A 43205-nucleotide genomic window follows, 5' to 3' on the forward strand; every position below is an offset into this window, starting at 1 on the left:
GGTATCCGTTGGATTTGGAAAGATATCGTAGGCAAGGACATATTGACCATTGGTGGCAGCTTGGACATTATAGCCAGGTTTGAGCTGACCATTCCCCATGTGATCCTCTTTCATCCGCATAAAGGTAGCATCATGATCTGTTTTAGAGAAGGAATTGCGTTCTTGGAGGATTTCTCTAGCCTCTTCATAACGATGCTTACGAGGGAGATAATCCTTTCTCAACTGGTTACGGAGTTTCTTAATACGACGTCGCTTCTGTTTATTGGCTGACCCACCCTTGATGACTTTGGGTTCCTCAGAAATAGCCTTCTCAACCTCAGCTAAGGCTTCCTCAGTTTTTTCAAGCAATTCTTCTAAACCTTGGCTAGTTTCACAATCTTCTTTAGACAGGGCTATGTTCACACCTTCTTGAACCAGCTGGTCATAGAGTTCTGAGAGTTTCCCATTTAGAGCAGCTTCATATTTAGCAACAGCCTTTTTCCAAGTAAAGGTATAAAGATTGGCATCTGCTTCCAATTTTGTACCATCAATAAAGAGAGCTTCGTCTTCAATCATGCCATGTTCACGCATGAGGAGAGTGAAGTAGATAAAGGCAGTCTTAATCAGGTTGTTGGCATGCTTACTAGAACGAAAATTATTGATGGTTTTGTAGCTGACATAGGTATCCTGACTCAGCCATTTCATGGGAATCACTTCCTCGTTCATCTGCACCATTTTACGACCAGAAAAGACCTGACGGGCATAAGCAAAGAGAGTCATTTTCAGGAGCATGGCAGGATGGAAGGCTGGGCGACCAGTATGAGACTTCTCTTCTAGTAAAACGTGACTAGGAATACTATCCACAAAAAGACTAATGAGTCTAGCCTCGTGTGTCATAGGAATATCGTAGGCAAGATTTAGTTCTAAACTGAGTTGATTTGTGTTATACTCTTTATACATGATCATGGCTTTCTAGTTGTTTTGTGGATATTATAATTATAAACCATGACATTGGAAAACGAGCATCTCCGACTGCGGAAGTGCTCGTTTTTTTCTATTCTGAAGCTAGTTTTTGCCCAGCCTCTTTCTTAACTCAACACTTCTTTGATAGCATCCACTGTTGACAACTGCGGATGTCCCAGTAATTCTTCTAGGTCACTGTGTGCGACTTCCAGCTGGTGATTGCGGATGTCATTTTGAATGCCTGCTACGATATCGATGACCGGCTCAGGAAGTCCCGCTTTTTCAAGGCTAGCTTTGTAGTCCTCAATAGAGAGTGATACCACATCAAAGTCAGCATCTGTCGCTTCTTTGGTTGCTGCTGCCAATTCGGCATAAGTGATTTGTTTACCTGCCAGTTCATAGATTTTATTTTCGGTAAATGGCTGCGCTGCTGCATTGGCAATGGCTTCACCATACTCACGGCGGAGTGCCCAACCAACCTTGCTGTCACCAGCTGCATAAACAAATGCTTGTCCTACTGCTGCCGCTTTCAAACTTTCCAATTCATTTTCAAAATACCAATTATTGCGCAAAATCTTATAGTTCAGACCAGACTCTTTAAGCAATTTCTCCGTAGCTATATGGTCTGGTGCCAAAATTGCCCTTGATTGGTCACCATTTGAGATACTGGTGTAAGCAATATTAGCTACACCAGCTACCTTGGCTGCTTCAATCACATTTTTATGTTGCTCCGCACGCGCCACCTCTTGACCAGGTGCCCCAGACACAAAAATCAAGGTTTCAATTCCTGCAAATGCTTTTTCCAAACTCACTGAATCAGAGTAAGTGCCAATACGAACATCGTAACCCGCCTCTACAAAAGCTCTGCCTTTTTCCTCAGAACGTACTAGAACCGCTATCTGATCGGCAGGTACTTTTTTTACTAACTGCTCCAAAATGGCAGTACCTAGACCACCTGTTACACCTGTTACTAAATATGTCATATCTCTTCTCCTCGAATTATTTTTTTGAATATGTTCCTAATAAATTTCTTGCTAATCAATAGGTTGATGGGAATGGGTCATCAATAATACGTGACACCTTGTAGTCCCCTTCTAATAAAGAATAAAGTTGAAGTAGGACTGAAGCCACACCTGCTGCTCCGTCGTAAAATCCGATTGGCGCAGAAATGTTATCGGGTTCCAAACGCGTGTAAGCTTCGTTCCATTTGATACTTTCTTGTCCGTTTTCTTCATTCAAATCACCATCTTTCACAAGTTGAATTGCTGTGCGTTTCGCAAAATCAAGGTAAATATCCTTTCCAGTCACTTGGTAAACACTAAGAAAGGCATTGAGGAAACCTGCGCTGCCGCAACAATAAGCAATCGTATGCCAGAAGCCTTCCGAATGTTCCTCAGGAGCGCCCAAATCAACAATGGACTGAATAAGTTGCTCAATCTCTGACAGATTCTTATCATCTTTACTTACCTTGTAATCTTCATAAAGGTAACGAATGAGACCTGCATTACCACCACAATAACCAAGATAATGCACGGGATTCTCATTTTCTTCATTTGGTAAATCATGCGGTACCGTAATGGTCTTGTCCTGATACTCATAGATGGCATGGTAAAAATCTTTAACACCAGCTGTCGCATCCAAAAAAGCTTTATCATCACTTGCTTGGTAAAGTTTTAGAAGAGTGTAAGCTACACCGCCAGCTCCAATTGGGAAACCTGGAATAATCTTGCCACCAAAGGATGAACCTTCAAAGTAGCGCCCACCATCTTTATAGTCAATACCTTTATTTAGCAAAACACGCCCTGTTTGTAGAGTGAAATCACGCCAGTCTTGGCGGTCAAATTGATCTGCTAGCGACAAGAGTTCAAGGAAAATACCAGAATCGGCCAAAATCCCAAAAGAACCTGTCCAGTAACCACCAATTCCATCATCAGATGCCTTAACATCAGCAATAATCCCATCTACGACTTCTTCAATGAAAGTCTTGTAAACTTCTTTTTGAGTGAATTTATAGAGTTCAGCCACGGCGAAGGAAGCACCAGCATAACCTGTCGTAAAAGCCCAAGGCGAGAATGCCAGACTCAATTCACGCGCTTCTTTCCAACGATACTGAATATAAGAAAAGGCTGCTTCCGCATCTTGCAAATACTGTTCATTGCCTGTCACCTCATAATAATGAAGCAAAAAGTGAATGATACCAGCAGCACCAGAGTAAAGGGAAATGTCATCGAAATAGGGATCTGAATTAGCAGAGCCTTCCAAAGAATAACGGATACCATGTTCTGTTTCAATACGTTTTGATTGGATGTAGTTATAAGCACCCTCAATAGTTTTCAATAATTGGTCAGTAGTAATGTCTGTAGTAATAACTGTTTGTGTCATAGTAGTCTTCTTTCTAAATTAATCATTTTTTCATGTCATTGATATCGCACACGACGGAGGAAGGTTTTAATACGAGGATTTTCTGTTTTATGAAAAATAGCTTCTGGTGTCCCAGAGTCAACAACTTGCCCCTTTTCCATAAAGACAACTCGGTCAGAAATGTCGTGAGCAAACTGCATTTCATGAGTCACGATAACGATTGACTTATCAGGATTTTCCTGCGCAATTTCTTGAATTAAGTCCAAAATATCGCCAATCGTCTCAGGATCTAAGGCTGATGTCGGTTCGTCAAAGAGAATGACATCCGAATCCAGTGCCAAAGCTCGGGCAATGCCAACACGTTGCTGCTGACCACCTGATAAATGATGCGGATAGGCATGTCGCTTGTCATACAAGCCAACTTTTTTCAGCAGTTTTTCCGCAACTTCCTTGGCTTCTGATGCCTTTACATTACGTGCAATTGTCAAGCCTTCGGTAATGTTTTGCAAGACTGTCTTATTGATGAAAAGAGCGTATTCTTGGAAAACCATTGCTGTATTTTGTCGAATTTCCTTGGCTTCATTGCGACCAACCTTGGGAAATCGAATTACCTTATCGTCGTAAGCAATTTCGCCACTATCAGGAATATTAAGCAAATTCAAACAACGAATGAGAGTTGTCTTCCCAGCACCACTCGGTCCAATAATGGAAACAACTTCTCCTTTTGGCAAATCAAGCGATACATCTTTGAGAATAGTATTACCCGAAATGGTCTGATTAAGATGGCTAATGCTAATCATGTGAAAATCCTCCGTGGAATGAAATTTGGGAAAGATGTTTGAAGATAAAGGTCACAGCTAAGCAGATTCCCCAGTAAACGATAGCTGCTGCGATATAGGCTTCCAGGTATTTGTAGTTAATTTGGCTAGCAATGAGTACTGCATTGAGTAAATCTACAACGGAAACTGCTGAAACCAGCGCAGAACCCTTAATCAGATTGGTAATGATATTACCAAAAACGGGAATACTAGACTTAAAAGCCTGCGGCAAGATAATCCGAAAAAGGGTCTGTCTCTGACTAAGTCCAATGGATGCTGCTGCTTCCCATTGATTTTTAGGAACCGATAATAGACTGGCACGAATAGCTTCCGACACATAGTTAATGGCAAATAGTCCTAAGACGATGATGGCAATCCATTCTCTAGGAAAATCACTGAAACGCCACTCTTGCCCTAAAAGATGACCCAGAGCTGGCACCGCAGGAATTGTCACCAAATAAACAATCGTCAGCGTCAAAAGTAGCGGAACGCTGTTAGAGATGTTCGTCAACCACTCAAAGAGGCGTGCCCAGAAAGGAACCTTATAGAAGCGGATAAGTGCAATCGGAACACCGATAATAAGACCTAGCACGAAAGCCACCAAAGTCAGATAAAGCGTGAAAGGAGTGTACTCTAGTGCTACCTTTATACATTTCCAAATAAACTGATAATCCATAGAAGTCCTCCTGTATTCTAATTTGTGTAGTCTCCGCCAAGGTATTTTTCAGAGATTTTTTGCAAAGTACCGTCTTCCTTAAATTCTTTGAGGACTTGGCTGACAGCTTCGTTGAGTTCATCCTCGTCTTCATCATCTTTGCGGAAGAGATAGTAAGTTGATGACTCATTGACAGCAGTGTCAGAGACTTGATAGTCAGAGCCTAACTGCTGATTGGTGTAGTCAACCGTGTACTTAGTTGCCAAGGTTGCATCAACTGTCCCATTTTTAAAGTTTTCAAGCAGAACTTGGTCGGACCAAGATCCATAAACAATCTCAAAAGCACCTGGATTTTCTTCCAAATAAGCTTCCAGAATAGCTGGCGCATTTCCTCCTGCGATGGCATAGACTTTCTTACCTTTCAAGTCATCCAGAGACTCATAGCCACCTGTCAAAGATTGGATATGCAGGTCATAGTTGGTGTAGCCAACTTGACTGAAATCATATTCTGCACGGCGTTCTTCATTGGTTTCAATCTGGTTAGCAATGATATCAATTTTGCCATTTTCAAGAGCTGGAAAGAGATTTGAAAATTCGTAGTGTTCGATTTCAAATTTGTACTGTGGTAGTTCATCGTCAATAGCCTTAAGCAAGGCAATTTCATAACCTGTGTCATTACCGTCTGCATCTTGATAAACGAAAGGACGAAAGTTGGATCCTGTTCCAATAACAACTGTCTTAGCGTCAGCATCATTACTAGCATTATCATCCCCTGCGGCACTATTGCTTGATAAGCCATAGTAAAGGCCTCCACCAATCAGAGCCAAAATAGCAAGGCTCCCTAAACTTTTTTTCCAATTCCATTTGCTTACTTTTTTACTCATAACTCAATTCTCCCTTTTTGATAATCGTTTCTTTAACTGGTTCAAGCTGACTGGTCACACTTTCCTCAATCACATGATCACTTACCTCATCTGCACTTTCTTCATTTTGAAGGAAAACCTTGAAGCCAATGTGGATAGCAATGCTCAGCACAATGAAGATAAAGGCGGCATCGAGATTAGCTTCAATTTGGTGTGCCGTATTGGCTCCGACCAGCTGCGCCTTGCCCATGATGTCGTAAATGCCCAAGTAAGTCGCTAATGAAGAATTTTGCAAAAGCGATACAATGGACAACTCCAAATTTGGCAAGATTTCCTTAATCGCCTGTGGAATAATGTAATTCTTATAAGTCTGAACTTTAGTCATTCCAAGTGAATAGGCGGCATCAAACTGATTTTGCGGGACATTAGCAATACTGGCACGAATAATCTCACCCATATAAGCTGCTGTATTTAAACTGTAAGCAATATACATGAAGGTCAATTTACTCACACCAGAAGTGTCAATCCCTACCAAAGATAGTAAATAAGGCACTCCATAGTAGACGATGAAGAGTTGCACAATCACTGGCGTCCCTTGAATAAAAGACGTGTAGACAATTGTCAACTGATTGAGCAAGGGCACCTTCTCCAAACGAATGATTGCTAACAACAATCCCAAAAGTAACCCTGCTATCGTAGAGACGATAACGATGAAGAAGGTTATCGGGAAAGCTTTTATGATCTGTGGAAACAAATCCAGCAGATAATGAGAATCAAAAAACATACACCTCTCCTTATTTTGTCAAATGAGATTAGCAACTTAGTACTAGCAAGACTCCCTTTCTACTTTAGATTTTGGATGACAAAAAGCACCTTCGTCACCCTGCTACTACTTGCTAGCAAGATAAGGACGAAAGTGCTTGTTTCCGCGGTACCACCTTATTTGAGAGTTACTCTTATTCAACTCTCCACCTTTAGGTACATTTATAAATAACTGTTTCATATTTTCTTTTGATTGCAAAGATACTCAGTTAAGATATACCCAGGCTCTATAACGGGAGCTCCCGGATGAATCTCACTCATGCTCAACTCATCTCGCTTCAAGACCATATTCAATCGAATCAGACGACCACCTTTCACCAAACGGCGGCTCTCTGCGCATCCTCCTCAGATTTACTCATCTTTTTATCGCTGTTGTTTTATTTAATTGTTGGACTTATTATAGCTCGGAAAATCCCCCTTGCAAACTCTAAATTTTTTATGGCTGGCTATAACTTTTGCTTATAAAGACAGTCCTAAGCAGAAAGATTTTCCTGAGAATAGTATCAACTAACGATTAGAGAATATTGAGGCAGGAAAACCAAGAAATCTGGCATTATGCAGGTTTAATCGCAGTCTTTACTCTATGCTTTGTTGCTTGGACAGACTTTATCTTTATTCACAATCGTTTTGACCAAACAAGCAACTAAAAAGACCTCAGCCTAGTTTTATCTAAGCTGAGGTTTTTTAATTATTTCTGGTGTTTACCTTTTTTAAAGACTGCTAGTGATGAAAATCCCAGCATGGCTAGTCCTAAGACTGATAGCCCTGCACTGTTTTCTGTTCCTGTTTCAGGAAGGCTACTACTGTCTGACTGAGATGCTGTCTTGCTTGTTGAGGTCGATGAGCTAGTCTTTGTTTTTTGACGACTTGAGCTGCTTGTTGTCGTTTGAGGTTGCCCTGTCTTTTTAGTCGCTTTTTTAGAGATATTTGCCTGCTTAGTGGCACTTGATTGAGCAAATGACTTCTCATTTGCACTTGCTGAAGCTATTACTGTTTCTGCTACTATTGTTTCAGAACTTGCTGTGCTTTCAGTTGAGGTCGAACTTTCTGATGTTGCTGTTTCTGATGAACTAGAATCAGCAATTTGACTGTCTGTAGCCTCAGAGTCAGCAGTTGAGTTAGCTTCTTCAGAAGTTGCTTCTGGATTTGTCATCGTCTCACTCGTGTTAATTGCAGGTGTGCTGCCGTCTGGAAGTGATGGTGGGGTCGTACCATCTCCAAATGGGTTTGTTCCATCTGGCAAAGCTGGAGGCGTTGTTCCGTCACCCATATTTGGAGGTGTCATTCCTTGACCACCAGGTCCCATACCCATATTTGACTGGGTTTCTGTGGTTGATGTTGCTGTCGCTGAATTTCCTGATGATGTCGAAATGGTGTAGGTTTCGCCATCTACGATATCAGCTGAACTGAAGACAACATTTGCAAAGGCTACATCTGCGACTGTTGTAGCAATGACATTTCCAGAACTGTCTGTCACAGTAATGGTATCACCTGCATTACCTGACACATTTGCCATAATATAGTCTTGAGTTGAACCTGTTGAGAATCCCTGAGCCATACCAGCTTGACCAATCGCCCAAGCTGTACCACCTGTGATAATAGATGTCCCATCGTAGTCCATAGCTGCATTGTCATCTGTTGTTGAATAAGTTTCTAGTGTTCCACCTGTAATGTTAATATTACCATTACCATCAAGTCCGTCACCATCTGCAACGACAGTCGTTGTTCCACCATTGATATTGATGACAACCGTTGCTTTATAAGCATCGTCAGAAACAGTCACCCCATCCTCATAAAATGGATCCTTGGCTACAATACCATCATCACTGGCACGAAGAGTTGAGGTTCCACCGTTAATGGTAATGCTCTTTCCAACATAGGCTTCATAAGATGAAGTCACAGTTACTGTTCCACCATTTACCGTAAGAGCATTCCCAGCATAAACACCTTCAGTAGCTGAAGATGTCGTTCCCGCAGCAATTGTGATTGTACCATCGTTGATAGTCACATTTCCAAGACTGGCATCAGTCGTATTGAGGGCATAGATACCTGAACCATCCGTATCAATACTAATCGTTCCACCATCGATAGTGATAGAGTCCGTCGCATAGATTCCATAGCTAGTCGTATCAGTAATGACAAGATTACCATCCCCTTGAATGGTCAGATTAGTTGCAGTAATTCCTGAGTCACCACCGGAAATAGTCAAGGTTGTCCCTGAACTGAGGACAAGAGTATTGGTACCTGAACCGTTAAAGCTGACGCTACCATTTTCAAGAGTCGTATCTTCAAAAATTAGAGTGACTGCCTCAGTAACCGTTTGGTCAACAACAATCGTAATACCATCTGCTGAACCAGAAATCAGATAGGTACCACCTGCCGTTACCGTTACGGTATTGCTTGTCACGGTTACAGTTTCAGAAGTCGTGCTTGCTGTTGAACCATCTAGTGTAATCGTTCCAGTCACTTCTGTCACATCAGTCGTGTCCGTTGAAGTCGTATCAGCTGTACTTGTGCTTGCTTCAGTCGTTAAGCTAGTTGCTCCCTCACTTGTTGTAGCTGCACTTGTTGCAGTTTCTGAGCTAGCTTGACTAGTAGCAGTCGAACTGTCTTCTGAACTTTCTGAGCTTGCACTTGTACTGCTTTCAGTAGTTGTAGTTTCTGAAGTAGCTTCACTAGAGTCAGTTGTGCTGGTTTCCGAACTTGTACTTGACTCGCTACTTGTCTCAACTGTACTGCTTGCTGATGTTTCAGTCGTATCCGATGAGCTTGACGCTTCTGTACTTGTCTCAGTAGATGCCTCAGTCGTTGCTGCCTCATCCGAATCAGTGCTGGTTTTGGTGTTAACAATAGCAGAGCTATCTGTACTTGTCGTCTCATCTGCAGAAACTAGCTGACCCATACTCACCATAGATAGAGTACCTGCCAAGATAATACCAGAAACCAAGCCCTTTTTAGACTTACGTTTCCTCTCATGCCCCTGCTTGACTGCCAAGTGTTTACCGTTAAAAAGTGTTTGCTTATTCATTTCCAATTCCTTTATTCATTTACATTTTGTAAACAGAATAAACAAGGAGACTTAAAAATCTCTTAAGGAAAACTAGAAAGAGTCACAGCTTTCTCAGTCTTCCCAGAATATTATGATATACTAACAGAAAAAGAGACCTTTACTAGGAGGAAGCTTCATGGATATTCGTGTCCTCAACTACTTTGTCACCATCGTTCAGACCAAGTCTATTTCAAATGCTGCGCAGGCACTCCATATTACCCAGCCGACCCTCTCACGGCAAATCAGAGATTTGGAAGAGGAATTAGAAACCGTCCTCTTTCACCGAGGGAGTCGTGAAATTCAGCTAACTGAAGATGGGCAATATCTCTACAATCGTGCCATTGAAATTCTCACCTTGGTCAACAAAACGGAGCATAGCATCCGCCATTCTCATGAAGTCTCAGGTGAACTCTATATCGGTATGGCAGAAAGTCAATCTCTGGATATTATCGCAAAAGCTATCAAACACCTAATTGATAAATATCCTGGCATCAAGGTTCACACGCGCAGCGGTAACGGAAATCGTATTCAAGAAGAGCTGGATCAGGGAATCTTAGACTTTGGCATCACCTTCGGTCCCTACGATGATAGAAAGTACGATAGCCTGCCAATCAAAAATCGTGATCAATGGGGTGTCCTCCTACCAAAAGGACATCCTCTGACGCAGATTGATTCTCTTGAACTCAAAGATATTATCAACTATCCCCTCATTGTATCAGGTCAGTCCAATATCGACTTTACAGCCCTAGCTGGCTTGGGAGACTATGAGATTGTTGCCACCTACGACCTCCTCTTCAATGCGTCACTACTAGTCAAAGAAGGGCTGGGCATTGCACTCTGTCTGGGAGGTGTTATCCCAACAGACTACGACCAAAGTCAACTGGATTTCGTCAGCTTCGCTTTGGAAAATACAGACCCTCTACAAGTCATTTGGACAAAACAGAACAGACAATCCGCACTTGCTAAGGCATTCTTAACGAGCCTTGAAGAAACTCTAAAAGAAAACTATAGTGAATTGAAGAAAGGTTAGGACGTCGTTAAGTCGCTTTGATGAACACCAGTTCTATCAGCAGCTCCTTGCCTAGTCCTATTCCTTTCTCAATCCACTATAAGGTAGAAGACAATCTTCTACCTTAATTTATTTATAGAGGAGGAAATTTTTAGTTGAAAGCTTTCTTGAAGAAGTCTTCCAATTTGTCAAATGGGATAGTATCTGTTCTGTCATAGAAGTCAACGTGTTGACCTTTTTCAAGGACATAGAGTTCTTTTGGCTCTTTGAGGCGGTCAAAGGTTGCTAGTGAGAAATCTTTTGAGTGTGCTTCTTCAGAAGTGACGAGGAGGACTGGACGTGGAGAAATCTCATCAATTCTTGCAGTTGCCTGAAAATTCATAAAGGAAAGATTTGATGTGGCAGTGATATTTGCTCTAGCATGCTCATGCCAACCACGTTTGGTTGCATAGAATGAGAGGAATTCTGTTGGGACTGGTGGAAGATCAGCTGGTACTTGATCAAGCGGTGCTTCTGGATAATTGTAGTCGAAGGCGCTGCTTTCTTTTCCAAAATCATCCCAACGTTGCTGGCTGAGAGCTGCTACCTGCTCAGCACGTTCTTGACCAGTTGCAAGACCTGCCAAAGAAGGGATGTCGTACATAACGCTAGTTGCCACTGCCTTGATACGGGCGTCCTGAGCTGTCGCACCCAATGAGAAACCACCTGAAGCACAGATACCGATAGCCCCAATCTGGTCACGATTGACAAAATCAAGTGTGCCAAGGAAGTCAACTGCTGCACTGAAATCTTCAAGGTAGGTATCAGGAGAGCCAACATAGCGAGGTTGTCCACCTGAGTAACCATGGTAGGCTGGATCAAAAGCAAGAACAACAAAGCCTCGTTGTGCCATCTCATTAGCATAGACACCAGGACCTTGCTCCTTAACCCCACCAAATGGAGGTCCTACTACAAGTGCTGGAGAACTTGTCGTCTTGTCCAAATCTTTAGCATAGTAAAGGTCTGCTGCAATCTCAACCCCATAACGTGTTGGATAGTAAACCTGCTCACGGACAACTGTCTCAGCAAGGTCAAAAATATAGTGAATGTCTGCTTGTGGTGTGCGGTCTGCCGCAAAAAGTGTCTTAGTCATTATGTTCCTTCTTTCTTGTTTTGTCCATTTTATCATATTAGTCAGCCAAACGGATGCTGACTTGTGAGCTGTCACTCAAGCCCTGAATGGCGTCAAGAGCGTCTTCTGAATCAAAGTGACCCATAACATGAATGCCAGAATAGGCACCAACATTCCCATAGTAGAAAACCAAACGCTCATCAGGTGACCAGTAGCCAATATCCAAGGCCTGCGGGTCATCACTATTTTCATCGTCATTATAGTCCAATGGCTGAGCTAGGTCTGTGATTTTCTCATCAAAACCTGATGCAAAGTCTCTAAATGAAAGATTTTCAAGCGGCAACTGTTCAAGCAAAGACTGGCTAGCTTGACTGTCATCCAAGGTTGCTGTGTAATCCACCCCATCAATGGTCACGATAATCTGATGTGTCTGACCAGTCGAACTTGAACTGCTTTGGCTAGATGAACTAGACTGACTGCTAGATGACGAACTGTCATCTGATTGGCTGGCATTCGAGTTGGCACAGGCTGTCAAAACCAGCGCCAGCATTGCCATAATCAATACTAAATATTTTCTCATTATTAGTCTCCTAAGATTTCACTTGCGATAGTTGGTGCAATCAATTCTTGGTCGCTCGTTGCAAAACCGTGTGTACCACCACTAACTGTTGTCAAGGTAGCATTTGGGAAGGTTTGAGCTGCACGTTCTGAGTAAGAGATGTTAACAAGATTATCAGCATCACCGTGGAAGATGTGAACTGGTCCGCTATAAGTCATGTGGTCGTAGATATCCATATTGTAAATATCAGTAAAGTAACGGCTACCGACAGTCAAGCCCATAAGGTTGTAAGTGTCTGGAATGTCACTTTCAGATGCAAAACGGTCTCTAGCATCATCAAAGAGTGAGAAGGCTGGGTAGAGAAGGAAAACGCCTGCGATTTGATCTTGCTCTTCTTCAGCAACCAAGGTTGTCACAACACCACCTTGACTAGCACCCATAAGGTAGATTTGATTTTTATCCGCAAAGTCTTGTGTTTGAATCATTGACAAGGCATCTTTCAAATTTTGTTCCTCAGTCAAGACTGACATATCTGTCATGTCACCCTCACTTTGACCTGGTTCATAACCTGTACCACCAGAAAAGTCAAAGCTATAAACAGCAATACCTGATGCCGCCAAATCCTCTTGCAAGGTTTCTTCTTGCTCATGGTTACCACCAAAACCGTGACTCAAAATTACAGTTGGCACAGCTTCGTCTGTATCAGGCAAAAGAGCACGTCCGTAGATGCGGTTACCATTACTTTCAAAAGTTAATTCTTGTTCTGTCACTGTATAGTTTCCTTTCGCTTGAGATGAACTTGTTGAGCTCGTTGAAATAGCAGAGCTAGCTGTTGATGAAGTCGAAGATGACTGCTGAGAACAGGCTGTCAAACCTAGTGCTAAACCTGCCAATACTAAACTTGAAATAAGTAATTTTTTCATTTGATTTTCCTCTTTTGTTTTGTTGAGACTAGTATACGACAGAAAAAGATCTATTACAAATACTTATACAAAATGATTTGCATGCTTAATAAGCATGGGTTTGAGAATAGCAAAGCTGGCGGAAACTGTCAAGGAATCTTCCTTTAAATCCGTCCTAATCCTGTGATATAATAGGTAGGATTATATGCAAACAATCTAGTTTCAAACTTTACTTAGGAGGAATTATGTCTAAAAAACTCGCCAAAAGGGTTTCCAACTATGAACTCTTTTTTGATTTGTCTATGGTCATGGCTATTTCTAGTCTGACCTCGTCTATTCACGTTGATCACTTGGGATTCAGCAATATCTTTGCCTTTGTTATGACTAATGTCATCCTGCTCAATGTCTGGTACAATGAGCTTTTCTACTATAACAAGTACGGTGATTCTCGGACTGCTGATATTTTTACTGTCGTGGCTCTCATGTTTGTCATGGGAAATCTAGCTCTCAACTTTAATATTGAGATGGATAATATGACGGCTGGTAGCTCCATGGTTATCTGGTTCAATGGGCTTTTGATAGTCGCCTATCTGATTATCGCTCTGCAATTTTTCCTCAAAGGAAGAAAGCTGGGCTTTAACGATGATATCAAGGTGCATATCTTGAGACTTCTGCTTGCAGCAGCTAGTCTGATTCCCTTTGCCATTGGGCTGATTGGGGTTACTGACTTGACTGCTATTATCTATCTGATACCTTTTGTCAACCACTATGTCATCCGTTTTGACCATGAGGCGGAGCGAGCTGGGCTTAACTTTCCTCACATGATGGAAAGGATGCAGCTTATGACCATCCTTGCCTTCGGTGAGGCCGTTATTGCCATCATCAAGACTTATCCACTCTCAAGCCAACCCATCAATGGGATTCTGCTCTTTCTAGCTATGGCTTTTCTCTTCATGTTCTACATGTCGCAGACCTTCCTTAGTGTCGACCATCACTCAGAACGTGAGGCCAGTCTCCTTTTCTTCGCACACCTCTTTATCTTCTTGGGGATTAACTTCTTCACGGTGGGAATTGAGTTTCTAGCTGACCATCATCATGCCAGCATGGGACACTGGCTCTATCTGGCTGGGGTCATGATATATTTTATCGGCGTTCTCTCGACAGCCCACTATAATCAAGACCTCTACCGCCTAGACGCTAAGGGTTGGCTTAGCTTTATTTTCCTTATCTTGCTTGGTGGCGCAGCCATTTTCCTAGCAGGTGAGCATATCTGGCTTCAGGGTCTTATCGTTATCATTTTGGGAAATGGTATCTCTCGCCTAAACATGCTCTTTCGTCGAAAAGTGCGTGAACGCAACAATATCGCTCACCCAGACCCAAGTCAAAATCTCCGTGATTTTTCATAGAAGGATAGCCTATGACTACAGATTTAAGAATAAGTAAAACCAAAGACGCCATTCGTTCAACCTTTCTAAACATCCTAGCTCAGAAAAATTTCGAGCAGATTACCGTCGCTGAGTTAAGCAAAGAAGCTAATATTAGCCGAAAGACTTTCTATGCTCACTACTTAGACAAATATGATTTAGTTGAAAAAATAGAGGCCGAAATGTCTGATGAGTTCAGCAAACGACTATGCAAACTCAATCCAAACCAAATGCCAATTACTATTTCAGAAGAGGAAGCTATCAAAAGACTTCTTCCCTTGTTAGATTTTATCGAAGAAAATCTGGATTTCTTTGAACTAGTTGCCGAGAAAAAAATTGGTTTTAGTTGGTATGAGGACGTTATGGGAACTTATATTGATGAACTAAGCAATTCTCTTTATTGTCAAAATAATAGCTGGATCGATTACCAAAAAGATGTAATCAAGGCACTCTCAGCCTCTAACTGGAACCGTTGGGTCAAAACTGGACGACAAGAAAGCAAGGAAGATTTTGCCCGCTGGATGGTAAATACTAACCGCAATTTTTTCTTTAACTATGGCCAATAAGAAACAACTAGGAAGGAAGTGTTACTTAAGTAACACTTCCTTTCTAGTTGGGAATTGTCTTTAAGTCCCAAAGTAGCTATACTTAATTCATTAAGAAGAGCACAGCTCTTATAAATTGATTGGAGAAAGTAATCTATGAAAAAAATCTTATTAAATCAATATGGCTCTGTTGATGTCATGCAGATGACTGAAACAAACATTCCAAGCTTAAAACCACAGGAAGTTCTTATTAAAACAGTGGCTATCGGGGTCAATGACCCTGATATCATTATTCGTGAGTATGGCCCATTTCCTACTATGCCTAAAGAAATCAAACCAACTCTACCTCATTCACTAGGGCAAGACTTCTCAGGAATCGTCGAAGCTGTCGGCTCGAAGGTCAAGAATGTCAGAGTTGGCGATCATGTTATCGGTATGTCCTTTATGAACACCTACTCTGATTACATCGTTCTCGACGAAGAAAAGACACTAGCACTTGCCAAAGTTCCCAAAGAACTTGACCTACTTCCACTAGGAGGATTTCTAGTCAGCATCGCTACTGCCTATGCGGCAACAGTTCGTGATGGTCAGGTAAAAGCAGGACATCGTGTCCTTATTCACGGTGGTTCTGGGGGAGTTGGTAACCAAGCTATTCAGCTAGCTAAAAACGCTGGCGCTTATGTTATTGCCACAGGTTCTGGACAGGGCCTTGACGATATGTTGGCTTTGGGTGCCGATCAGGTCATCGATTACCGCAAAGAAGATTTTACTCAGATTCTGTCTAACCTGGACTTAGTCGTCAATCTGACTGGTCAAGAAACACTCGATAAGAGCTACGATTTGGTCAAACCAGGAGGTATCATCACTTCTGTCAATGGTGCTATCAATCAGGAACTAACTGAGAAGCTAGGCATTACTGGGATCTACTCTATGGGATTTATAAGCCCTGCTGAGCTTGAAAATGTTATCTCACTCTACCAAGAAGGCAAGCTCCGCCTTCTTATTGACAAAACCTACCCCTTTGATCTTGACCATATCAAACAAGCCCATCTGGATTTTCAAGCTGGGGGCAATAAAGGAAAGAAAATCATCACATTTAATTAAAAGAGAACAACGTCCTTCACCAGAGAAGGATGGCAACTTCCTACTCAAAGGATTTTACAATCCTGATACTGAACATTATCTCGTCCACTATCTCATCGACTTTGGAAAGCACACCAAGGTTTTACAGCCTCAGTCACTTAAAGATGCCTACCTACAAGAATTACAGATATATGATAAGTAAGTCATTTCCATGCTATAATAAACTTGAAAGCGAGGTATCCTATGATTACTGGATCATGTTTATGTAAAGGGGTCACTTATGAGGTCACGCGCCTCAATGGTCCTATTGTCTTCTGCCACTGCTCTTTCTGCCGTAAGGCAACGTCGTCAGCTTTTTCAACCAATAGCTTGATTGACAAGGAGGCCTTCCAACTCTTGAGCGGGAAAGACTTGCTAGCAACTTATGAGTCATCTCCTGGGAAAGTCCGTACTTATTGCCGCAACTGTCACTCACAGATTTTCCACGAAAAAGATGACCAAGCAGGGCTTCTGACCCTAAAACTTGGCACTATTGATAGCTGTGACCAAGACCTATCAGTTATGGAGCGCAAGCACATTCACCAAACTGAAAATCTCCCTTGGTTGGAGGAGTGAAACAGTCTAGGGATAGACTGTTTCAGGTCAGCAACCGAAAATAAAAACCGAACTTGAAAATCAGACAAGTTCGGTTTTTATATATCTAGATCTGACTTTGAATAGTCGTCCATGTTTGCTGCAGGTTAGCCTGCTCTTCCTGTGGAGCTTGACTGATAGCTTCTGTCATTTCTTGCTTTAACTGCTCTAGTGACTTAGTTGACACATAGGTTTTCAGTTCATCAATAATTTCTTCTTGATAAATCACCAAAGAACCATAAACTGTATTATCTACATTCTCATGTGCTGAAAGCTGTGGACTCTTTCCTTGATAACGTTCTAAGAGAAGCAGAGCTTTTTCCGTACTCAGTACTTCTGTCTGACCTAGTCCTTTTTCAAACATACTTGTCAGGTAATAACCATAGAGAATTGTTTTAACTTCCTCTGTGTCCGTCTGATTATGGCTATTTTTTGCGCTAACCTTACCATCATCAATAATATTGATACTGAACTGACTATCTGTACGGTAAGGTAAGTCAAACTCAGATGGCAAGTCAGAAAAGTTATATTTGACAGTCGAGACAGAGCCAGCAGGCAATTCTTCTTCCAATGAATGCGACAATATTCCTGGATAATTATCTGGGAGTCTTGTTGAAAAATCATCAGGTAAAGTGCCGTCATGCTTGTCATAGGTATAAGTTTTAGATGTTGTATCGACTGGCACAAGCATATCGCTAGTATAGTGAGTAATTACGATTGGACTTGAAAACATCTTAGCAAGTCCTAGAGGAGATAATTCTGTCCACTTATCAAAGTCATCAAGTGACTCAATGTAGTCATTATTCTTTGTAAAGCGTGGAACTGACATGGCAACATAAGGAATTGGCAAATCAAACAATTTCCAGTTTTTATTGATTTCATTTGCAGCTAGAAAATGCTTTTCAAAATTGAAATAGACATTTGAAACAGGGGAGTTAGCAATTGCAGCGACATTGCCCAGTTGAAGACCATCCAACATCAATGTCATGTATCCACCAGCACTTCCACCGACAAGGGCTATGCGCTCCTTATCAATACCCTCCTTATTTCTCAGCGTGTAGAGAGCTGCATTGTTAAAAACTAAATCATCACTGACAAGGACTTCATTATAGGCACTGGTAAATTCATCAGGAGAAGCAACTGCCCAGCCATTTGAAAGATAAGTCTGCCACTCGACACTCCCCTCATCCAAGGCATAATGTGGAACATATACCAGTGGGATGTTACCTGTCGCATCCTTAGGTCGATAGTATTTAATTGGTCGCTGCTCGACTTTCCCTTCTTTAGTAATATAGGAAACCGAAATCACTTCCTTATCAACCTGATCCATAGTAATTAGGGTTTCTCTTGATTTGGGTTGCATAGCAAATCCAACTGCCGAATCCAAACCCAAAGTATTGAGGGCTTTTAAAGCAAAGGAAACTAAAAAGGCTAAGAGTAGGACAATAACGAGAGCCACTCTTTTCATTATTTTTTTAACTCTTTTCATGGTCCCCTCCTAAGTGGTAAACAGTGCTTTTAGAACAAAAATGGCAGCTAACTGTCCTAAAATAATAGCTAGTAAAAGCAATCCCATAAAAATGAGAATCTTTTTTGATTTTGGAGAGATAAAGTATTTTTTCCAATTTGAAAACATCCAGTAAAAACCTTTCTTGACGAAACCGTCAGCATTTTTTGCAATATGTAACAAGTGTAACACACCTCTGCTATAATAGATATGAGATAAACCTCTCTCAGCAAAAATGAAACAAAATAAGGATATTTGTAACATCATGAACAATCAAGAAAAGCAAAGTTATGCTAAGCAAGAATTAACCTCTGGACTCATTCGTCTATTGAAAGATAAGGATATTCATCAGGTCTCCGTCAGTGAACTAGCCAAAGAATCACAAATTAGTAGAGTATCTTTCTATCGTAATTTTGATAGTATGGAGGATATCTTGCATCAGGAAACTAAAAATCTGATGACGAATTGGTATTCCGAAAACAAAGTAGCTTTTGATGAGGATAACAAGGGGAACAATCGTAATGACCTCCTCTTATCAAGTTTGTTTGGACATCTAGCAGAGCACTCTGACTTCTATCTCGTTTTATATCGACAAAAATGTCTTCATTTTATTATCCCTATCCTTCAACCTCTCTTGATACCTCAAACGGTACAAAGTAACTTTGAATCCTACTTATCTTCCTTTTACTTGTATGGCATCTACGGTTGGATTGTTGAATGGCTTGAGCGTGGTATGATTGAATCTTCAGAAGAAATTGAAACTTGGCTTAGAGCTAGAATTATTGGTTAAGAATCATTCCCTTCAGAAAAATGATAACGGAAAGTCAGTTTATGTAAAGAAAAATTCCTATTTTATCAACTTAGCTCTTTTATTTAAAACAAGCAAATTCATACCGGTAACGATAAAGATAGTCCGATAGTTTTCGCATCCCTAACCCCTCTTTTGCCACAGGCTTTTGATTTTGGAAATGGCTGGCGCTAGTTGCCTTTCATCCTCTCGTCTAAAGACAGCGTAGAAATCTAGCATAGCCTTCTCATCTGTCAGGTAAAAGGACTGGTAACGCTTGTTGATGTGTGCTTGAAGTTCTTCTGTCATGACCAGATTTGTCGTGAAAAAGGGAAAACTGGAATGACTCAAAATTTCGGCAAAATGGTCTGGATTGGACTGGCTGATGAATTTAGCCTCTGGCATCTCTGCCTCAATGATGTCCTGCCAGATTCCCAGATTATCCATGGTGACAAAGCTGAGCTTATCAATCGCTGAAAACGACAGTTCCTCCCCAGTCAGACTGGTCGTCATGCGGTCGATATTAACACGCAAATCCTCCGAACCCAGATAGACCGACTGGAGCTCTTCTGTGTCCAATGGCTGAGCTGAGAAAACCAGCTTGACACTTCTAGACAAAAGACTGTCTTCAATCTCACTTTCTGCTAGCAAGTCTTGAGAAATCTCAAACTGCTGGTCTGAAGCAAGTAGGGTGAGTGGACCTGGAGCCACTGACTGAACTGTTATTGTCTCCTTGGACTGGGCAAAATCTTGAACAGTTCTGATAAATTTTTTCTGCGCAGCTAGAACCTTTCTGGCTTCCTGCGCAGCTAATTTCCCCGTCTCAGTCAGCGTCAACTTATTGCGACTGCGCTCAAAGAGGGAAACTTCCAACTCAGCCTCCAGCTTTTTCATGGAGCGACTGAGAGCAGGTTGAGAGACAAGCAACTCTTCTGCCGCTGCAGATAGAGTCCCCTGCTCATAAACAGCCACAAGCTGTTCCAGTAAGTAGTTATCAATCATGTCTTCCTCCGTTTTCAGTATTCACTTTAATTATAGCACAATGACTAAAAAGCATTGTACAAACAGACCATATCTGATTATACTAAAGACATCACAAATCACAAGCGAGGTAAATCAAATGAACTACACAACACTAAATAACGGAATTCAAATGCCAACTGTTGGCTTTGGTGTTTTCCAAATCCAAGACGCTGAAACAACTCAAAAAGTGGTCGAGGAAGCTATTGCAACGGGCTACCGTCTCATTGATACAGCCCAGTCTTACGGCAACGAAGAGACAGTCGGCAAGGCTATCAAGGCATCAGGTGTCCCACGTGAGGAGCTCTTTATCACGACTAAACTCTGGATTTCTGATATGAGCTATGAGGGCGCTAAAAAAGCCTTCGCTGACTCACTCGAAAAGCTTGACCTTGACTATATCGACCTCTACCTCTTGCACCAACCTATCGGTGATACTTTTGGAGCATGGCGTGCGCTGGAAGAACTTTATGCAGAAGGGAAAATCCGCGCTATCGGTGTTTCAAACTTCAAATCTGACCAACTAGCTAACCTATCGCTCTTTAATAAGGTTGTCCCAGCGGTCAACCAAGTCGAACTCCACGTCTTCAACCAAAAAGAGGAAGAAAGAGCCTATATGACATCAAAAGGTATTCAAGTTGAAAGCTGGGGAGCCTTTGCAGAAGGTCAACACGACGTCTTCAACAACCCAATCCTCAAATCTATGGCAGACAAATACGGCAAATCAACTGCCCAAGTCATGCTCCGCTGGCAACTCCAACTGGGTGTGGTATCCCTCTCAAAATCAGCTAACCCTGAACGTGTCCGCCAAAACTTCGACATCTTCGACTTTGAATTAACAACAGACGATATGACACAAATCGCAACACTAGACGAGGGATTGACTGTCTTTGCAGACCACCACGCAGCCTCAACCATCGAACTCCTAGCAGGATTTGTTGGAAAGACATATTAAAATCACTCCCAATCCAAACTTGAAACAAGTCTGACTTCTCTTTATAATGAAACTAACTGAGAGAAAGCGAGATGACTTATGAAACAATACATTGTCGATGCCTTTACTGACCAGCCCTTTTCTGGTAATCCTGCGGCTGTTTGTGTTATGGATTACTGGCCTAGTGATCAGGCTCTGCTTAGCTTAGCTGCTGAGAATAATCTATCTGAAACAGCCTTCCTTGTCAAAGAGGAAAAAGGCTATCATCTGCGCTGGTTCACACCTGAAACTGAGGTTGAGCTCTGTGGACATGCCACTCTGGCTTCTGCCTATGTCATCCTCAATCATATCGAAAAAGATTGGACAGAATTGGTCTTTCAAAGCCTGAGCGGACCTCTTGAGGTCAAGCGTCATGGTGAGCTCTACCAGATGACCTTTCCTAGTTATGACTTGCAAGAAATCCCCGTCACTGATGAAATGGAGGCAGCCTTCGGCTATCGTCCAAGCAAGGCAGTGCTGGGCTTGGATTTGATCTGTATTTTCGATTCAGAAGAGCTGGTTAGAAAGATGACACCAAACCAAGAGCTTTTGGCTAAGCTACCTGGGCGTATTCAAAACGCGTCAGCTCTTGGTCAACAAACAGATACCGTCTCACGCTCTTTTGCTCCCAAACTGGGGATCCCAGAGGATCCTGTCTGTGGCTCTGCCCATTGCCAAATCGCAGACTACTGGGCTAGTCATTTGGGGAAAAATCATCTTTTAGCCTATCAGGCCTCCAAGCGTGGTGGCTATCTCGACTGCAAGGTGCAGGAAGATAAAACCATCCAGCTGAGCGGGAAAGCCTGCCTGGTTGCCATCTCTCAACTGATGGTGGAATTATAAAGCAAAAATCCAGCCACCTTGTGATGACTGGATTCTGGTTGAAGACAAAGGCTTTTTCGATACTTTTCTTAAGTGATGTCGGACGTCAGGTGACATTATCCAGTGGATGATGTCAGGAAACCAAGGAATTCCATTCGAGCTTCTTCGATTTCCAGTTTCAAGGCTCAGACCTAAAACAGTCCGCTGGACTGTTTCACTCTCAAATATTCCGATTGTAAGAAATGCCTATGACAGTCTCGCTCGCATAAATCGGTCATCTATTTTAAACAAGCTGAGCTTTTGTATCCAATTCCGTTGAAAGTTAGGTTTGTCTACATTCTAAAATCAGCACTCCATCGAATGCTGATTTTTATTCTATAAAAATACTGTCAAGACCAAATAATAACCAATCATCAAAAGGATAAAAAGAAGAGAGGCAGGAAGGGTCTTTTTGATCAAATCACCCAGACTAATGTGATAGTAGTCTGAAGCCACTGTCAGGCAAACATGGACTGGTGAAATCTGGCTAGCAGCATGAGCTGAGCACATGAGGAGTACTAGCAAGGCAACTCCTGCTGATGGCATTGCCGCAAACGCCAAGGGTGTCCCCAAGGCAATAATGCCGCTAGCTCCGCTAATGATTCCGCCCAAGAAAAAGAGGATAACAAAAATCATGAATGTTGGAAGCGGTAAATGGCTGAGCGCATTTGGTAGTTCTGCCAAGGCTCCAGTCAGGCTGAGGAATTCCTTGAAATAAAGAACAAAAGCAAGGCTTACCAATAATTTTGGCTCTAAGGCAGATTTAGAAAAGGAGAGAACTTCCTGTCTTGACAATCTATAAATAAAGACTGACAAGACCAAGCTAATAAGAACAGCTGGCACCACCTCAAACTTGAAAACAAGGATAAGAATAATGATAAGAAGTAAGCTCCACAAGTGCTTAACCAAGGAAAGGAGATCGTGTCCAACCTGTCTTTTTACCAATTTTTCTGGCTTAGCTGGAATCCGTCTCAAATACCTAAAGTAACCAATAGCAAACAAGGTCAGCAAAGGTACCAACATAAAGAGCAAAAATTGAGACATGGCAACACCAGACAAGCTAGCCATCAAGAGGACACTTGGATAGGTCGGCAAACTTGACTCTGGGATATGCCTGAACCAGGTGGTTGTAAAAGCTTGCTCTTCTGGTTCCAGATAGCCATCTGTCTGATGTTTAACAATGTCAGCACAAAGTACCATGGCTGCCGCTGATGGCAAGAGACCAATAACCAAGGAAGCACCTGCAATTGTCACTCGACGATTCTGAAAGAGTCTCGTTAGGTCCTCTTCTGCCAATTTGATAGCTCGTCTTGATTCCAGAACCTTCTGCAGGTAAGTAATCAGATACATAGATAAGAGGATGGCAATTGAATCCTTATTGGTCACAAAGTTCAAACTAGCCTGAGTAATCTTAGCTATGTCAAAACCATATAAGACAATGAGACTAAGAATCCCAAAACCGATAGCCATATAAAGTGGCTTTTTAAGCATCAAGAGTACAATGATAACCCCAAAGACAAGGGCCAAATATAAGAGTGACATATCCTATCCTTTTCACATGTTACAAAGCTAAGTCTGTCGCTTCTAAGGCACCTGCTAGGTAGCCTGGATATGAGGGAGAAAATTCAGAAGCAATACCACGCAACTGATATTTCCAAGCACCGCTAGCTACCGCCTGAGCTGACTTAAATTGATGTCCTTTCGCCAACTTATCTGCCTCAGTCGCTAAAAAAGTATCCTGAGTCCAATCTTTCAGAAGACTTGCCTTCAAGTATTTTCGAATATCTGAGCCGAAGTAGCCTTCTAATTGAACCAGCCCTGCTTCTAACTGTTCTTGGTCGGTCAATTGACTACGCTCATCAGGTGACAGACTTGAAAAGCCAAAGAGGGCACCAAATTGACCTGCTTCATCTGAAATATCATGTATTTCAAACATCGGTCCTGCATCAGAGATGACATCACCAGTCAAGCCCTGCTTTCTCCAAAAAGGTCGGTCAAAATGGTAAATCAACTTGGCATGAGGAGCCATCCAAGTCTCCTGCTCTGACCAATCTGACATCACATCATCGGGAAGGCTAGGCTGAAAGTTGATACGCTGAGCAGCCAAACGAGGAGGAATTGCTAAAAAGAGACGGTCTCCTACAAACTGCTGGTCTGCTGTCGTCACAAGTAGCTTACCTTTGAGAGTCACCTGACTCACAGCCTGATTGAGATGGAGCTTATGAGGATTGAGTCTCTTTACTAGAGCCTTAATCAACTGAGGCATACCACCTACCAAACGCTGACCTGCTGAGTAGGGACGATTTAAGATAGACTTACCTTCGACCTTACTATCATAGATGGTCGCTCCAGCTGGATGATCAAAATAAGTCAAGCCCAGTTCATCCAATAGCTCAAATAAGGTTGGATTGAAGTCCTTCCAGACCCAAGTCGCCCCCAATTCAAGCTCGTTTGTCTCTGAAATCGCCCAACCACTGGCACGACCGCCAAAGTGGTCACTTGCTTCTAGAAGTAGATAATCCTGACCAGCTTTTTGCAAACGATAGGCTGCATAGAGCCCTGCTAGTCCACCACCAATGATAATTGTTTTCATACGCCCTCCTTAAACAAGGAGGCTGACCTTCCTTGTCATCACACGTTTAAAATAATCTGCTCCGCCCTGATTACGAGCGACTAACTGCGCCCCTTGAACAGCTGCGAAAAAATCTTCAGCTTCTGCTTGGGGATTTTCTTTTTGGGACAATTGCTGAGCTAACCAGTCGATATTCTTCTGGAAAAATAGCCCCACCTTGTCATTAACAACCTGCGTCAAATGAACACTGTCCACTGCTAAATCTGAGCAAAGACAAATCTTGTCCTCCTTGAAATTGACCTCATAGAGAGAGAGAAAGTGCTTAAGATTCTTTTCCAAATCACTACTGTTAGCAGACGACAAGGCTTCAAAAAAATCCAAGTCATACTGATCTAAAACAGCCTCAATCAAGTCAGCCTTACTCGGAAAGTAGTAATGAATGCTGGCTTTTTTAATATCCAATTGCTTAGCAATATCCGCAAAACTAAAGCCATTGACACCACGTTCTTGAATCAAATCACGTCCAAGAACCATAATCTTATCTTTTGTTGACATATAACCTACCTACTAGTTAGTAATAGGACTATTATAACAAATGACCTACTTATTTGATAGTGAGGATCTCTTCAGTTGCCGTACGGTCACGTCCCAAAAGGTTGATGTGATTATCTGAACGATAACCCAGAGCAATACCTGCAACGATAATCTCATCATCAGAAACTGCCATGTGTTCACGAATTTCATCTGGGAAACGAACATTTTCGTAAGCTACCATTGTATCAACTTGACGACTAGCTGCCGCAAGCATCAAGGTTTGGGCAAAAGCACCAGCATCATAAACTGACCAAACAGGAGCTGTTCTTGGGATAGTGATGTAAGCCATAGCTGGCGCATTCCACAACTGAGCATTTGCTTGAGAAAAGTTTTCCATCTTAGGGTCTTGACCAAGTTTATCAAGCCAAGCTGTCATATTTTCAAGAGAATGCACTCCCCAATCTTTACGAGATTTTGTTGGAAGATCAGAATAACCCTTAGTACCAGCAGCTGCTTTTTCCATATGATCTTTTCGAATAGCTTCCATAGTGTCACCAGTGGCAATGTAAACCTTCCAAGGTTGCGTATTAGCCCAAGAAGGAGCCATCTGTGCATCTGCTACAATTGCTGTCAACTCTTCATGTGAAGGTGCCTCAGCTTTAAAGTCACGGATTGAAATACGGTTTTTAAGTGTTTCTGCAAAAGTCATTTTTATTACCTCTTTTTATTTGATAAATACATTCTACCTACCAGTAGGTAGAATGTCAAGAGAAGAATCTCTTTTTTTCAAAAAAATAATAAATTCTTGAGTGATGGCTTGATATTCTACAAAGAAAAACCTTGTTACAAAAGTATTTGAATGGTATTTTACGCCATTGGTAAAATAAAAAAGATTGAAGAAATAATCCAAAACGGATTTTTCTTCAATCTGACATCAGTCAAAATTAAATGCTGATTTTTATTTATAAAGCTTTTTCAAAGAAGGCTGCAAAGCGGTCAAATGGAATCATATCTTTTCTGTCGTAGAGGTCAACGTGGTTGGCACCTGGAACCACAACCAATTCTTTTGATACTCAATAATTGTGAATCAAATATTTTCTGATATTCCCAGAATTTCTGTATAAAAAGTATCAAATCTAGACGGTGTAACAGATTGAAAAATATCTTTAAAATCAGATATTATACTCTGTTTACGATTTTGAAGTAAAGTTACAAATGCATCTTCATTATCTGCTTCACAATGAAAAATTCTATTGATAAAAAAATCTTTCTCTTCATAATCTTTGATTAGTTCTCTTTTCCTATTAAAGTCTGCATATTTATAAGGTTCACTTCCATTTAAACGTCTAGAAATTAAAGTGAGGTTCGCAATATTATTTTTTAACTGAGTTTGTTCTCTTAGATGCTGACTAAAAACCCTATTAAAATTATTGAGTGAGAAGATGTGTTCTACCTCCCAAAATTTTTCACTATCAGGTAATTCACTAGTAAATGACTCGTTATATAACCGACTAAAATCAATTTCATTACTTTCAGAGCGTTTAAACTTTTCAATACTAATCAAGACAAATCTAGCAAACTGTTTATGTCTATAAAAATCTTTTACTTCTTCGATTCTTTTAACATATTTACTTAATTGTTCTTCTAGTTTTTGTATTGATTCAAATCCAAGTTTCTGCAATATTTCATTTCTAGAATACCCATTAAAATCATTCCATACATTACGACCATAGATTTTAACAAACTGTTCTTCAAATTGTTTTATTGTGATTTCCATATTTAAAGTATACCACAGTTTATTACACCGATATACTTATCCTAAATGAAAATTGACTAAGACGTTGCCCTAGCCAATTTTCATCTTCTTATTCTGCCACTACCAACATTGATTTGATAGCTTTACGGTCTTGCATGTCAGCGTAAGCTTGGTTAATATCATCAAGTTTGTAAGTATCTGTGAAGACACGACCTGGGTTAATGTCACCATCAAGCACAGCTTTGAGCAAAACATCCTTATCGTAAGTTGTTACAGAGGCTGAACCACCTGCTACTGAGATATTACGAGCAAAGGTTGAGCCAAGCGCGTGGTTGCTGTAGTGAGGCACACCAACGAAACCAACACGACCACCGTTACGGAGAACACCGAGGGCTTGGTCGATAGCAGCTTCTGTACCCACGCATTCGAGGGCAGCATCTGCGCCACCACCGAGGATTTCACGAACTTTGGCAATACCTTCCTCACCACGCTCAGCCACAACTGCTGTCGCACCTGAAGCAAGCGCCATTTCTTGACGGTCTTGGTGACGGCTCATAAGGATAATTTGTGAGGCACCCATCATTTTAGCAGCAATAACTGCACATTGACCAACGGCACCATCACCGATAACAACAACCTTATCACCACGCCCAACATTAGCACAACGAGCAGCATGATAACCAGTCGGCATAACATCTGCAAGAGTCAAAAGAGACTTAATCATGCCTTCTGTGTAGTCACTTGGTTGACCTGGAACCTTAACCAAAGCCCAGTTACCGTAGTGGAAACGGATGTACTCTGACTGATAACCCATACCCCAGTTGCTATAACCTAGGTGGTTGTCACATGTTCCGTCAAAGCCAGCACGACAGGCAGCACACTCACCACAACCATGAGTGAATGGCACGATAACGAAGTCGCCTTTTTTCACTGTGGTAATAGCAGAGCCTGTTTCCTCAACGATTCCAAGAGCTTCGTGACCTGAGTTGTCTGAGTGAGCTTCCTTATCATCGCCGTGCGCATATGACCAAAGGTCTGAGCCGCAGACACAGGCACGAACAACCTTGATGATGACATCATCATCCGCTTGAAGTTGAGGTTTAGCAACCTCTTCAATAATCATTTGACCGGCTTTTTCAAAAATAGCTGTTTTCATGTTTTCCTCATTTTCCATTGATAATAATTTATTTTAGCAATTCTACCTAGTCTTTCCAAACATCCTTGGCTAAACGAAAGACCGCCCAAGCCTTTGGCCATCCAACATAGAATGCCAAGTGAGTGATGATGGCAGAAATTTCATCCTTAGTCACACCATTATTCTTAGCATTTTCAAGATGGTAAACCAAGGATGTATCTGTGATTCCTGAACTCATAAGTGCTGTTACTGTAATGATACAACGTGTTTTGAGGTCGATATCTTGGTTGTTCCAGTTTTCGCCAAACAAAACATCATCATTGTAGTGGGCAAAGTCAGGTGCAAAATCGCCAAGCTGGTCGCGACCAGCAGTTTGCTTAATTTTCTCTGTCATGTTATCTACCTTTCTTTATAACTTTTAAATGTTTGTCTTGAACTAAGCTGGTCGTAGAGTTGAAAGCTTCGCTTTCTCTATTTCCAACTTTCAAGAGTCCACTGGACTCTCGGAACCAGCAGTTTGTTTTATTCTATTTTTCTGTTTAGTTTGCTTTCGCTTCTTGGTTAGCTTGGGCAAAGGCTTCGTCGCTGACGGCTTCGAAGAATTCGCTTGGTCCTGCTGTGATAGCGATATGAGCCATCCATGAATTAGCTGTGGCGCCATGCCAGTGCTTGACATTTTGTTCTGTCACGACAACATCACCAGCCTTGATAAGACGAGCTGGTTTTCCTTCTTCTTGATAGAGTCCTTGTCCATCCGTCACAAGAAGAATTTGGTAGCCGTCTGTATGGGCATGCCAGTTATTGCGACAACCTGGTTCAAAGGTAACATTCCCTAGACTAAAGTGACCATCTGGCGCCTGTACCAACATATTGAGATAGGATTGTCCTGTAAAGACTGAAACGTAGGCATCGTTTTTATCGCCTCTTCCAAATAGTGAATCAAGTTTTTCTGTCATTTTATTTTTCCTTCCTTGTATGCTTGAATCTTTCCATCCAGTCTGTCTAGGGCAGCCTGCAAGTCTTCTAAACGCTCTGCCATTTTCTCCCTTTCTTCTAAAAGAATACTTAAGCGAGCTTCTCTGGTTTCTTCGCCCTGTGGAAAAAGCGTCATATAGTCAATCAAGCTCTCCACAGATACGCCTGCGGCGCGGAAGCATTTGACAAACTCTAGAGCGGCTAGATCCTCCTCCTGAAAATCACGAATGCCTGAAGCTGTGCGTGTGATGGGAGGAACCAGACCGATACGCTCATAATAACGGATGGTGTCAGCAGAGATATCCAGCTGCTGACTAGCTGATTTGATATTCATGTTAAACCTCGATTTCCTTGATAACCTTGGCTGGGACACCTGCAACGACCGTGTTTGCTGGGACATCCTTGGTCACCAGAGCACCTGCTGCCACGACAGCATTTTCACCCACGGTCACACCAGGTAAAATAGTCGCATCCGCTCCAATCCAGGCATTGCGCTTGATGGTTACTGACTTGAGCTCCAGCTTGTGACGATCGGCAGGATTTAGGGGATGATTGACCGAGATGAGCTTGGCACGAGGCGCAATCAGCACATCATCTTCAATCACAATCCCACCCAGATCAACCATGAAAACATCCATATTGACATAGACATTCTTCCCAAAGCTGATATGACGCCCAAAGTCCGTCTGAAAAGGCACATTGATAACCGTCGACGAGTCGATAGCTTGCCCTGTAATTTGTTCCAATAGCTGGCGCGTGGAGTCGTAGGTCTGCACCTGAGTGTTAAGCTCCTGAACCAGCGGCTTATTTTCCACCTGAATCTGACTAATCAGCTGACGCAGACCATCCTCTTCAGGAACTAACTTGTCTGTATTGATATAAGGAATAAAAGCTTTATCCATGGGCTTTTCCTCCATTCATTCTTTATGCCACCATTATAAACCTTAGAGTGGACTCCAAGTCAAGACCTTTTTGAACAAATTTTCAAAAAAATCTGAACAAATGTCCAGACATCTAGCTGAAGATAAATCCTTTCTTGAAATCTTTGAACGCACTCTGGATCAGCTTGATTAAAGTTAACCTAAAAAGTTCTAATCAAATACTTTGAAATCGTTTTCCAAAACTGCTATACTTGTCTCAATTAAGGAGGACAGTGATATGTCAGAAGAAAAATTACAAGCAAAACTCGATCAAGCTAAAGGCGCTCTTAAAGAAGGCTTTGGTAAAATCACTGGTGATACTAAGACTGAAGTCGAAGGACTTGTTGAGAAAAGTGTCGCTAAAGGCAAAGAATTTGTCGAAGACGCCAAAGACACTGTCGAAGGTGCTGTTGAAGGTTTAAAAAATGCCTTTAACAAGGATAAAGAAGACTAAGGTCTTTCTCGCTAAAAAAGGAGCCTGTACTGGACTCAATCATTAGATAATCATCTATGATTTGGGTCAGTCAGACTCCTTATTTTTTATGCATTCAATTCTGCAACGATTGCTTTGATTTGGTCTTTAGTGTGAACACCTGCGACTTGTTTGACAACCTCACCGTCTTTTTTGAAAAGAAGGGTTGGGATTGACATGATACCAAAGCTTTGTGCTGTTGCTGGGTTTTCGTCAACGTCGATTTTAACGATTTTCAATTCGTCTTCGTCCAATTCTTCAGACAATTGTTCCAAGATTGGTACCTGCATGAGACATGGACCACACCAAGTTGCCCAAAAGTCAACTAGGACAAGACCTTCTTTAGTTTCTGCTTCAAAAGTTGCATCTGTAACGACATGTGCCATATGAATACCTCGATAACTCCTAGAGCTATCTTACCTTTCTTATTAGAGGGGATCCTATCCACCTCTTTCTTAATCATGACAACATAATAACCTAAAATTTTTTTTTTGCCAACTATTTGCTACGGAGATGTGATAGGAAATTCCTATCAGGATTTTAGCTGTCTCTATCAGCTTATTTTTCTCCCGATTCCTCCATAGCCTTGAGCTTTTGGAAAAAGTCTGGTGCCTGTTTTTTCAGGTTGACAAAGCGTCCTTCCTTATCTAAAAAGCTGTGCTCTGACTGAGCAGTACAGACTTGACTACCGTCTTGCTTGATCATCACATAAGAAAAGCTAAGGCGCGCAGCTTTTACCGAAAGAACAGATATAGCTATCTCTATCTCATCAGCGAAAGTGGTTGTCGCCTTGTAGTCGCAGGAAATCTGAGTCACGGGTGAGATGATACCAGCCTCTTCAATCTTATCGTAAGACCAACCAATCTCACGCAGAAAATGCGTCCTAGCCTCCTCCATCCAGCGAACATAGTTAGAATGGTGGCTGATTCCCATACGGTCAGTCTCATAATACTGAACATAGTGCTTGTGAATAATGGTCATAGTTTCTCCTTAGTGCTTGGGTACATAGCCTGTCTTGTCTGCTTCTGTAATAGGTCGGATGACACGGCAAGGAACCCCAGCAGCGATTGAATTAGAAGGAATGTCCTTGGTCACAACTGAGCCTGAACCAATCACGACATTATCTCCGATAGTCACGCCTTGATTGATTTGGACACCGCCACCAACCCAGACATGGCTACCGATTTTGACTGGTTTAGAATAGCAGCCTCCATTAGCTCTTTCAATCGGATCCAGCGCATGATTAGAGGTATAGATACCCACCCGTGGACCAAAGAGCACATGGTCACCAATCTCAATACCGCCTCCATCCAGCATGACGCAGTCGAAATTAGCATAGAAATGATTCCCAATACTGATATTTGATCCGAACTCACAACGGAAGTTTGGTTCAAAAAAGACATCTTCTCCCATTGATTTCAGCAGTTTTTTCAAAATAGCTTGACGCTTTTCAGCAGATTGACCAAAACTAGCATTATAGTCATTGGTCAGAAAGACGGTCTTCTCACGCGCCTCAACCAATTCCTTTTGCAAATCATCATACATACGACCTGAAGCAACTTCAGCAAAAATGTCCTCGTTTGACATAGCCTATCCACCTTCGTTTTTTTCATATTATAACAGAAAAAGGCTACATATTGTAACCTCTTTCTTATTTTATCTCCACACAACTTCTAATACAAAGACTTTCTTGTCCACCTGTCCCTTGATGAGGGTATTGCTGGCTATCTCTTCTTAGGATTATAGGAAAAATAGCAGAGCTCCCCAGATGATGCCCAGCAAGAAACCCACCAAAACATCCTTGGGATAGTGGATACCAGCGATGACCCTAGCCAGAGCCAAGATACCAGATAGGACTAGTAGCGTGAGACTGATCCAAGGACTGACCTGCCAAAAACAGACTGCAATCAAGCTAGCGCTGAAAACATGACGACTAGGAAAGGACTGGCCACTAGTCTCCTTGATAATAAGAGGGGAAATCGCCCAAGTCTCATAAGGTCTTGCCTGATTAAACCACTTCCTAAAAATGCTCAGTAAGATAAATCCAAGACCTGGTAGGACTAGCGTCATAATTGCCCTTGACCAGTCAGTTAAAAGCAAATAGACCAAAAGCAAGGGATAGAGAGCATACATGAGACTAGTTATGCTCTTATTAGCCAATTTCAAGACTGCAAGCAACTTCTGTGACTGACGAAAAGGTGCCGAAATCTTGTCATAAAAAAACGTATAATCTTTCATAATCCCTATTATAGCATAGCTTTTTACAGAAACTTACCGACCTTTTCTTAACGGACCCGCAGATAAGTGATAGAATAAAAAGAAAAGGAGATTTTTACTATGTGGGCTTTCTTTGCATTCTTATCAGCTATCTTCGCTGCTCTGACCTCTATCCTGGCTAAAATCGGTATCTCCGATGTTAACTCCAACCTAGCAACAGCTATTCGAACCTTGGTTGTGGTCTTCATGTCCTGGGGCATGGTTGCCATCACTCACTCATTTTCTGGCATCAGCGACATCAGCCGCAAAAGCTGGATTTTCCTTATCCTCTCAGGTCTTGCTACTGGCGCTTCCTGGCTCTGCTATTATTACGCCCTGCAAAATGGCAAGGCTTCTCAGGTCGTTCCAATCGACAAACTCAGCTTGATTTTCACCTTTGTGCTCGCCTACTTCTTCCTCCAAGAAGACATTTCAGCCAAAAGCATGATTGGTTGCCTATTAATTACAATCGGAACTCTGATGACTGTTTGGTGATTTATCCCATATAGGCTTTTCCCAATCTTTCATAGAAACTCATTACCATCCGTGAAAACAAATATCTTGTACAACATCTATAAGATTTTAAAGATTATCCAGTAACTAAAGGCATCAGCTGAACCTTAGTCATTTTTTAACAGCCATCTAAAAATGATTCTTCTATGCTTAAGAATCATGTGCTATGCCATCCCTTTCCTGATTTCTAATGTATTTTTCTACAATTTTGCTCATCCTATTCACAAGAAAAAACCAGCCAAATGGCTGGTTTTCTGATCTTTTTTAGTTTTCGTATTGGCTCAAATCTTGTTTCAAAAGATAGAAGAAGATATCGCCATAAGTTCCTGAGTAATCAAGTTCATGACCATTGTAAGTCAATTTTGTAACTTTGAAATAGTCTGAGATACCGATTAGGCAGGCTTGTTGTGAGCGTTCAAATTCTGCGTAAGACTCAAATGAAACTGTTTTTTCTTGTTTTGAAGCGTCAAGATATGTAATGTTAATCATAATAACTCCTTCTAGTGGATAGGCAAGCTTAGCTCGTCCTATCCTTTGTCAAATTTGTCTTTATTCTAACCCTCAAGCTCCTGTTTGGCAATTTTTTTGCTCAGAAAACCTGTATGATATAATAAAGCAATATGAACCCTTATTTATTAACTATTGAAAGAAAAAACTCTCTGATACTCAACTCGCTATCCACAAAGCCTTTCTCAAAGCATATGGTCAAAGTCAGAAAGTCTCTGTCCGTCAAATCTGTCTTGAAACACCGATTGCACGCTCGACTTTTTATACTTACTACCGTGATTTGGAAGAGTTAAAAAAAGAGATTGAAGAGGTAACTATAGCTAAGTTACTCGCCCACACCGCTTCCTATCAGGAAAATAATCAGATACAAACTGGTTTTATGGCTAAACTTCTTGATTTCATTGCACAAGAACAACTAGTATTCGATAGTTTTCTACTTGAACATCCCAACCAAGACTTCATTGTTCTTTGGAAGACTGCTATCAAATCCGACTTCTACCCCCTCTTTAAAGAAAAGAAGAAAGACAGTGATTTACTGCTAGAAGTTTTTGCTTCCTCTGTTGTTGCCAGTGTCATCTATTATCTCAGCCAAGCAGATAAGTCACTAGATATGGAACAATTAGAAGCAGTCGTCTTAAAAATTCTTTCCTGATAATGACTGTACCCTACACTTTCTCCAAAACTGTCTAAACCTTATAGGACTGATACCTCTTATCTTGACTTTGTCTATCCTTCCTACTAAAATGGTCTCATTAATAATATAGAGGATAAAATCATGACAAATCAAGACATTAAAATTCACGTTCTTCATACTGGTACTGTTATCGTTGACGAAGCTCTGCCATTTCACCACGACAGCGATTCTAAAATCGCTTGGACTGGCCTCTTTAGTAGTAAAAAGCACCAAATTGCTATCCCTGTTTCTGTCTATCTGATTGAGCACCCTAAAGGTTTGGTTCTGATTGACACAGGCTGGCACACAGACAACCGCACCAATCAAATCAAAAATCTTAAATGGCAATATCCTGTAAACAAAGCCGATTTGCCTGAAGGACAAGCCGTTCATGAGCAATTGGCAAATCTGGGTTACAAGCCATCTGATATTGACTATCTTCTGCTCAGCCATTTACATTGCGACCATGCTGATGGGCTGCGCCTAGTAAAAGATGCCAAAAGTATCCTTGTCTCTGAGGAAGAATGGGAAGCCGCTCAAAAGGATAAAATCAAATATCTCCACCACGAATGGGCAGGTGTGGATGTACAGACCTTCAAACTCAGTGACTCTGACCTAGGTCCTCAGAAACGTGCCTTTGACCTCTTTGGTGATGGCAGCTTACAGATGATTTGGATTCCAGGTCACAGCAATGGTCTCTATGCAACTAAGATTCAGAGCCTTAAGTCAGATGACTATGTTCTCCTAGCTTCTGATGCTGGCTATGCCGCACGTTCTTGGGAAGAAAACTTGACACCTGGTGTCGTCGAAGACCGTTCACAAGCTCAAAAATCTCTTGACTGGGTCAAAACGCAGGTTGACAATCCAAACTGTATTTCAGTCCTTGCCAACCACGACAGCAAGGTCAAACCACACATTATTACTCTGTAAGAACAAAACAGATTTGGCATACAACACTGCGTCCGTAAACCGATATGCATACAAGAAAAAGACTCCTGTTGAAATCTAGTAAACCAGAAACAGGAGTCTTTTGCGATGTTCAAAAAGTCTATTCATTAGAGACAAAGTTAGAGCCTACTTCGACATGAAGAAGTTACTTTATCTCTCTGTACAGATCGTTTTTCACTGATAAAACTATTTTTTCTCTCTACACAAACCGTTTTTCACTGAAGAAACCGCTTCATCTCTCTTCACAGAGCATTTTTCACTGAAGAAAACATTTTGAATTTCTGCATAGACTAACATGCAATGCTCATTTGGCTTCCGATAAGAATTACTTCTACAAAAGACCTTTTCTTGATAAAAGTAACCTCGATTAGGTCTTTTGTTTAATTTCACCTAAGCAATCAGGAAGGCTTGTTAGTCGTATTGTTTCAAATCGACTTTTAAAAGAAAGCGATAGAGGTCTCCATAAGGTCCTTGATAGTTGAGATCGTGTCCATTGTAAGTTACTTTCAAGGTCTTAAAGTAATCATGAATATCATGCCAGCAGGCTTGCTCAGAACGGACGTATTCGTTATAAGTTTCAAACTGGACAACCTTTTCACGTTTGCCAGCATCTAAATAGGTAATTTCTAACATCGGATCTCCTTTTTACTGATATTTGTCATAGATTGCTTCTAAGGATTTTCCCTTAGCCAACCAGTCAACTAATCTATCAAGTCGTCTGATATCCTGCATTAGTGGATCTTCAATCGTCTCAATCTGGACACCGCAGATTTTGCCAGTAATGTTAACACGATTAGGATTTAAAGCAGGTGCCTTCCTGAAAAAATCTCCATAAGTAATTTCTGATGAGAGGTAGTCTTCTATTTCCTCAGGAGAATAGCCCGTCAACCAGGCAGTTAATTGATGGACTTCCTGTGCTGTTCTCCCTTTTCGCTCTGCTTTTGCCAAAAGAGCCTTATAGACATTAGCGAATGTCATACCATAGATACGATGCGTCATAGGCACCTCCTTCTTTCCTAGTATAACACCTAACTTTATCTCTGTCTTGCCCAAACTCTACCAGAAGCTCAACTTAAAATCTCTTATGAGATGCCTACTTTCTGGCAGGGCCGTAATATTATCCACTTTACAGCAATGGTACCATACAATTTCCCTATGACTGTGAGATTCCTTCTGACCTGATCCGTCAAATTGCTGAGGAAGCCTGCCACATTCACCATAAAGCAAAAGCGTTTGGAAATCCATTCTTCCAGACGTTTTTGCATTATATTTAAGAATTTTTATCTCCAATATAGGGATGAATAATATGACATTCCTTATCGAGCTCATCATCAATACTTGTAAACACAGTCGATTTGATTGAAAAATGTTGGAAAACATCTGCTTCAAAGCAGGCTCTAAGATCCACAACATCCAATCCATATTTAGCCAAAGTTGTCGCTACTAGAGATTCATCATTTGGATAATAAACATCATCAAGCTTCTCTTCCCTAAAGCGTTGAGAAATCCTCCTTCGCTCAGCTAAACAACATGCTACTGCCTTAGCGGATAAACGACTGAAAGGAAAATAAGTTTTATAAACCTTATCTTCAAAATACTCCATTTTAGGTTTCCAATACCATGACTCATTGGCTGGCGCAAAGTAGGATAGGAGGGCATCAGACTTTAGAGAATCTAGTCTCTCAAAGAAAACCTTCCTCATTGATGGTGTTAAATAAACATCTGCTTCAAATAACCAGTAAAAATCGGCATCAACAGCCTGTTGAAAAGCATAGTAAAAATAATCACCACATAGCCAACCTGGTTTGTGCTTAGCAGGATTATACCAATCTTCCTGATCCAAACCCTTATAGCTTGATTTAAGACCAGAATTCTCCACAAATTCTCTTGATAAAGAAATCTTGTTTATCCCTTGCGGTAACATCAGGGATTGACCAGCCAACTCATCACAAATCACATAGATATCTTCAGGAGAAAAATAAGCTGACAACTCCTCAAAGGCACGGCTAACATTAGCATCCCATTTGTGCGTTCTGATACCTAGTACAGTCTTATTTATCATTGTATTTGCCTATCCCAAGGTCGCAATGGTACAGCCTGAACCACCAGCAGTTTGTGGGGCATATTCAAAGGATTTGACATGCTTGTTGCGGCGCAGATACTTGGTAACACCTTCACGGATGACACCTGTTCCGATACCGTGGATGATATCAACCTGTCCCATATTATTCAAGAGAGCTTGGTCGATAAAGGCATCCAGCTCCTGCATGGCTTCTTCATAACGCTTGCCTCGCAAATCCAATCTAGCACGAGGTCCAGTGCTTGATTTACCCTTGGCTTTCTTAACTGTATGAACTTGTTTTTTCTTAGGTTGTTGGGCCTCTTCTTGGATTTTAACCAGATTAAACTCATCTTCTTTAAGTGTCATCTTGATCAGTCCAACTTGAGCCTCCCAGACACCTTTTTTGACCTCTCTAGTCAAGCTACCACGCTGACCATAAGCTGCCACGATAATATCATCTCCCACGCGCGGTGCTCGCTTCTTCTTAGCTTTTTTGAGGACCTTATTATGAGAGAGGTGGGCTTCTGGTACCAATTTCTTCAAATCAGCCTTGGCTTCGATGATTTCATGCGGTTTCAACTGAGCCTTAGCATGCAGGTTTTTAAGAATAGCGTCGCTCTCAGTGATTGCCTTGTCCACAATCTGGCGAGCTTCTGCGGTAGCTTTCTCAACTTCCTTATCCTTGGCATGACTAAATTCATTGTAGAGTTTTTTAACAGCTCGGTTGAATTTGAGGTTTTCCTGCTCAACATCTCTGATATGTTCCAGTCTGCGACGGGTCTCCAAGGTCTGAGCCTCCAGCTGTTCAATGATACGATTGACATCCGTGTCCGTATCAGTCATCTGCTCTGCTTCATTGACAATAACTTCTGCCAAACCTAGACGACGAGCAATCTCAAAGGCGTTAGAACGCCCAGGAACCCCCTGCATAAAGCGATAGGTCGGACTCAAGGTCGTCGCATCAAACTCCATGCTGGCATTTTCCACAAAGTCAGTCTCAATCCCATAAGCCTTAAGCTCAGGATAGTGGGTCGTTGCCATAGTCTTGATCTGACTCAGGCGCAGATGCTCTAGGATGGCCATAGCCAAGCTAGCACCCTCTTGGGGATCCGTACCAGCCCCCAACTCATCGATCAAAATAAGACTGTCGCTATCTGCCTCATCCAAAATCTCCACAATATGCGTCATGTGGCTAGAGAAGGTCGACAGACTCTGCTCAATCGACTGCTCATCTCCAATATCAGCAAAAATATGATTGAAAAGAGCAACCTTTGATCCCTTGTCCGCCAAAATCGGCAAACCTGACTGAGCCATAAGCTGAGCTAGACCCAGGGTCTTAAGCATGACTGTCTTACCACCCGTATTAGGACCAGTGATGACAATAGCTGTCAACTGATCTCCAAAATGCAGATCGTTGGCAACAGGATTTTTAAGAAGAGGGTGACGAGCATTGAGCAACTGGACGGTCTTGTCTTCTGAAAGACTTGGAATAGTTGCCTTAAATTCTCTCATATAGAGGAATTTCCCTCGAACAAAATCCAAATGTCCTAGAAGCCAAGCATTGTTGCGAATGATGTGTGCATGCGGACGCAACATATCTGACAACTCATGGAGAATACGAGCCATCTCATGGCGTTCGTCAGCCTGCAACTGAGTGATTTCCTCATTGATTTGGACAACTGCACGGGGTTCAATATAAACCGTACTTCCTGATGATGAAATGTCATGCACAACCCCGTTGATGCGGTTGCGGTGCGTATTCTTGACAGGCAAGACAGAGCGACCATTACGGCTGGCAATCAAGTTCTCTGACAGGTAGTCTGCATTTTTTCTAAGAATGTCCTGCAAAACCTGACGCACCTGAGTCTCACTGCCTGCGATATGACTGCGAATACTGGTCAATTCTGGACTGGCAAAGCTCTCAATAAAGCCAGCATCATTGATAGACTGAAGACTACCTTGAAGAGCTGGAAAGACTTCAATAGCTTCAAAAAGACGTTTAAGAGCCTCTAGTTCCACATTTTCCAAATCTGCATAAAAACGACTCATCTCAGCAGATACCAAAAGCACCTTTTTGATGGCTAAAAGCTCCTGCACACTGAGATCCGCATCCAATTCCAGACGACGGACAGGTTCTGTGATATCTGTCAAACTTCCCATGGCAAAGCTGTGCTGCTCCACAAAAATCGCTGCCATCTCCGTCATTTCAGTAAATTGTGTTTGTAATTTATCCGCCTTGGTCATAGGCTCTAAAGCCATGAGCTCCGCTCTTCCCTGCTCCGTCTGCAGGAATGGCAAGAACTGCTCTCTGACCTTGTCAAATTCTAACTGTTCTAAAATCTTTGTATTCATAACTGTTATTATACCAAAACTTTCATCAAGGTTCTTATAGCAATAAGCTTCAAGCCTTATTTTTTATTCTTTTTGTCCAAATCCTAAAACAAAAAGCTAGAGCAGTCACAAGTGACCGCTCTAGCTTGGAGATTATGAAAAGGTTTGTAGTTGAATTAGGAGGTCCAACTACAAGAAAAGTTTTAGGATTGACTATAGTATAGCAAAGCGACTTTTCTTCTGCAACTATTTTGCTCGCAAAAATAACTATTAAATATGAAGAAAGTTTTTGAAAAAAAGATAGAGGGCAACTGCCCTCTATCTTTGGAGATTATGAAAAGGTTTATAGTTGAATTAGGAGGTTCAACTACAAGAAAAGTTTTAGGATTGACTATAGTATAGCAAAGCAGCTTTTCCTTAGCAACTATTTTGCTCACTAATCGAGAATGATTTTAAAAATTAGTAACATTTATTCTAAAAAAGAAAGAGGCTGCTCAAAAGCAAACCCCAAAGAATCGATTAAATTCTTTTATCCAATTGTCCAAAGACCATTAAGATAAGAAGACAAAATTGGATAATGTCTGATAAAGGCATTGGCAAGAAGATCATCTGCCAAATAGTTCTGCAAGCTAACATAAGGCACCGCTGCAAAGATCATCAAAATCATAAGGATAGAAAAACTAGCAACAAGCAGAGCCATGATACCCGCTATGCTATGTGTCACAAAACTATCAAAACGTTCTAGGTTAAAGAAGTGAATCAAAATTCCCAAAAATCTAAAGACCAAGTAGCTGAGCAAATAAAGGGCAAAAAAGGCAACACCATAGTAATAAACCTTGTCCAGTTCAAAAATGTTAACGTTCTGATAGTAGTTAACTGTTGTCCCTTCTGCTGCATTAGAATAAGGAATCCACATGAAGAGGACCTTGCTAAGTCCCTTATAGTTGGCAGTCGCTAAAGCTAGAGAAATCAAGCTAGCCAAACTGTAGTAGGTCTGAAGAATAATACCTCGGCTGTAACCCAAGTAGAAGGTCCAAGCCAAAACAAGGATAATAAGAAGACTAATCATAGGTCACCCTCATCAACAGCCTGCTCTGCTTTTTCACGCAAACCTTCCAACTTGGTTGCACGGAGCTGGTGAAGTTCTTCCTCCATTTTTTCGATATCAATTTCACGGCTCAATTGCATCGATAGAGAGTTAATTGCTAAGAGAATGGCAACTGTTTCATCATCTGCTGCTGGTAATTTTTCTTTAATAGCTTCGTATTTTTCACGTGCTACTCGTTCAACTTCTTCCATAAATAAGTTAGACTTGTCCGTTGTCAAGGTCAAATCCTTGCTGCCAAAGGTAAACTTGTAACGATTCATATTTTTTTTCTTACTTTGATTTGTCATAAAACACCTCAGACCCTATTATAACGCAAAAGACCTCTTTCGTAAATTGAGACCTCCATTGAGCTCAGCTTTTTCCAAAAAAGCAAGAGTAAGATTGTCAAATTTTAGTCTATTTTATGATAAAATATGTTTTATGAATACTTATGTCGTAAAACTATCTGGGGATGACATGAAAGCCCTCGTGTCTCAGTTGACTCCTCAACAAATCTCAAATAATAATCCCTACGTTAGCTTTGCGGCTAAGGTAGATGGCGTGACAGTCCTAGCCTACACATCAGGTAAGGTCGTCTTTCAGGGAAATCAAGCAGAGCAGGTCGCAAGTAAACTCGGTTTTGCTTCAGATCTCTCAAGTAATCAAAAGACAGCAAACAGCCCTGCTGGACAAAATATGGCACTGATTGGGACAGATGAAGTTGGAAATGGATCCTATTTCGGTGGGCTGGCTGTTGTAGCCAGTCTGGTCAGGCCAGAAGATCATGCCTTTTTGAAGAGTCTGGGTGTTGATGATTCCAAAAATCTCAATGATATCAAGATTCGTCAAATCGCTCCAATCTTGAAAGAAAAAATCAAGCACCAAGCTCTGCTATTGTCCCCCAAAAAATATAATGAAGTCGTAGGAGATAACAAGCCCTATAATGCGGTATCTGTCAAGGTTGCCCTCCATAATCAGGCTATCTTTTTACTGCTAAAAGCTGGCGCAAAGGCTGATAAAATCGTTATCGATGCCTTTACCAGCCCCAAAAACTATGACAAATACGTCAAGCAAGAGGTCAATCAGGTTGACAAGCCAATCACTCTAGAGGAAAAGGCAGAAGGAAAATACCTGGCTGTCGCTGTCTCTTCCATCATCGCAAGAGACCTCTTCTTAGAGAATCTTGACATGCTTTCTGATGAATGTGGCTACCGACTTCCTAGTGGAGCTGGCGCAAAATCAGACCAAGTAGCAAGCAAAATTCTTGCCACCTACGGTATGGCTGGTCTGAATGGCCTTGCAAAACTACACTTCGCTAATACACAAAAAGCACAAAAACTACTCTCAAAATAAGGAACACTACTATGAAAAAATTTCTAAAAGATTGGGCTTTCACCATCATCATTGTCTTCGCTGCGATTGTCTCGCGTCTGTTTATCTGGTTCCCTGTGACTGTTGAAGGACACTCTATGGATCCTACCCTTGCTGACGGTCAACGCTTGGTTGTTGTTAAAACCTCAAGCATCCAACGTTTTGACGTTGTCGTTGCTGAAGAAACTGAAGATGGGCAGACCAAGCAGATTGTTAAACGTGTTATCGGAATGCCTGGTGATACCATTAAATATGAAAATGACACTCTCTATGTTAATGGTGAGAAAGTTGATGAAAGTTATCTAGACGACTACATCGCAGCCTTCAAGAAAGACAAACTTCAGTCTACTTACTCTTATAACTCTTACTTCCAAGAACGTGCAGAAGCAGCCGATGCCTTTACAACCGATACCGATGGCAATGCTAGCTTCGAAGTCACTGTTCCTGAAGGTCAATACTACCTCCTCGGAGATGACCGTATCGTCTCTAAAGATAGCCGTGAAGTCGGTACCTTCAGCCGTAGCGCTATCGTTGGTGAAGTCAAATTCCGCTACTGGACCCTAGACAAGTTTGGAACAATCGACTAATCTGATTTCTCACAGGACTGGGCTCTTGCCTAGTCCTTTTTAAAAAGATGAACTGCCTTGTACGCTAGTGCACTGCTTCATTTTTAGCGTCGTAGGCGTCTGGTGCTGAAGCACCTAGTCGCCCTGACGTGGGTGCGTCTACGAAATCGAAGATTTCTGACTTTTGATGAAAGTTTTACTTTCTTCATTACCCACCTCAAACTGTCTCCCAGACAGTTTGAGCATATTTTGCTTTGCTCGCTTAATGGCTTTTGTATCATTGTATTTGAACACAGCCTAAAAGACTAGTGAAAAAGATGAATCTCCTTGTGTGCAAGTACACTGCGTTGCTTCCCTATTTTCGCTGTGTGTTCTACGGGCTTTGTATCATAATATTTGAACACGGGCTACGGACTGTGTCAAAAAGATAAACATTTCCTAGACGATTTGCGTCTTCGTCAAGTTTCCTATTTTGACTGTGTCCGTTTAACGCTCTTTGTATCATGTTATTTGAACACAACCTACGAGCTGTGCAAAAAAGATAAACTGCCTTGTGTCTTATCGACACATCGTCAGTTTCCTATTTTTGCTTTGCTCGCTTAA

49 protein-coding genes and 1 other annotated feature are annotated in these 43205 nt (G+C 41.6%); of the genes, 14 read left to right on the forward strand and 35 right to left on the reverse strand.

The window, feature by feature from the left end:
- From JOC28_RS04795 to JOC28_RS04830, 8 genes are all read right to left on the reverse strand, one after another.
- Positions 1 to 939, reverse strand: a 939-nt coding sequence (locus JOC28_RS04795) for a transposase (protein WP_205009556.1), incomplete at its 3' end; no start/stop codon positions are given.
- 128 nt (positions 940 to 1067) lie between these two features.
- Positions 1068 to 1925: an SDR family oxidoreductase gene (locus JOC28_RS04800; RefSeq protein WP_205009508.1), complete on the reverse strand. Its 858-nt coding sequence runs from the start codon at positions 1923 to 1925 to the stop codon at positions 1068 to 1070.
- A gap of 55 nt (positions 1926 to 1980) precedes the next feature.
- The gene (locus JOC28_RS04805) at positions 1981 to 3324 is read right to left on the reverse strand and encodes a lanthionine synthetase LanC family protein (RefSeq protein ID WP_205009509.1); all 1344 of its coding nucleotides are present in this window, start codon (positions 3322 to 3324) and stop codon (positions 1981 to 1983) included.
- Positions 3325 to 3359: 35 nt separating this feature from the next.
- A complete protein-coding gene (locus JOC28_RS04810; RefSeq protein WP_205009510.1) occupies positions 3360 to 4103 on the reverse strand; it encodes an amino acid ABC transporter ATP-binding protein in 744 nt (247 codons plus the stop codon).
- A complete protein-coding gene (locus JOC28_RS04815; protein WP_205009511.1) occupies positions 4096 to 4797 on the reverse strand; it encodes an amino acid ABC transporter permease in 702 nt (233 codons plus the stop codon). Before JOC28_RS04815 ends, JOC28_RS04810 begins: the two co-directional genes overlap by 8 nt.
- 17 nt (positions 4798 to 4814) lie before the next feature.
- On the reverse strand, positions 4815 to 5660 hold the full coding sequence (locus tag JOC28_RS04820) for a transporter substrate-binding domain-containing protein (protein WP_205009512.1): 846 nt from the start codon (positions 5658 to 5660) through the stop codon (positions 4815 to 4817).
- A complete protein-coding gene (locus JOC28_RS04825; RefSeq protein ID WP_205009513.1) occupies positions 5653 to 6423 on the reverse strand; it encodes an amino acid ABC transporter permease in 771 nt (256 codons plus the stop codon). The genes JOC28_RS04820 and JOC28_RS04825 overlap by 8 nt, the downstream gene beginning before the upstream one ends.
- A 119-nt stretch (positions 6424 to 6542) precedes the next feature.
- Positions 6543 to 6837, reverse strand: a binding site (T-box leader).
- A gap of 312 nt (positions 6838 to 7149) precedes the next feature.
- Positions 7150 to 9489 carry a carbohydrate-binding domain-containing protein gene (locus JOC28_RS04830; protein ID WP_205009514.1) on the reverse strand — a complete coding sequence of 780 codons (2340 nt, stop codon included), beginning with the start codon at positions 9487 to 9489 and terminating at the stop codon, positions 7150 to 7152.
- A gap of 157 nt (positions 9490 to 9646) precedes the next feature.
- On the opposite strand from JOC28_RS04830, the gene JOC28_RS04835 reads away from it, so the two are divergent.
- Positions 9647 to 10540, forward strand: coding sequence for a LysR family transcriptional regulator (locus tag JOC28_RS04835; RefSeq protein ID WP_205009515.1), 894 nt, complete (start codon positions 9647 to 9649; stop codon positions 10538 to 10540).
- Between the two features lie 130 nt (positions 10541 to 10670).
- Here the strand turns inward: JOC28_RS04835 and JOC28_RS04840 are convergent, their stop codons facing one another.
- The 3 genes from JOC28_RS04840 to JOC28_RS04850 are packed head-to-tail and all read right to left on the reverse strand — an operon-like array spanning position 10671 to position 13112.
- Positions 10671 to 11651 (reverse strand): alpha/beta hydrolase, encoded by a 981-nt coding sequence (locus tag JOC28_RS04840; protein WP_205009516.1) that lies wholly within the window; start codon positions 11649 to 11651, stop codon positions 10671 to 10673.
- Positions 11652 to 11688: 37 nt separating this feature from the next.
- The gene (locus tag JOC28_RS04845) at positions 11689 to 12210 is read right to left on the reverse strand and encodes a cyclophilin-like fold protein (RefSeq protein ID WP_205009517.1); all 522 of its coding nucleotides are present in this window, start codon (positions 12208 to 12210) and stop codon (positions 11689 to 11691) included.
- Between the two features lie 2 nt (positions 12211 to 12212).
- On the reverse strand, positions 12213 to 13112 hold the full coding sequence (locus JOC28_RS04850; protein WP_205009518.1) for an alpha/beta hydrolase: 900 nt from the start codon (positions 13110 to 13112) through the stop codon (positions 12213 to 12215).
- Positions 13113 to 13336: 224 nt separating this feature from the next.
- On the opposite strand from JOC28_RS04850, the gene JOC28_RS04855 reads away from it, so the two are divergent.
- The 4 genes from JOC28_RS04855 (at position 13337) to JOC28_RS04870 (ending at position 16758) form a co-directional block, all read left to right on the forward strand.
- The gene (locus JOC28_RS04855) at positions 13337 to 14497 is read left to right on the forward strand and encodes a low temperature requirement protein A (protein WP_205009519.1); all 1161 of its coding nucleotides are present in this window, start codon (positions 13337 to 13339) and stop codon (positions 14495 to 14497) included.
- Positions 14498 to 14508: 11 nt separating this feature from the next.
- Positions 14509 to 15081, forward strand: coding sequence for a TetR/AcrR family transcriptional regulator (locus JOC28_RS04860; RefSeq protein ID WP_205009520.1), 573 nt, complete (start codon positions 14509 to 14511; stop codon positions 15079 to 15081).
- 135 nt (positions 15082 to 15216) lie between these two features.
- Positions 15217 to 16164 (forward strand): NADP-dependent oxidoreductase, encoded by a 948-nt coding sequence (locus tag JOC28_RS04865; protein WP_205009521.1) that lies wholly within the window; start codon positions 15217 to 15219, stop codon positions 16162 to 16164.
- A gap of 222 nt (positions 16165 to 16386) precedes the next feature.
- Positions 16387 to 16758: a GFA family protein gene (locus tag JOC28_RS04870; RefSeq protein ID WP_205009522.1), complete on the forward strand. Its 372-nt coding sequence runs from the start codon at positions 16387 to 16389 to the stop codon at positions 16756 to 16758.
- Between the two features lie 85 nt (positions 16759 to 16843).
- Here JOC28_RS04870 and JOC28_RS04875 read toward each other — a convergent pair whose 3' ends face one another.
- The gene (locus JOC28_RS04875) at positions 16844 to 18265 is read right to left on the reverse strand and encodes an alpha/beta hydrolase family protein (RefSeq protein ID WP_205009523.1); all 1422 of its coding nucleotides are present in this window, start codon (positions 18263 to 18265) and stop codon (positions 16844 to 16846) included.
- Between the two features lie 9 nt (positions 18266 to 18274).
- A complete protein-coding gene (locus tag JOC28_RS04880; RefSeq protein WP_205009524.1) occupies positions 18275 to 18466 on the reverse strand; it encodes a hypothetical protein in 192 nt (63 codons plus the stop codon).
- An 82-nt stretch (positions 18467 to 18548) separates the two neighbouring features.
- Between JOC28_RS04880 and JOC28_RS04885 the strand changes: the two genes are divergently transcribed.
- On the forward strand, positions 18549 to 19073 hold the full coding sequence (locus tag JOC28_RS04885; protein ID WP_205009525.1) for a TetR/AcrR family transcriptional regulator: 525 nt from the start codon (positions 18549 to 18551) through the stop codon (positions 19071 to 19073).
- A gap of 141 nt (positions 19074 to 19214) precedes the next feature.
- On the opposite strand, the gene JOC28_RS04890 is transcribed toward JOC28_RS04885, so the two are convergent.
- Positions 19215 to 20072 carry a LysR family transcriptional regulator gene (locus JOC28_RS04890; RefSeq protein ID WP_205009526.1) on the reverse strand — a complete coding sequence of 286 codons (858 nt, stop codon included), beginning with the start codon at positions 20070 to 20072 and terminating at the stop codon, positions 19215 to 19217.
- A gap of 118 nt (positions 20073 to 20190) precedes the next feature.
- Here JOC28_RS04890 and JOC28_RS04895 point away from each other — a divergent pair, with 118 nt between their 5' ends.
- Complete coding sequence (locus tag JOC28_RS04895; protein WP_205009527.1) at positions 20191 to 21045, forward strand: aldo/keto reductase; 855 nt, start codon at positions 20191 to 20193, stop codon at positions 21043 to 21045.
- A gap of 78 nt (positions 21046 to 21123) precedes the next feature.
- A complete protein-coding gene (locus JOC28_RS04900) occupies positions 21124 to 21906 on the forward strand; it encodes a PhzF family phenazine biosynthesis protein (RefSeq protein ID WP_205009528.1) in 783 nt (260 codons plus the stop codon).
- Between the two features lie 354 nt (positions 21907 to 22260).
- On the opposite strand, the gene JOC28_RS04905 is transcribed toward JOC28_RS04900, so the two are convergent.
- The 10 genes from JOC28_RS04905 to JOC28_RS04950 form a co-directional block, all read right to left on the reverse strand.
- Positions 22261 to 23466 (reverse strand): DUF401 family protein, encoded by a 1206-nt coding sequence (locus tag JOC28_RS04905; RefSeq protein WP_205009529.1) that lies wholly within the window; start codon positions 23464 to 23466, stop codon positions 22261 to 22263.
- A 19-nt stretch (positions 23467 to 23485) separates the two neighbouring features.
- The gene (locus tag JOC28_RS04910) at positions 23486 to 24517 is read right to left on the reverse strand and encodes a flavin monoamine oxidase family protein (protein ID WP_205009530.1); all 1032 of its coding nucleotides are present in this window, start codon (positions 24515 to 24517) and stop codon (positions 23486 to 23488) included.
- Positions 24518 to 24526: 9 nt separating this feature from the next.
- On the reverse strand, positions 24527 to 25051 hold the full coding sequence (locus tag JOC28_RS04915) for a TetR/AcrR family transcriptional regulator (protein WP_205009531.1): 525 nt from the start codon (positions 25049 to 25051) through the stop codon (positions 24527 to 24529).
- A gap of 49 nt (positions 25052 to 25100) precedes the next feature.
- Positions 25101 to 25739 (reverse strand): nitroreductase, encoded by a 639-nt coding sequence (locus JOC28_RS04920; RefSeq protein ID WP_205009532.1) that lies wholly within the window; start codon positions 25737 to 25739, stop codon positions 25101 to 25103.
- Positions 25740 to 26117: 378 nt separating this feature from the next.
- Positions 26118 to 26807, reverse strand: a complete 690-nt coding sequence (locus JOC28_RS04925) for a GmrSD restriction endonuclease domain-containing protein (protein ID WP_205009533.1) — start codon at positions 26805 to 26807, stop codon at positions 26118 to 26120.
- An 88-nt stretch (positions 26808 to 26895) separates the two neighbouring features.
- Positions 26896 to 27942 (reverse strand): zinc-binding dehydrogenase, encoded by a 1047-nt coding sequence (locus JOC28_RS04930; RefSeq protein WP_205009534.1) that lies wholly within the window; start codon positions 27940 to 27942, stop codon positions 26896 to 26898.
- A gap of 46 nt (positions 27943 to 27988) precedes the next feature.
- The gene (locus JOC28_RS04935) at positions 27989 to 28315 is read right to left on the reverse strand and encodes a carboxymuconolactone decarboxylase family protein (protein ID WP_205009535.1); all 327 of its coding nucleotides are present in this window, start codon (positions 28313 to 28315) and stop codon (positions 27989 to 27991) included.
- A gap of 145 nt (positions 28316 to 28460) precedes the next feature.
- On the reverse strand, positions 28461 to 28877 hold the full coding sequence (locus JOC28_RS04940) for a cupin domain-containing protein (RefSeq protein ID WP_205009536.1): 417 nt from the start codon (positions 28875 to 28877) through the stop codon (positions 28461 to 28463).
- On the reverse strand, positions 28874 to 29230 hold the full coding sequence (nmlR, locus tag JOC28_RS04945; protein WP_205009537.1) for a stress response transcriptional regulator NmlR: 357 nt from the start codon (positions 29228 to 29230) through the stop codon (positions 28874 to 28876). The genes JOC28_RS04940 and nmlR overlap by 4 nt, the downstream gene beginning before the upstream one ends.
- A 1-nt stretch (position 29231) precedes the next feature.
- Positions 29232 to 29798: a DapH/DapD/GlmU-related protein gene (locus JOC28_RS04950; RefSeq protein WP_205009538.1), complete on the reverse strand. Its 567-nt coding sequence runs from the start codon at positions 29796 to 29798 to the stop codon at positions 29232 to 29234.
- A 256-nt stretch (positions 29799 to 30054) separates the two neighbouring features.
- On the opposite strand from JOC28_RS04950, the gene JOC28_RS04955 reads away from it, so the two are divergent.
- Positions 30055 to 30270, forward strand: coding sequence for a CsbD family protein (locus JOC28_RS04955; RefSeq protein ID WP_205009539.1), 216 nt, complete (start codon positions 30055 to 30057; stop codon positions 30268 to 30270).
- A gap of 86 nt (positions 30271 to 30356) precedes the next feature.
- Here the strand turns inward: JOC28_RS04955 and trxA are convergent, their stop codons facing one another.
- The 4 genes from trxA to JOC28_RS04975 form a co-directional block, all read right to left on the reverse strand.
- On the reverse strand, positions 30357 to 30674 hold the full coding sequence (gene trxA, locus JOC28_RS04960) for a thioredoxin (protein WP_205009540.1): 318 nt from the start codon (positions 30672 to 30674) through the stop codon (positions 30357 to 30359).
- 172 nt (positions 30675 to 30846) lie between these two features.
- Positions 30847 to 31269 carry an acyl-CoA thioesterase gene (locus tag JOC28_RS04965; protein WP_205009541.1) on the reverse strand — a complete coding sequence of 141 codons (423 nt, stop codon included), beginning with the start codon at positions 31267 to 31269 and terminating at the stop codon, positions 30847 to 30849.
- Positions 31270 to 31278: 9 nt separating this feature from the next.
- On the reverse strand, positions 31279 to 31875 hold the full coding sequence (locus JOC28_RS04970) for a sugar O-acetyltransferase (RefSeq protein ID WP_205009542.1): 597 nt from the start codon (positions 31873 to 31875) through the stop codon (positions 31279 to 31281).
- Between the two features lie 153 nt (positions 31876 to 32028).
- Entirely contained in the window at positions 32029 to 32526 is a 498-nt protein-coding gene (locus tag JOC28_RS04975; RefSeq protein ID WP_205009543.1) for a phosphatase PAP2 family protein, read from the reverse strand.
- 99 nt (positions 32527 to 32625) lie between these two features.
- Here JOC28_RS04975 and JOC28_RS04980 point away from each other — a divergent pair, with 99 nt between their 5' ends.
- Positions 32626 to 33039 carry an EamA family transporter gene (locus tag JOC28_RS04980; RefSeq protein WP_205009544.1) on the forward strand — a complete coding sequence of 138 codons (414 nt, stop codon included), beginning with the start codon at positions 32626 to 32628 and terminating at the stop codon, positions 33037 to 33039.
- Positions 33040 to 33321: 282 nt separating this feature from the next.
- Here the strand turns inward: JOC28_RS04980 and JOC28_RS04985 are convergent, their stop codons facing one another.
- Positions 33322 to 33546: a DUF4649 family protein gene (locus tag JOC28_RS04985; protein ID WP_205009545.1), complete on the reverse strand. Its 225-nt coding sequence runs from the start codon at positions 33544 to 33546 to the stop codon at positions 33322 to 33324.
- Between the two features lie 397 nt (positions 33547 to 33943).
- On the opposite strand from JOC28_RS04985, the gene JOC28_RS04990 reads away from it, so the two are divergent.
- Together JOC28_RS04990 and JOC28_RS04995 are read left to right on the forward strand one after the other, a co-directional pair.
- The gene (locus tag JOC28_RS04990) at positions 33944 to 34216 is read left to right on the forward strand and encodes a hypothetical protein (protein ID WP_205009546.1); all 273 of its coding nucleotides are present in this window, start codon (positions 33944 to 33946) and stop codon (positions 34214 to 34216) included.
- Between the two features lie 123 nt (positions 34217 to 34339).
- Positions 34340 to 35167, forward strand: coding sequence for an N-acyl homoserine lactonase family protein (locus tag JOC28_RS04995; protein WP_205009547.1), 828 nt, complete (start codon positions 34340 to 34342; stop codon positions 35165 to 35167).
- A 429-nt stretch (positions 35168 to 35596) separates the two neighbouring features.
- Here JOC28_RS04995 and JOC28_RS05000 read toward each other — a convergent pair whose 3' ends face one another.
- The 6 genes from JOC28_RS05000 to JOC28_RS05025 all read right to left on the reverse strand — a co-directional run bounded on the left by JOC28_RS05000 (position 35597) and on the right by JOC28_RS05025 (position 40973).
- A complete protein-coding gene (locus JOC28_RS05000) occupies positions 35597 to 35818 on the reverse strand; it encodes a DUF4649 family protein (RefSeq protein ID WP_205009548.1) in 222 nt (73 codons plus the stop codon).
- Positions 35819 to 35830: 12 nt separating this feature from the next.
- Positions 35831 to 36184 (reverse strand): DUF2200 domain-containing protein, encoded by a 354-nt coding sequence (locus JOC28_RS05005; protein ID WP_205009549.1) that lies wholly within the window; start codon positions 36182 to 36184, stop codon positions 35831 to 35833.
- Positions 36185 to 36455: 271 nt separating this feature from the next.
- Positions 36456 to 37247 carry a hypothetical protein gene (locus JOC28_RS05010; RefSeq protein ID WP_205009550.1) on the reverse strand — a complete coding sequence of 264 codons (792 nt, stop codon included), beginning with the start codon at positions 37245 to 37247 and terminating at the stop codon, positions 36456 to 36458.
- 9 nt (positions 37248 to 37256) lie between these two features.
- The gene (locus tag JOC28_RS05015; RefSeq protein ID WP_205009551.1) at positions 37257 to 39599 is read right to left on the reverse strand and encodes an endonuclease MutS2; all 2343 of its coding nucleotides are present in this window, start codon (positions 39597 to 39599) and stop codon (positions 37257 to 37259) included.
- A gap of 508 nt (positions 39600 to 40107) precedes the next feature.
- Positions 40108 to 40647 carry a CvpA family protein gene (locus JOC28_RS05020; protein ID WP_205009552.1) on the reverse strand — a complete coding sequence of 180 codons (540 nt, stop codon included), beginning with the start codon at positions 40645 to 40647 and terminating at the stop codon, positions 40108 to 40110.
- Complete coding sequence (locus JOC28_RS05025) at positions 40644 to 40973, reverse strand: hypothetical protein (RefSeq protein ID WP_205009553.1); 330 nt, start codon at positions 40971 to 40973, stop codon at positions 40644 to 40646. The genes JOC28_RS05020 and JOC28_RS05025 overlap by 4 nt, the downstream gene beginning before the upstream one ends.
- A 133-nt stretch (positions 40974 to 41106) precedes the next feature.
- On the opposite strand from JOC28_RS05025, the gene rnhC reads away from it, so the two are divergent.
- Together rnhC and lepB are read left to right on the forward strand one after the other, a co-directional pair.
- Positions 41107 to 42018 (forward strand): ribonuclease HIII, encoded by a 912-nt coding sequence (rnhC, locus tag JOC28_RS05030; protein WP_205009554.1) that lies wholly within the window; start codon positions 41107 to 41109, stop codon positions 42016 to 42018.
- 11 nt (positions 42019 to 42029) lie between these two features.
- The gene (gene lepB / locus JOC28_RS05035; RefSeq protein WP_205009555.1) at positions 42030 to 42623 is read left to right on the forward strand and encodes a signal peptidase I; all 594 of its coding nucleotides are present in this window, start codon (positions 42030 to 42032) and stop codon (positions 42621 to 42623) included.
- The last annotated feature ends 582 nt before the right edge of the window (positions 42624 to 43205 follow it).

The sequence above is a fragment of the Streptococcus loxodontisalivarius genome (genome assembly GCF_016908645.1).
Classification (GTDB): domain Bacteria; phylum Bacillota; class Bacilli; order Lactobacillales; family Streptococcaceae; genus Streptococcus; species Streptococcus loxodontisalivarius.

Coding starts and splice junctions, on each gene's coding strand:
- JOC28_RS04860 (WP_205009520.1), top strand. CDS start 14,509: ATGACTACAGATTTAAGAATAAGTAAAACCAAAGACGCCATTCGTTCA.
- JOC28_RS05010 (WP_205009550.1), bottom strand. CDS start 37,247: ATGATAAATAAGACTGTACTAGGTATCAGAACGCACAAATGGGATGCT.
- JOC28_RS04990 (WP_205009546.1), top strand. CDS start 33,944: ATGGCTAAACTTCTTGATTTCATTGCACAAGAACAACTAGTATTCGAT.
- lepB (WP_205009555.1), top strand. CDS start 42,030: ATGAAAAAATTTCTAAAAGATTGGGCTTTCACCATCATCATTGTCTTC.
- JOC28_RS04890 (WP_205009526.1), bottom strand. CDS start 20,072: ATGATTGATAACTACTTACTGGAACAGCTTGTGGCTGTTTATGAGCAG.
- JOC28_RS05000 (WP_205009548.1), bottom strand. CDS start 35,818: ATGTTAGAAATTACCTATTTAGATGCTGGCAAACGTGAAAAGGTTGTC.
- JOC28_RS04905 (WP_205009529.1), bottom strand. CDS start 23,466: ATGTCACTCTTATATTTGGCCCTTGTCTTTGGGGTTATCATTGTACTC.
- JOC28_RS04925 (WP_205009533.1), bottom strand. CDS start 26,807: ATGGAAATCACAATAAAACAATTTGAAGAACAGTTTGTTAAAATCTAT.
- JOC28_RS04900 (WP_205009528.1), top strand. CDS start 21,124: ATGAAACAATACATTGTCGATGCCTTTACTGACCAGCCCTTTTCTGGT.
- JOC28_RS04980 (WP_205009544.1), top strand. CDS start 32,626: ATGTGGGCTTTCTTTGCATTCTTATCAGCTATCTTCGCTGCTCTGACC.
- JOC28_RS04815 (WP_205009511.1), bottom strand. CDS start 4,797: ATGGATTATCAGTTTATTTGGAAATGTATAAAGGTAGCACTAGAGTAC.
- rnhC (WP_205009554.1), top strand. CDS start 41,107: ATGAATACTTATGTCGTAAAACTATCTGGGGATGACATGAAAGCCCTC.
- JOC28_RS05020 (WP_205009552.1), bottom strand. CDS start 40,647: ATGATTAGTCTTCTTATTATCCTTGTTTTGGCTTGGACCTTCTACTTG.
- JOC28_RS04955 (WP_205009539.1), top strand. CDS start 30,055: ATGTCAGAAGAAAAATTACAAGCAAAACTCGATCAAGCTAAAGGCGCT.
- JOC28_RS04805 (WP_205009509.1), bottom strand. CDS start 3,324: ATGACACAAACAGTTATTACTACAGACATTACTACTGACCAATTATTG.
- JOC28_RS04810 (WP_205009510.1), bottom strand. CDS start 4,103: ATGATTAGCATTAGCCATCTTAATCAGACCATTTCGGGTAATACTATT.
- JOC28_RS04800 (WP_205009508.1), bottom strand. CDS start 1,925: ATGACATATTTAGTAACAGGTGTAACAGGTGGTCTAGGTACTGCCATT.
- JOC28_RS04910 (WP_205009530.1), bottom strand. CDS start 24,517: ATGAAAACAATTATCATTGGTGGTGGACTAGCAGGGCTCTATGCAGCC.
- JOC28_RS04855 (WP_205009519.1), top strand. CDS start 13,337: ATGTCTAAAAAACTCGCCAAAAGGGTTTCCAACTATGAACTCTTTTTT.
- JOC28_RS04985 (WP_205009545.1), bottom strand. CDS start 33,546: ATGATTAACATTACATATCTTGACGCTTCAAAACAAGAAAAAACAGTT.
- JOC28_RS04930 (WP_205009534.1), bottom strand. CDS start 27,942: ATGAAAACAGCTATTTTTGAAAAAGCCGGTCAAATGATTATTGAAGAG.
- JOC28_RS04840 (WP_205009516.1), bottom strand. CDS start 11,651: ATGACTAAGACACTTTTTGCGGCAGACCGCACACCACAAGCAGACATT.
- JOC28_RS04970 (WP_205009542.1), bottom strand. CDS start 31,875: ATGTCAAACGAGGACATTTTTGCTGAAGTTGCTTCAGGTCGTATGTAT.
- JOC28_RS04875 (WP_205009523.1), bottom strand. CDS start 18,265: ATGAAAAGAGTTAAAAAAATAATGAAAAGAGTGGCTCTCGTTATTGTC.
- JOC28_RS04885 (WP_205009525.1), top strand. CDS start 18,549: ATGAACAATCAAGAAAAGCAAAGTTATGCTAAGCAAGAATTAACCTCT.
- JOC28_RS04940 (WP_205009536.1), bottom strand. CDS start 28,877: ATGACAGAAAAACTTGATTCACTATTTGGAAGAGGCGATAAAAACGAT.
- JOC28_RS05025 (WP_205009553.1), bottom strand. CDS start 40,973: ATGACAAATCAAAGTAAGAAAAAAAATATGAATCGTTACAAGTTTACC.
- JOC28_RS04895 (WP_205009527.1), top strand. CDS start 20,191: ATGAACTACACAACACTAAATAACGGAATTCAAATGCCAACTGTTGGC.
- JOC28_RS04850 (WP_205009518.1), bottom strand. CDS start 13,112: ATGAAAAAATTACTTATTTCAAGTTTAGTATTGGCAGGTTTAGCACTA.
- trxA (WP_205009540.1), bottom strand. CDS start 30,674: ATGGCACATGTCGTTACAGATGCAACTTTTGAAGCAGAAACTAAAGAA.
- JOC28_RS04965 (WP_205009541.1), bottom strand. CDS start 31,269: ATGACCATTATTCACAAGCACTATGTTCAGTATTATGAGACTGACCGT.
- JOC28_RS04835 (WP_205009515.1), top strand. CDS start 9,647: ATGGATATTCGTGTCCTCAACTACTTTGTCACCATCGTTCAGACCAAG.
- JOC28_RS05005 (WP_205009549.1), bottom strand. CDS start 36,184: ATGACGCATCGTATCTATGGTATGACATTCGCTAATGTCTATAAGGCT.
- JOC28_RS04830 (WP_205009514.1), bottom strand. CDS start 9,489: ATGAATAAGCAAACACTTTTTAACGGTAAACACTTGGCAGTCAAGCAG.
- JOC28_RS04845 (WP_205009517.1), bottom strand. CDS start 12,210: ATGAGAAAATATTTAGTATTGATTATGGCAATGCTGGCGCTGGTTTTG.
- JOC28_RS05015 (WP_205009551.1), bottom strand. CDS start 39,599: ATGAATACAAAGATTTTAGAACAGTTAGAATTTGACAAGGTCAGAGAG.
- JOC28_RS04975 (WP_205009543.1), bottom strand. CDS start 32,526: ATGAAAGATTATACGTTTTTTTATGACAAGATTTCGGCACCTTTTCGT.
- JOC28_RS04870 (WP_205009522.1), top strand. CDS start 16,387: ATGATTACTGGATCATGTTTATGTAAAGGGGTCACTTATGAGGTCACG.
- JOC28_RS04935 (WP_205009535.1), bottom strand. CDS start 28,315: ATGACAGAGAAAATTAAGCAAACTGCTGGTCGCGACCAGCTTGGCGAT.
- JOC28_RS04920 (WP_205009532.1), bottom strand. CDS start 25,739: ATGACTTTTGCAGAAACACTTAAAAACCGTATTTCAATCCGTGACTTT.
- nmlR (WP_205009537.1), bottom strand. CDS start 29,230: ATGAATATCAAATCAGCTAGTCAGCAGCTGGATATCTCTGCTGACACC.
- JOC28_RS04915 (WP_205009531.1), bottom strand. CDS start 25,051: ATGTCAACAAAAGATAAGATTATGGTTCTTGGACGTGATTTGATTCAA.
- JOC28_RS04820 (WP_205009512.1), bottom strand. CDS start 5,660: ATGAGTAAAAAAGTAAGCAAATGGAATTGGAAAAAAAGTTTAGGGAGC.
- JOC28_RS04995 (WP_205009547.1), top strand. CDS start 34,340: ATGACAAATCAAGACATTAAAATTCACGTTCTTCATACTGGTACTGTT.
- JOC28_RS04950 (WP_205009538.1), bottom strand. CDS start 29,798: ATGGATAAAGCTTTTATTCCTTATATCAATACAGACAAGTTAGTTCCT.
- JOC28_RS04825 (WP_205009513.1), bottom strand. CDS start 6,423: ATGTTTTTTGATTCTCATTATCTGCTGGATTTGTTTCCACAGATCATA.
- JOC28_RS04865 (WP_205009521.1), top strand. CDS start 15,217: ATGAAAAAAATCTTATTAAATCAATATGGCTCTGTTGATGTCATGCAG.